The 52,529-nt window shown below is 54.7% G+C and carries 79 protein-coding genes and 2 pseudogenes (1 of these 81 running past the window's edge); 73 read left to right on the top strand and 8 right to left on the bottom strand.

Annotated elements, in window-relative coordinates; translation table 11 throughout:
* The first annotated feature begins 130 nt into the window (after positions 1-130).
* The 3 genes from OMP38_RS14800 to OMP38_RS14790 all read left to right on the top strand — a co-directional run bounded on the left by OMP38_RS14800 (position 131) and on the right by OMP38_RS14790 (position 4,038).
* The gene (locus tag OMP38_RS14800) at positions 131-1,312 is read left to right on the top strand and encodes a galactokinase (RefSeq protein ID WP_277565822.1); all 1,182 of its coding nucleotides are present in this window, start codon (positions 131-133) and stop codon (positions 1,310-1,312) included.
* A gap of 1 nt (position 1,313) precedes the next feature.
* Positions 1,314-2,300, top strand: coding sequence for a UDP-glucose 4-epimerase GalE (galE, locus tag OMP38_RS14795; protein ID WP_277565821.1), 987 nt, complete (start codon positions 1,314-1,316; stop codon positions 2,298-2,300).
* A gap of 148 nt (positions 2,301-2,448) precedes the next feature.
* Positions 2,449-4,038 carry a UDP-glucose--hexose-1-phosphate uridylyltransferase gene (locus OMP38_RS14790; RefSeq protein ID WP_277566817.1) on the top strand — a complete coding sequence of 530 codons (1,590 nt, stop codon included), beginning with the start codon at positions 2,449-2,451 and terminating at the stop codon, positions 4,036-4,038.
* Between the two features lie 144 nt (positions 4,039-4,182).
* On the opposite strand, the gene OMP38_RS14785 is transcribed toward OMP38_RS14790, so the two are convergent.
* Positions 4,183-4,404, bottom strand: coding sequence for a DUF1128 domain-containing protein (locus OMP38_RS14785; protein ID WP_277565820.1), 222 nt, complete (start codon positions 4,402-4,404; stop codon positions 4,183-4,185).
* A 130-nt stretch (positions 4,405-4,534) separates the two neighbouring features.
* Here OMP38_RS14785 and yyaC point away from each other — a divergent pair, with 130 nt between their 5' ends.
* The 9 genes and pseudogenes from yyaC (at position 4,535) to OMP38_RS34705 (ending at position 13,167) form a co-directional block, all read left to right on the top strand.
* Positions 4,535-5,143: a spore protease YyaC gene (gene yyaC / locus OMP38_RS14780; RefSeq protein WP_277565819.1), complete on the top strand. Its 609-nt coding sequence runs from the start codon at positions 4,535-4,537 to the stop codon at positions 5,141-5,143.
* A 27-nt stretch (positions 5,144-5,170) separates the two neighbouring features.
* Entirely contained in the window at positions 5,171-6,016 is an 846-nt protein-coding gene (locus OMP38_RS14775) for an alpha/beta fold hydrolase (protein WP_277565818.1), read from the top strand.
* Positions 5,986-6,648, top strand: a complete 663-nt coding sequence (locus OMP38_RS14770) for a DUF6483 family protein (RefSeq protein WP_277565817.1) — start codon at positions 5,986-5,988, stop codon at positions 6,646-6,648. The genes OMP38_RS14775 and OMP38_RS14770 overlap by 31 nt, the downstream gene beginning before the upstream one ends.
* Before the next feature lie 48 nt (positions 6,649-6,696).
* Positions 6,697-7,849: pseudogene (locus OMP38_RS14765) on the top strand (class I SAM-dependent methyltransferase).
* A gap of 114 nt (positions 7,850-7,963) precedes the next feature.
* Positions 7,964-8,371, top strand: a pseudogene (locus OMP38_RS35870) (histidine kinase N-terminal 7TM domain-containing protein); the annotation flags it as partial.
* A gap of 19 nt (positions 8,372-8,390) precedes the next feature.
* Positions 8,391-9,653 (top strand): histidine kinase N-terminal 7TM domain-containing diguanylate cyclase, encoded by a 1,263-nt coding sequence (locus OMP38_RS14760; protein ID WP_277565816.1) that lies wholly within the window; start codon positions 8,391-8,393, stop codon positions 9,651-9,653.
* A 34-nt stretch (positions 9,654-9,687) separates the two neighbouring features.
* The gene (locus OMP38_RS14755; RefSeq protein ID WP_277565815.1) at positions 9,688-10,374 is read left to right on the top strand and encodes a GGDEF domain-containing protein; all 687 of its coding nucleotides are present in this window, start codon (positions 9,688-9,690) and stop codon (positions 10,372-10,374) included.
* A gap of 311 nt (positions 10,375-10,685) precedes the next feature.
* A complete protein-coding gene (locus OMP38_RS14750) occupies positions 10,686-12,857 on the top strand; it encodes an O-antigen ligase family protein (protein WP_277565814.1) in 2,172 nt (723 codons plus the stop codon).
* Entirely contained in the window at positions 12,799-13,167 is a 369-nt protein-coding gene (locus OMP38_RS34705) for a hypothetical protein (RefSeq protein ID WP_338130515.1), read from the top strand. The genes OMP38_RS14750 and OMP38_RS34705 overlap by 59 nt, the downstream gene beginning before the upstream one ends.
* A gap of 166 nt (positions 13,168-13,333) precedes the next feature.
* On the opposite strand, the gene OMP38_RS14740 is transcribed toward OMP38_RS34705, so the two are convergent.
* A complete protein-coding gene (locus tag OMP38_RS14740; RefSeq protein ID WP_277565813.1) occupies positions 13,334-13,783 on the bottom strand; it encodes a cupredoxin domain-containing protein in 450 nt (149 codons plus the stop codon).
* A 206-nt stretch (positions 13,784-13,989) separates the two neighbouring features.
* On the opposite strand from OMP38_RS14740, the gene uptA reads away from it, so the two are divergent.
* The 6 genes from uptA (at position 13,990) to OMP38_RS14710 (ending at position 18,534) form a co-directional block, all read left to right on the top strand.
* Positions 13,990-14,598 carry an undecaprenyl phosphate transporter UptA gene (gene uptA, locus OMP38_RS14735; protein ID WP_277566816.1) on the top strand — a complete coding sequence of 203 codons (609 nt, stop codon included), beginning with the start codon at positions 13,990-13,992 and terminating at the stop codon, positions 14,596-14,598.
* A gap of 100 nt (positions 14,599-14,698) precedes the next feature.
* Positions 14,699-15,265 carry a thioredoxin family protein gene (locus OMP38_RS14730; protein WP_277565812.1) on the top strand — a complete coding sequence of 189 codons (567 nt, stop codon included), beginning with the start codon at positions 14,699-14,701 and terminating at the stop codon, positions 15,263-15,265.
* Between the two features lie 12 nt (positions 15,266-15,277).
* Entirely contained in the window at positions 15,278-15,913 is a 636-nt protein-coding gene (locus OMP38_RS14725) for an MBL fold metallo-hydrolase (protein WP_277565811.1), read from the top strand.
* Positions 15,914-16,113: 200 nt separating this feature from the next.
* Positions 16,114-17,445 carry a hypothetical protein gene (locus tag OMP38_RS14720; protein WP_277565810.1) on the top strand — a complete coding sequence of 444 codons (1,332 nt, stop codon included), beginning with the start codon at positions 16,114-16,116 and terminating at the stop codon, positions 17,443-17,445.
* Positions 17,429-17,674, top strand: a complete 246-nt coding sequence (locus tag OMP38_RS14715; protein WP_277565809.1) for a hypothetical protein — start codon at positions 17,429-17,431, stop codon at positions 17,672-17,674. Before OMP38_RS14720 ends, OMP38_RS14715 begins: the two co-directional genes overlap by 17 nt.
* Positions 17,671-18,534, top strand: coding sequence for a hypothetical protein (locus OMP38_RS14710; protein ID WP_277565808.1), 864 nt, complete (start codon positions 17,671-17,673; stop codon positions 18,532-18,534). The genes OMP38_RS14715 and OMP38_RS14710 overlap by 4 nt, the downstream gene beginning before the upstream one ends.
* Here the strand turns inward: OMP38_RS14710 and OMP38_RS14705 are convergent.
* The 5 genes from OMP38_RS14705 to OMP38_RS14685 all read right to left on the bottom strand — a co-directional run bounded on the left by OMP38_RS14705 (position 18,510) and on the right by OMP38_RS14685 (position 21,693).
* Positions 18,510-19,934, bottom strand: a complete 1,425-nt coding sequence (locus OMP38_RS14705) for a recombinase family protein (protein ID WP_277565807.1) — start codon at positions 19,932-19,934, stop codon at positions 18,510-18,512. The genes OMP38_RS14710 and OMP38_RS14705 overlap by 25 nt on opposite strands.
* A 98-nt stretch (positions 19,935-20,032) precedes the next feature.
* Positions 20,033-20,392, bottom strand: a complete 360-nt coding sequence (locus OMP38_RS14700) for a hypothetical protein (RefSeq protein ID WP_277565806.1) — start codon at positions 20,390-20,392, stop codon at positions 20,033-20,035.
* 20 nt (positions 20,393-20,412) lie between these two features.
* On the bottom strand, positions 20,413-20,703 hold the full coding sequence (locus OMP38_RS14695; protein WP_277565805.1) for a hypothetical protein: 291 nt from the start codon (positions 20,701-20,703) through the stop codon (positions 20,413-20,415).
* 228 nt (positions 20,704-20,931) lie between these two features.
* Positions 20,932-21,159 carry a helix-turn-helix domain-containing protein gene (locus OMP38_RS14690; protein ID WP_277565804.1) on the bottom strand — a complete coding sequence of 76 codons (228 nt, stop codon included), beginning with the start codon at positions 21,157-21,159 and terminating at the stop codon, positions 20,932-20,934.
* Positions 21,160-21,411: 252 nt separating this feature from the next.
* Positions 21,412-21,693 (bottom strand): helix-turn-helix domain-containing protein, encoded by a 282-nt coding sequence (locus tag OMP38_RS14685; RefSeq protein ID WP_277566815.1) that lies wholly within the window; start codon positions 21,691-21,693, stop codon positions 21,412-21,414.
* A 152-nt stretch (positions 21,694-21,845) separates the two neighbouring features.
* On the opposite strand from OMP38_RS14685, the gene OMP38_RS14680 reads away from it, so the two are divergent.
* The 23 genes from OMP38_RS14680 to OMP38_RS14570 all read left to right on the top strand — a co-directional run bounded on the left by OMP38_RS14680 (position 21,846) and on the right by OMP38_RS14570 (position 30,931).
* Entirely contained in the window at positions 21,846-22,070 is a 225-nt protein-coding gene (locus OMP38_RS14680) for a helix-turn-helix domain-containing protein (RefSeq protein WP_277565803.1), read from the top strand.
* A gap of 45 nt (positions 22,071-22,115) precedes the next feature.
* Complete coding sequence (locus OMP38_RS14675) at positions 22,116-22,994, top strand: DUF3102 domain-containing protein (RefSeq protein ID WP_277565802.1); 879 nt, start codon at positions 22,116-22,118, stop codon at positions 22,992-22,994.
* 12 nt (positions 22,995-23,006) lie between these two features.
* On the top strand, positions 23,007-23,366 hold the full coding sequence (locus OMP38_RS14670) for an ORF6C domain-containing protein (RefSeq protein WP_277565801.1): 360 nt from the start codon (positions 23,007-23,009) through the stop codon (positions 23,364-23,366).
* A 12-nt stretch (positions 23,367-23,378) separates the two neighbouring features.
* Positions 23,379-23,501, top strand: a complete 123-nt coding sequence (locus OMP38_RS14665; RefSeq protein ID WP_277565800.1) for a hypothetical protein — start codon at positions 23,379-23,381, stop codon at positions 23,499-23,501.
* A 101-nt stretch (positions 23,502-23,602) separates the two neighbouring features.
* Positions 23,603-23,782: a hypothetical protein gene (locus tag OMP38_RS14660; protein ID WP_277565799.1), complete on the top strand. Its 180-nt coding sequence runs from the start codon at positions 23,603-23,605 to the stop codon at positions 23,780-23,782.
* A 39-nt stretch (positions 23,783-23,821) separates the two neighbouring features.
* A complete protein-coding gene (locus OMP38_RS14655) occupies positions 23,822-24,214 on the top strand; it encodes a hypothetical protein (RefSeq protein WP_277565798.1) in 393 nt (130 codons plus the stop codon).
* A 176-nt stretch (positions 24,215-24,390) separates the two neighbouring features.
* The gene (locus OMP38_RS14650) at positions 24,391-24,597 is read left to right on the top strand and encodes a hypothetical protein (protein ID WP_277565797.1); all 207 of its coding nucleotides are present in this window, start codon (positions 24,391-24,393) and stop codon (positions 24,595-24,597) included.
* A 249-nt stretch (positions 24,598-24,846) separates the two neighbouring features.
* On the top strand, positions 24,847-25,038 hold the full coding sequence (locus OMP38_RS14645) for a hypothetical protein (protein WP_277565796.1): 192 nt from the start codon (positions 24,847-24,849) through the stop codon (positions 25,036-25,038).
* On the top strand, positions 25,039-25,293 hold the full coding sequence (locus OMP38_RS14640; RefSeq protein ID WP_277565795.1) for a hypothetical protein: 255 nt from the start codon (positions 25,039-25,041) through the stop codon (positions 25,291-25,293).
* Positions 25,290-25,481 (top strand): hypothetical protein, encoded by a 192-nt coding sequence (locus OMP38_RS14635; protein WP_277565794.1) that lies wholly within the window; start codon positions 25,290-25,292, stop codon positions 25,479-25,481. Before OMP38_RS14640 ends, OMP38_RS14635 begins: the two co-directional genes overlap by 4 nt.
* Positions 25,482-25,505: 24 nt before the next feature.
* Positions 25,506-26,108, top strand: a complete 603-nt coding sequence (locus OMP38_RS14630) for an ERF family protein (RefSeq protein ID WP_277565793.1) — start codon at positions 25,506-25,508, stop codon at positions 26,106-26,108.
* On the top strand, positions 26,101-26,496 hold the full coding sequence (locus tag OMP38_RS14625; RefSeq protein ID WP_420869654.1) for a single-stranded DNA-binding protein: 396 nt from the start codon (positions 26,101-26,103) through the stop codon (positions 26,494-26,496). The genes OMP38_RS14630 and OMP38_RS14625 overlap by 8 nt, the downstream gene beginning before the upstream one ends.
* A 31-nt stretch (positions 26,497-26,527) precedes the next feature.
* Positions 26,528-27,238 carry an HNH endonuclease gene (locus tag OMP38_RS14620; RefSeq protein ID WP_277565792.1) on the top strand — a complete coding sequence of 237 codons (711 nt, stop codon included), beginning with the start codon at positions 26,528-26,530 and terminating at the stop codon, positions 27,236-27,238.
* A gap of 15 nt (positions 27,239-27,253) precedes the next feature.
* The gene (locus tag OMP38_RS14615) at positions 27,254-27,682 is read left to right on the top strand and encodes a hypothetical protein (protein ID WP_277565791.1); all 429 of its coding nucleotides are present in this window, start codon (positions 27,254-27,256) and stop codon (positions 27,680-27,682) included.
* A 38-nt stretch (positions 27,683-27,720) separates the two neighbouring features.
* Positions 27,721-27,894, top strand: coding sequence for a hypothetical protein (locus tag OMP38_RS14610; protein ID WP_277565790.1), 174 nt, complete (start codon positions 27,721-27,723; stop codon positions 27,892-27,894).
* Between the two features lie 237 nt (positions 27,895-28,131).
* Positions 28,132-28,365 (top strand): hypothetical protein, encoded by a 234-nt coding sequence (locus tag OMP38_RS14605; RefSeq protein WP_277565789.1) that lies wholly within the window; start codon positions 28,132-28,134, stop codon positions 28,363-28,365.
* A gap of 105 nt (positions 28,366-28,470) precedes the next feature.
* On the top strand, positions 28,471-28,644 hold the full coding sequence (locus OMP38_RS14600; RefSeq protein WP_277565788.1) for a hypothetical protein: 174 nt from the start codon (positions 28,471-28,473) through the stop codon (positions 28,642-28,644).
* A complete protein-coding gene (locus tag OMP38_RS14595; RefSeq protein WP_277565787.1) occupies positions 28,641-29,135 on the top strand; it encodes a hypothetical protein in 495 nt (164 codons plus the stop codon). Before OMP38_RS14600 ends, OMP38_RS14595 begins: the two co-directional genes overlap by 4 nt.
* Positions 29,132-29,305: a hypothetical protein gene (locus OMP38_RS14590; protein ID WP_277565786.1), complete on the top strand. Its 174-nt coding sequence runs from the start codon at positions 29,132-29,134 to the stop codon at positions 29,303-29,305. The genes OMP38_RS14595 and OMP38_RS14590 overlap by 4 nt, the downstream gene beginning before the upstream one ends.
* Positions 29,306-29,321: 16 nt before the next feature.
* Entirely contained in the window at positions 29,322-29,834 is a 513-nt protein-coding gene (locus OMP38_RS14585) for a hypothetical protein (RefSeq protein ID WP_277565785.1), read from the top strand.
* Positions 29,831-30,169 carry a hypothetical protein gene (locus OMP38_RS14580; protein WP_277565784.1) on the top strand — a complete coding sequence of 113 codons (339 nt, stop codon included), beginning with the start codon at positions 29,831-29,833 and terminating at the stop codon, positions 30,167-30,169. The genes OMP38_RS14585 and OMP38_RS14580 overlap by 4 nt, the downstream gene beginning before the upstream one ends.
* On the top strand, positions 30,162-30,677 hold the full coding sequence (locus tag OMP38_RS14575; protein ID WP_277565783.1) for a hypothetical protein: 516 nt from the start codon (positions 30,162-30,164) through the stop codon (positions 30,675-30,677). The genes OMP38_RS14580 and OMP38_RS14575 overlap by 8 nt, the downstream gene beginning before the upstream one ends.
* Positions 30,674-30,931: a hypothetical protein gene (locus OMP38_RS14570; RefSeq protein WP_277565782.1), complete on the top strand. Its 258-nt coding sequence runs from the start codon at positions 30,674-30,676 to the stop codon at positions 30,929-30,931. Before OMP38_RS14575 ends, OMP38_RS14570 begins: the two co-directional genes overlap by 4 nt.
* A gap of 504 nt (positions 30,932-31,435) precedes the next feature.
* Here the strand turns inward: OMP38_RS14570 and OMP38_RS14565 are convergent.
* Positions 31,436-31,594 carry a hypothetical protein gene (locus tag OMP38_RS14565; protein ID WP_277565781.1) on the bottom strand — a complete coding sequence of 53 codons (159 nt, stop codon included), beginning with the start codon at positions 31,592-31,594 and terminating at the stop codon, positions 31,436-31,438.
* Positions 31,595-31,730: 136 nt separating this feature from the next.
* Here OMP38_RS14565 and OMP38_RS14560 point away from each other — a divergent pair, with 136 nt between their 5' ends.
* From OMP38_RS14560 to OMP38_RS14415, 32 genes are all read left to right on the top strand, one after another.
* On the top strand, positions 31,731-31,952 hold the full coding sequence (locus tag OMP38_RS14560) for a hypothetical protein (RefSeq protein ID WP_277565780.1): 222 nt from the start codon (positions 31,731-31,733) through the stop codon (positions 31,950-31,952).
* Positions 31,953-32,190: 238 nt separating this feature from the next.
* A complete protein-coding gene (locus tag OMP38_RS14555) occupies positions 32,191-33,114 on the top strand; it encodes a hypothetical protein (protein WP_277565779.1) in 924 nt (307 codons plus the stop codon).
* 13 nt (positions 33,115-33,127) lie between these two features.
* Entirely contained in the window at positions 33,128-33,817 is a 690-nt protein-coding gene (locus OMP38_RS14550; protein ID WP_277565778.1) for a DnaA ATPase domain-containing protein, read from the top strand.
* Positions 33,818-34,009: 192 nt separating this feature from the next.
* On the top strand, positions 34,010-34,324 hold the full coding sequence (locus OMP38_RS35865) for a helix-turn-helix domain-containing protein (protein ID WP_420869695.1): 315 nt from the start codon (positions 34,010-34,012) through the stop codon (positions 34,322-34,324).
* On the top strand, positions 34,245-34,412 hold the full coding sequence (locus OMP38_RS14545) for a hypothetical protein (protein ID WP_277565777.1): 168 nt from the start codon (positions 34,245-34,247) through the stop codon (positions 34,410-34,412). The genes OMP38_RS35865 and OMP38_RS14545 overlap by 80 nt, the downstream gene beginning before the upstream one ends.
* Positions 34,413-34,941: 529 nt before the next feature.
* A complete protein-coding gene (locus tag OMP38_RS14540) occupies positions 34,942-35,433 on the top strand; it encodes a hypothetical protein (protein WP_277565776.1) in 492 nt (163 codons plus the stop codon).
* 347 nt (positions 35,434-35,780) lie between these two features.
* Positions 35,781-36,119: a DUF1064 domain-containing protein gene (locus OMP38_RS14535; protein ID WP_277565775.1), complete on the top strand. Its 339-nt coding sequence runs from the start codon at positions 35,781-35,783 to the stop codon at positions 36,117-36,119.
* Positions 36,116-36,277 carry a hypothetical protein gene (locus OMP38_RS14530; protein WP_277565774.1) on the top strand — a complete coding sequence of 54 codons (162 nt, stop codon included), beginning with the start codon at positions 36,116-36,118 and terminating at the stop codon, positions 36,275-36,277. Before OMP38_RS14535 ends, OMP38_RS14530 begins: the two co-directional genes overlap by 4 nt.
* A 33-nt stretch (positions 36,278-36,310) precedes the next feature.
* Positions 36,311-36,703 carry a BC1872 family protein gene (locus OMP38_RS14525; RefSeq protein ID WP_277565773.1) on the top strand — a complete coding sequence of 131 codons (393 nt, stop codon included), beginning with the start codon at positions 36,311-36,313 and terminating at the stop codon, positions 36,701-36,703.
* Between the two features lie 150 nt (positions 36,704-36,853).
* Entirely contained in the window at positions 36,854-36,991 is a 138-nt protein-coding gene (locus OMP38_RS14520) for a hypothetical protein (protein WP_277565772.1), read from the top strand.
* Between the two features lie 356 nt (positions 36,992-37,347).
* The gene (locus OMP38_RS14515) at positions 37,348-38,325 is read left to right on the top strand and encodes a hypothetical protein (protein WP_277565771.1); all 978 of its coding nucleotides are present in this window, start codon (positions 37,348-37,350) and stop codon (positions 38,323-38,325) included.
* Positions 38,326-38,393: 68 nt separating this feature from the next.
* Entirely contained in the window at positions 38,394-38,795 is a 402-nt protein-coding gene (locus tag OMP38_RS14510) for an RNA polymerase sigma factor sigma-70 region 4 domain-containing protein (protein WP_277565770.1), read from the top strand.
* Between the two features lie 664 nt (positions 38,796-39,459).
* On the top strand, positions 39,460-39,708 hold the full coding sequence (locus OMP38_RS14505; protein WP_277565769.1) for a hypothetical protein: 249 nt from the start codon (positions 39,460-39,462) through the stop codon (positions 39,706-39,708).
* A 109-nt stretch (positions 39,709-39,817) separates the two neighbouring features.
* Positions 39,818-40,210, top strand: coding sequence for a phBC6A51 family helix-turn-helix protein (locus tag OMP38_RS14500; protein ID WP_277565768.1), 393 nt, complete (start codon positions 39,818-39,820; stop codon positions 40,208-40,210).
* Positions 40,210-40,710 (top strand): terminase large subunit domain-containing protein, encoded by a 501-nt coding sequence (locus OMP38_RS14495; RefSeq protein ID WP_277565767.1) that lies wholly within the window; start codon positions 40,210-40,212, stop codon positions 40,708-40,710. Before OMP38_RS14500 ends, OMP38_RS14495 begins: the two co-directional genes overlap by 1 nt.
* Before the next feature lie 43 nt (positions 40,711-40,753).
* Positions 40,754-41,677: a hypothetical protein gene (locus OMP38_RS14490; RefSeq protein ID WP_277565766.1), complete on the top strand. Its 924-nt coding sequence runs from the start codon at positions 40,754-40,756 to the stop codon at positions 41,675-41,677.
* Between the two features lie 21 nt (positions 41,678-41,698).
* The gene (locus OMP38_RS14485) at positions 41,699-41,941 is read left to right on the top strand and encodes a hypothetical protein (protein WP_277565765.1); all 243 of its coding nucleotides are present in this window, start codon (positions 41,699-41,701) and stop codon (positions 41,939-41,941) included.
* Positions 41,938-42,171, top strand: coding sequence for a hypothetical protein (locus OMP38_RS14480; RefSeq protein WP_277565764.1), 234 nt, complete (start codon positions 41,938-41,940; stop codon positions 42,169-42,171). The genes OMP38_RS14485 and OMP38_RS14480 overlap by 4 nt, the downstream gene beginning before the upstream one ends.
* 148 nt (positions 42,172-42,319) lie before the next feature.
* Positions 42,320-42,559: a hypothetical protein gene (locus OMP38_RS14475; RefSeq protein ID WP_277565763.1), complete on the top strand. Its 240-nt coding sequence runs from the start codon at positions 42,320-42,322 to the stop codon at positions 42,557-42,559.
* 29 nt (positions 42,560-42,588) lie between these two features.
* Positions 42,589-43,020 carry a portal protein gene (locus OMP38_RS14470; protein ID WP_277565762.1) on the top strand — a complete coding sequence of 144 codons (432 nt, stop codon included), beginning with the start codon at positions 42,589-42,591 and terminating at the stop codon, positions 43,018-43,020.
* 58 nt (positions 43,021-43,078) lie between these two features.
* Complete coding sequence (locus OMP38_RS14465; RefSeq protein WP_277565761.1) at positions 43,079-44,722, top strand: portal protein; 1,644 nt, start codon at positions 43,079-43,081, stop codon at positions 44,720-44,722.
* 100 nt (positions 44,723-44,822) lie between these two features.
* Positions 44,823-45,620 (top strand): MFS transporter, encoded by a 798-nt coding sequence (locus OMP38_RS14460; protein WP_277565760.1) that lies wholly within the window; start codon positions 44,823-44,825, stop codon positions 45,618-45,620.
* A gap of 14 nt (positions 45,621-45,634) precedes the next feature.
* Entirely contained in the window at positions 45,635-46,810 is a 1,176-nt protein-coding gene (locus tag OMP38_RS14455; protein ID WP_277565759.1) for a phage major capsid protein, read from the top strand.
* A 69-nt stretch (positions 46,811-46,879) separates the two neighbouring features.
* Positions 46,880-47,263, top strand: a complete 384-nt coding sequence (locus OMP38_RS14450; protein WP_277565758.1) for a 2,3-dihydroxybenzoate--AMP ligase — start codon at positions 46,880-46,882, stop codon at positions 47,261-47,263.
* A gap of 5 nt (positions 47,264-47,268) precedes the next feature.
* Positions 47,269-47,559: a hypothetical protein gene (locus tag OMP38_RS14445; RefSeq protein WP_277565757.1), complete on the top strand. Its 291-nt coding sequence runs from the start codon at positions 47,269-47,271 to the stop codon at positions 47,557-47,559.
* A gap of 296 nt (positions 47,560-47,855) precedes the next feature.
* The gene (locus tag OMP38_RS14440; protein WP_277565756.1) at positions 47,856-49,727 is read left to right on the top strand and encodes a hypothetical protein; all 1,872 of its coding nucleotides are present in this window, start codon (positions 47,856-47,858) and stop codon (positions 49,725-49,727) included.
* Between the two features lie 12 nt (positions 49,728-49,739).
* Complete coding sequence (locus tag OMP38_RS14435; protein ID WP_277565755.1) at positions 49,740-50,663, top strand: hypothetical protein; 924 nt, start codon at positions 49,740-49,742, stop codon at positions 50,661-50,663.
* Between the two features lie 11 nt (positions 50,664-50,674).
* Positions 50,675-50,998, top strand: coding sequence for a hypothetical protein (locus tag OMP38_RS14430; RefSeq protein WP_277565754.1), 324 nt, complete (start codon positions 50,675-50,677; stop codon positions 50,996-50,998).
* Between the two features lie 2 nt (positions 50,999-51,000).
* Positions 51,001-51,168: a hypothetical protein gene (locus OMP38_RS14425; protein ID WP_277565753.1), complete on the top strand. Its 168-nt coding sequence runs from the start codon at positions 51,001-51,003 to the stop codon at positions 51,166-51,168.
* A 54-nt stretch (positions 51,169-51,222) separates the two neighbouring features.
* A complete protein-coding gene (locus OMP38_RS14420) occupies positions 51,223-51,795 on the top strand; it encodes a stalk domain-containing protein (RefSeq protein WP_277565752.1) in 573 nt (190 codons plus the stop codon).
* Positions 51,680-52,012 (top strand): S1 family peptidase, encoded by a 333-nt coding sequence (locus OMP38_RS35860; protein ID WP_420869653.1) that lies wholly within the window; start codon positions 51,680-51,682, stop codon positions 52,010-52,012. The genes OMP38_RS14420 and OMP38_RS35860 overlap by 116 nt, the downstream gene beginning before the upstream one ends.
* Positions 52,013-52,351: 339 nt before the next feature.
* On the top strand, positions 52,352-52,529 hold the beginning of the coding sequence (locus OMP38_RS14415) for a hypothetical protein (protein ID WP_277565751.1). It continues 1,532 nt past the right edge of the window; only the first 178 of its 1,710 coding nucleotides appear in the window; its start codon is at positions 52,352-52,354; its stop codon lies beyond the right edge, outside the window.

Raw genomic sequence — 52,529 nt, 5'->3', positions numbered from 1 at the left:
ATCTATTCGCGATTGTACCGCACGAAGTCACATTTCTCCATAGAGACCGCATTTCAAGCCATTTCCCGTTCGCGGCTTCGGGCGTTATACTGGTAGTAAATCGCAGCCCCAATTCAGGAGGAATCCCATCATGCCTCATTATCCGAACCTTCGCGAGCAATTCATCAACCGCCTCGGCGGGGGCGAGTCCGACATCCGCATCTTCGCCGCGCCGGGCCGCGTGAACCTGATCGGCGAGCATACCGACTACAACGGCGGCGCCGTCTTCCCGGCCGCGCTCACCTTCGGCACGACGCTGCTGATCCGGCCGCGCGCGGACCGTCAGCTGCACCTGGCATCGACGAATTTCCCGCAGTCGCGGCTCGTCCCCGCGGACGATCTGGCCTTCTCCGAGGAAGACGACTGGACCAACTATCCGAAGGGCGTCGTCTGGGAGCTGGCTCAGCGGGGCATCTCGCTGTCGCGCGGCTATGACATTCTCTATCATGGCGAGATTCCGAACGGAGCCGGGCTGTCTTCGTCCGCTTCGATCGAGGTCGTCACGGCGTTCGCGCTGCTGACGCTCGAAGGCCGCAAGACCGACACGGTCGAGATCGCGCTGTGGTCGCAGCATGCGGAAAACGAGTTCGTCGGCGTCAAGTGCGGTATCATGGATCAATTCGCGGTCGCCAACGGACGCAAGGATCATGCGATCCTGCTCGACTGCGACACCTTGAAGTACGAGCTCGTACCGTTCGAGTCGGGCGACTATAAGCTCGTCATCGGCAACACGAACAAGCGCCGCGGACTCGTCGATTCCGCGTACAACGAGCGCAGGGCGCAGTGCGAAGCGGCGGTCGGAGATCTGCGCGCGGCGTTCCCCGAGCTGACGCTGCTGGGGCAGCTGACGCTCGCCCAGTTCAACGAGCACGCGAATCTGATCTCGGACGAGATCGTCCGCAAGCGCGCGCGCCACGTCGTCGAAGAGATCGACCGCGTCGGCCGCTCCGTGGAAGTGCTGCGCCAGGGCGATCTGGCCGCCTTCGGGCAGCTGATGAACGCGTCGCACGATTCGCTGCGCGACTTGTACGAGGTGACGGGCGCGGAGCTCGACGCGATGGTGGCCGCGGCGCGCGAGGTGCCGGGCGTGCTCGGCTCCCGCATGACGGGTGCGGGCTTCGGCGGCTGCACGATCTCGCTCGTGCACAAGGATAGCACGGAGCGGTTCACCGCCGAGGTCGGCGAAAAGTATAAGGCGGCGACGGGGCTGACGGCGGATTTTTACGTATGCGACATCGGCGACGGCGTTCACGAAGTGAAGGAGGAGAACTAGAATGGCGGTATTGGTAACGGGCGGAGCGGGTTACATCGGTTCCCATACGGTAGCGGCGTTGCTGGACAAGGGCGAAGAGGTCGTCGTGCTTGACAACCTGTACCAAGGGCACAAGGAAGCGCTGCTCGGCGGCAAGCTGTACGAGGGCGACCTGCGCGACGAGACGGTATTGGACCGGATCTTCTCCGAGAACGAGATCGACGGCGTCATCCACTTCGCGGCCAACTCGCTGGTCGGCGAGAGCATGACCAATCCCGGCAAATACTACCATAACAACGTATACGGCACGCTCGTGCTGCTCGAGGCGATGAAGAAAGCGGGCGTCTCCCGCATCGTATTCTCCTCGACCGCCGCGACGTACGGCGAGCCGGAGAAGGTGCCGATCGACGAGTACGACCGCACCAAGCCGACCAACGCCTACGGCGAGACGAAGCTGGCCATGGAGAAGATGATCTCCTGGTTCGACGTCGCGCACGGCATCAAGAACGTGTCGCTCCGCTACTTCAACGCGGCGGGCGCGCACGAGAGCGGCAAGATCGGCGAAGACCATACGCCCGAATCCCATCTGCTCCCGCTCGTGCTGCAGGTCGCGCTCGGCCAGCGCGAATTTATCTCGGTGTTCGGCGACGACTATCCGACCGAGGACGGCACCTGCATCCGCGACTACATTCACGTCAGCGATCTGGCGGACGCCCATATCCGCGCCCTGAACCGACTGCGCGACGGCGGCGAGAGCGCCGTCTACAATCTGGGCAACGGAAAGGGTTTTTCCGTCAAGCAGGTCATCGACGTATCCCGCGAGGTGACCGGCCATGAGATTCCGGCCAAGATCGTGCCGCGCCGCTCGGGAGATCCCGCGGTGCTGATCGCTTCGTCGGAACGCGCGCGCACGGAGCTAGGGTGGACGCCGAAGTTCGCCGATCTCCGCCCGATCGTCGAGAGCGCCTGGGCTTGGCACTCGGCGCATCCGAACGGATACGGCAAGTAAAGCTGCGGGCGGCACGGCGAGGGACGATGCGCGATGCGCGCGCTTCTCGCCCGGCTGCGCCGCGCCAGGCAACAAGGGAAGCCTAGAGCAGACGAAGGGATGACGCGAGATGAGCAACAGGGGCGAAGCCGCCGCGGACGCGAGCGGCATGACGGAGGCGCGCAGGGACGAGGTCGGATCGCTGATCCGGAGGCTGGTGCGCTTCGCGCTGGAGCGCGGCATGATCGGCGAGCTTGACGAAGACTACGCGCACAATGCGCTGCTGGACTTATTCGGGCTGGCGGGGCCTGCGGGCGGACCGCTGCCGGAGGAGACGCTGGACAGTCCGGTATCCGTGCTGGAGCCGCTGCTGGACGCGGCCGCCGCGCTTGGGCTGATCCCGGACGACACGACCACGCAGCGCGATCTGTTCGACGCCCGGATCATGGGGCTGCTGATGCCCCGTCCGTCCGAGACGTCAGCTGCGTTCGACCGGTTGTCGGCCGCGGACGGCGTACGCGCGGCGACGGATTGGTTTTACCGGCTGAACATCGACTCCAACTACATTCGGATGGACCGGATCTCGAAAAACGGCTATTGGCTCCATCCGACGGACGACGGGGAGCTGGAGATCACGGTCAACCTGTCCAAGCCTGAAAAGGATCCGCGGGAGATCGCGCTGCTGCGCAGCCTGCCGCAGACCAAAGTCGATTACCCGAAGTGCCTGCTGTGCCGCGAAAATGTCGGCTACGCGGGCAGGCCCGATCATCCGGCGAGGCAAAACCTGCGGATTTTGCCGCTGACGCTGCGGGGGGGACGGTGGTTTTTCCAGTACTCGCCTTACGTGTACTACAACGAGCATAGCATCATTCTTCGGGGCGAGCACGTGCCGATGCGTATCGTGCCCGAGACGTTCGAGCGGCTGCTGGACTTCGTGGACGCGTATCCGCACTACTTCGTCGGCTCGAACGCGGACCTGCCGATCGTGGGCGGCTCGATCTTGAACCACGACCATTTCCAGGGCGGCAGGCATGTGTTCCCGATGGAAAAGGCGGGCGTGGCGGAATGGACGACGCACGGAACGGAGCGCGGGGTGCGCGGCGGGATCGTGCAGTGGCCGATGTCGGCGTTGCGCTTGCGCAGCCGCGATCGGGCGGCGCTGCTGCGCGTGGCGGCCGGGGTGCTGGCCGATTGGCGGGCTTATAGCGACGCGGCCGCAGACGTGTACGCGGCGAGCGGCGACGTGCCGCACAATACGATCACGCCGATCGCGAGGCTCGCGGAGGGCGGCGAGTACGAGCTCGACCTGGTGCTGCGCAACAATCGCACGAGCGACGAGCACCCGGACGGCATCTTCCATCCGCACCGCGAGCTCCATCATATCAAGAAGGAAAACATCGGCCTGATCGAAGTGATGGGACTCGCGGTGCTGCCGGGCCGGCTCGACGCGGAGCTGTCGCAGATCGCGCAGCTGCTGACGGGCGAGATTGCCTACGATCCCGCTGCGATCGGCGGCGGTCGGGGGGAAGCGGCATCGCATCCGCTCGCGAAGCACGCGGATTGGATCGCGGAGCTGGTCGCCGCGCACGGCACGGCGATGGCGCCGGACGCCGCGCGGGCCGCGCTGCAAGCCGCTGTGGGCGACAAGTTCCACGCCGTGCTGCGCGACGCCGGCGTGTTCAAGCAGGATGCCGCCGGCCGGGCGGCGTTCGACCGGTTCCTGGCATTCGCGGGCTTTGGGCCCGGCAGGGCCGTGTAGGCTGCAAGCCGCATCGGATATCGCAAAAACGCCTTCGTTGCCTGACGGCGACGAAGGCGTTTTTGTTGTGGCGCGCCGGCTGTTTCGCGCAACAAGGATATGGCGTATCGTAATTTCCGCCATATGATCCGTTAACAGCCCCGTTTAACCCCGCAGCTTGCCCAACTCCGATACGAGCGCCTCGACCTCGCTGATGCTGAACCGGTCCTTGGAGGCGACCATGTCGTAAATATCCTTGAGGTCCTCGTAACGATCGGCGTTGAAATGCGACGCCTGCATCGCTGCGCCCGATGCCATCCGCAGCTTCGTCTTGATCGCTTCGATCATATATTCTACGTTCTCCTGTGTCGGCTTGGTCAGATCCATTCGCGCAGCATCCTCTCTCGGTATAAGCTCACCCCATTGTATCACAGCGAAGCCTTCTCCGCGCTGGCATAACCGAACGTCGCATGATACGCTGTAACGAGAACAAGCCATTTCCGAAAGGAGCAGGACGATGACCGCGAACGGCGCCCCCGGGGCCTCTCCTTTCTTTTTTGCCGCTTCCGGCGCGCAGGAGCTCGAACGGTTTTTTCGAAGCGCGTTCGTCCGGCATCGCGGCGAACCGATCGTCTTCCTCTGCATCGGCACGGACCGCTCCACCGGAGACTGCCTCGGCCCGCTGGTCGGCACGATGCTGAAGGAGCGCGGCGTCGGCGGCGTGATCGGGACGCTGCGAGAGCCTTGCGACGCGGACAGGCTGGGACGCGAAGCGTCGGGTTTGCCCGCGGACGCCATCGTGATCGCGATCGACGCCTGCCTCGGCCGGCCTGAGAACGTCGGCAAGTTTCTGCTGGCCGAAGGACCGCTTCAGCCCGCGCGGTCGGTGGGCGCCGCGTTCCCGCCGATAGGCGACTATAGTATCGCGGCCGTCGTGGGCGAATTCGGTCCCAAGCCGTACATGACGCTGCAGACGACCTCCCTGTATGCCGTGATGGAGATGGCGAAGCGGATCGCCGAAGCAGGGGCCGCCGCGCTTGCCGCCGTTCGGTCGGAAGCATGTGAATCGCGCGGCGAAGCGCATGAGGCGGCATTTGAGTTGGAGGACGACAGTTCGTTAAAATAATAAAAAACGGCGGAAGGATGTGCTGGCATGGCTCGCAACCGGCTGACATTGAATAACGGGCTCGAAGTCTCGTATCTAGACGAGGGACAAGGCGCGCCTCTGTTGCTGCTCCACGGCTACTGCGGCAGCGCAGCGTATTGGGACGACGTGCTGCCGCTGCTGTCGGCGCATGCGCGGGTCGTCGCGCCCGATGCGCGAGGCCACGGGGAGACCGCGGCGACCGGAGGGTCGTACGCGATGGAACAGCTGGCGGAGGACGCCCTGCGGCTGCTGGATGCCCTGAATATCGGGCAAGCGTTCGTGCTCGGCCATTCGATGGGCGGCTATACGGCGCTGGCGCTGGCCGAGCGCGCCCCGGACCGGCTGCTGGGACTTGGCTTGCTGCATTCCACGACCTTCCCCGACGACGAAAACGGCAAGGCAAATCGGGAAAAGGTGGCGGCGCGCATTTCCCGCGAGGGCATGCAGGGACATATTCGCGACCTCGTGCCGAAGCTGTTTTCGACTGACAACCTGGCGCCGTTGCAAGCGCAGGTCAACCGCGCGCTGGCGATCGGCTTCGGCACGTCCGCCGAAGGCGGCATCGGGGCCGCGCTAGGCATGAAGGCCCGCCCCGACCGGCGCGGCGTGCTTGAATCGCTAGATGCGCCGATCCTGCTGCTGGCAGGAGAGTCGGACAATGTGATCGGACCGGACAAGCGGTTCCCCGTCTCCGGTCCGAACGTGACGCATGGCTTGCTTGAGGGCGCGGGACATATGGGGATGATGGAGCGGCCGGCGGCCTTCGCGGAAGCGATCCTGGCATTCGTCTCCGCCGCCGGAGAGAAGAGAGGGGGAAGCCGATGTTTGATCGCGACTACTTTATGCGCATGATCAATCAGATGTCGGTCGCCTTCGGCGCGCTGATGGGGCTCAAGCAGCAGGGCAAGCACGAAGAAGCGCTGCTGCTGATCGACGAGTTCATGAGCAAGGAGCTGCGCATGCGTGCCAGACTGGCGCTGGGACTGTCGGATGCGGACCTGATCGCGATGTTCGGCGGCGGGGGCCGCTCGGATGCCGAGGCGATCGGGGCGATCGGCGCCTTTTTGCAGGAAGAAGGGGACGTGCTGGCGGACATGGGCCGCGAAGCGGAGAGCTTGCAGCGTTTGGAAAAGGCATTGCGCCTGATCGGTTACGTCCTCCGCACGCACGGCCCGGTCGAGGGGCTGGACCTGGAGCGGCGCATGGAGCGCCTCGTCGAAGGTCCTGCGCGCGTGGAAGGCGCCGCACAGACGCTGCGCGCCGCTTGGGAGTGGCAGGAGCACGCCGGACGCTATGCGGACGCGGAGAACAGCTTGTACGATCTCTTCGACGCCGGGGACGCCGGCACGGAAGAAGGCTTATCCTTTTACGAACGAATGAAGGCGTTGGATGACGAGGCGCTGGGGCGCGGCGGACTTTCGCGAGACGAACTGCGCGAAGGCGTCCGCCAATGGAACAATCTGACGAAGGAGACGGCATCATGAGCGCGGAGACGACTACGGAGGAATTGAAGGCCCTCGTCAGGGGGAGCGATCGAGGAGGGCAAGCTTATCCAGGCAACCGTCAGCCAGCCGCGCAGCAAGGCGGAAGAGACGCGCAAGATTGCCGTCCGCCCCGTTCTGTTGAAGGGCGAGCTGCACTACCAATTCGAACGGTTCGCCGGCGCGAAGGCGCTTCATCAGAATCTGGCGCCCGCCGATGCCGCGGACGAGCTGCTTCGGCTCGTCCAAGCCGAGTATCGTCAGACGCTGCTCAAGACGCCCGAGAACGACATCCAGATTCTCGTCAGCAAAAAGGGCAAAGCCGCCATTCTCCGCGGCGCGCCGACGGCCAAGGCTGCGGGAGCCGGAGGCGTCGCTGCGCCGGCGCCTTCGCACAACCGAACCAAAACTTACGTGCTTCCCGAAGGGGAGCCGGTGCCTTTCCTGGAAGCGCTCGGCGTCATGACCCCCCGAGGGAAGAGTGCTTAAGGCGAAGTACGATAAGTACCGGCAGATCAACCGGTTTTTGGAGATGGTGTCCGACGTCGTTTCCCATTTGCCGACCGGCCGGGAGCTTACCATCGTCGACTTCGGCTGCGGCAAGTCTTATTTGACGTTCGCGCTGTATCATTTGCTCGCGATCCGGGAGCGACTGCCCGTTCGCATCATCGGACTCGACCTGAAAGCCGACGTGATAGAGGACTGCGCGAAACTCGCCGACCGGCTGGGCTGGGATCGCCTGCGGTTCGCGGTAGGCGATATCGCGGATTATGCGGATGCCGATCGGGTGGACATGGTCGTGACGCTGCATGCTTGCGATACGGCAACGGACGCCGCGCTGCTTAAAGCCGTAGGCTGGCAAGCGTCGGTTATTTTGTCGGTGCCTTGCTGCCAGCACGAGCTAATGCGCCAGATCGAGCAGCCGGTGCTAAAGCCGCTGCTTCGGCACGGCATTTTGAAGGAACGGTTCTCCGCGCTCGTCACCGATGCGGTGCGGGCTCAGTTGCTGGAAGCATCCGGCTACAAGGTGCAAATGCTTGAATTCATCGATTTGGAGCACACGCCCAAAAATTTGCTGATCCGTGCCGTCCGCAGCGGTTCGCCGGTCTCGGCGCAAACCTGGCAGGATTACGAGAAGTTCCGGGATTTCTTATCCATTTCGCCTTATATGGAAAATAATATGGAATTTAAAGTAATTAAATAGATAAATTAAAGATTTGTATTTACAAGGTTTGCCAATCGTCTTGTCGGCAAAATCCTGCCTATGTTAGAATAAATCAATTGCCCCGGGTTAATGGGTTAGTCCTTCCATGAAAAGGTGAGCCGATTGGAATTTGTACGGCCAGACTTTCTATTATTCGTTTGTCTGTTTGTGCTGCTCGGCCTCTTCATTGCCCTTAACCCGATTTCCAGAACGCACAAGGTTTATCTGGCATTCCATTTTATTATGATGCTATGGCCGTTGGGGCAAGTCGGCGTGCGCTCCACGGACATCCCTTCCTATCAGCATTTCTACTTAACCGTGTCTTTCGTCGCGCTAAGTTTGCTTGGGCCAGGATGGCTTGCTTTCGTACTGTTTTTGACCAAGCGCACGCACTATTTGCGAAGGCCGCCCCGCATGGCCGCGTTTCTCATGCCTGCCTTCCTCTGCGCCGCCTCCGCGATCGTCAATCCGTTCGGCCAATTCCTGAAGCCGGAAGACGGACAGTACGGGGACAGGGAATACGGACCGCTTTTTTTGGATTATGACTTTCGTCCAATTCGCGTACTTCTTTATCGCGCTTCTTCATATGTACAACGCCCACCGGACGGTGCGATCGCTCAACGAACGCAAGCAGCTGGCGACGTCCTTGCTCGGCATGTTCGTTCTAACGGTGTTCGCGGTGCTCGACCTGCTGTTCAACGTCGTGCTGTCGCCTTGGCTCGGCGTGGTTCAAGGGCTCACCTCGACCGGCATCGTCTTGTCGGACGTCTGCTTCGTGATCGCGATCTACCGGTACGGCGTATTCGATCTGGTCGACACCGCCAAGCACAAGATATTCGAGCAGGTGGAGACGGGACTTATCGTGATCGACGAGTCGTGCAAAGTACTGGATTTCAACCGCAGCGCCGTCGGCTTCGCGCACCCCGTCAAGGGCGAGACTTTCGACCTGGAGCGGATCTTGCTTTCCGGACAGCCCGCGAACGACGTGAGCGATTTCCTGTTTCGGTACCGGCATCATCCCGGGGATCGGATTCGCACGGAGCTTCTGCTGACGGACGGGCCTTATAGATCGGTCTCCCTGCAGATCTCGCCGCTGCTGGATCAGTTCAAGAGCCTGCAGGGACGGATCGTCGCCTTCTACGACGTCACCGAGCAGCGCAAGCTGATCGACGAGATGAACGAGAAAAACGAAGCGCTTCACGAGCGGAATCTAGAGCTGATCGCGATACAGGACGAGCTCTATCGGGCCAACAAAAAGCTGGAGAAGGCCGCGATTACGGATGGCCTCACCGGTTGCTACAATCGCACCTTTTTCCAGCATTACGTCGAGCATGAAGCCTTTCTTTGCAAGCAGCGAGGCATCCCGTTCTCCATCCTGCTTTTCGATATCGACCACTTTAAACAGATCAACGACCGGTACGGCCACCTCGTCGGCGACCAGGTGCTCCGCGAGACGGCCGAAGCCGTGCGCTCGACGCTTAGAAGCCTCGACCTGCTGGCGCGTTACGGCGGCGAAGAGTTCACCGTGTTCCTGCCGCAGACGGATCGGGACGAGGCACAAGCTGCGGCAGACCGCATTATGGCATCCGTGTTGAACAACGGCGTGCAGGTCGCAGGCGACACGATACGCGTCACGATCAGCATGGGGATCGTCACCGAAGGGAGCGATGAATCGGCAGCGGCTTCGGATGCCGGCTCCATTCCGACGGATATCGCTGGGGAATTGCAGGCCTTGTTCGCGAAGGCGGACGTGGCGCTCTACAAGGCCAAAAACGAAGGACGCAATCGGGTCGTCGTCTCGTAGTACCGTGAGTCGAATGGGAAGGAGAGGTCGGAAAATGGACAATCGCGGACTTATGACCGGTCTGGCGGCTGCGGCGCTGGTCAGCGCGGCCGTCGGCGCGGCCGGATTGGCGCAGCGGTATATGGCATCGGCCGGGAACTACGCGTTGTGGGAAGCTGCCGGCTTCGCGCTTGTCTTGTTCCCGGTCTTCGGTATATTAGGCACACAGTACGACCGGGTGAGGCGTCGCGCGGACCGCGACAGCCTGACCGGGCTGTGGAACCGCAGCTTCGCGCATCGCTGCATCGTCGGCCTCTTGAAGCAGGCGGAGGCGCGACGCAAGCGCCTTGCGGTAATGTTGATCGATCTGAACGACTTCAAGCTGATCAACGACGGGCTCGGACATGCCGAGGGGGACAGGGCGATCTCGATGGCCGCAGCCGCTTTGGAGGATGCCGCGGCCCGCGGCGAGATCGTCTGCCGCTGGGGCGGCGACGAATTCCTGCTGCTGTGCCCATACGCCGATCGGCAGGAAGCCGAGTCGCTGAAGCGCGCGATTGACGAACGCATGGAGGGGCTGTCCTTGCACTGCGGGTACCGCATGTCGGCATCCTGCGGGTATGCCTTCTATCCGGAGGACGGCAGGACGCTGGCCGAGCTGTCGGCCGCTGCGGATCGGCGGCTCTACGACAGCAAACGCGAAGACAAGCCTTTGCCGGAGCCGCGCAGGCTCGAAGCGTGAGCGTCGGTCGGGATCGGCCGGGGCAGAAGGATGGGAGCGGGCAAGAGGCGACAGCCATTGAACGGCGATCTTGCGAACCTTAATCTGCGAACGGCGATTTTGCGCACCTCGATCTGCGAACCGCGCTTTGCGGCTGCCTAGACCAAGCCCTGTTCGAAAACGGCACGTGCCGTTATTCGGGAGAGGGTTATTCGTGTTTTGCGAAGGAGGAGCGAAGCAGCGCAGTGCAGAGCGGAGTAGAACCGTGCTTGCGGCCGGCCGGCAAAGCCGCTACGCTAGAGACATGACGCTGACCGAAGCAGAGGTTTTCCATGATCTATAAATGTATATTGCGATCTTCGTTCGCGCTTGCCGGCGGTTTACTGTTTGCTTTTGTTTTAGGTTGGGCCGCATATCGGCAAGGATTGTTCTACGACGCGGACTTGTACGGCTTGGAGGCGGCGCTGCTCGTCGCCGCGGCCGTCTCGGCGATAGCTGCGATCGCCGCCGGACGAGCGCTTCCCTGGTGGGCGCTCGCGCCGCTGGGTCTTGCGGCCGCCTATGGTTGCGCCTGGCTGGCGGGGCCGGCGTCCGTCAAAGGGACGGCGGACAGCCTGCTCCGATGGTGCGCATACGGCGCATGGCTCGCGCTGGCGGCGCTATTTGCCGCGCGTCGCGGCGGAAGAGCGGCAGGTCACGTCGCCTTGCATGCCGCAGGCCTGTACTTCGTATGGGGCGGGCTGGCGGGCTGGTTCGGGTGGATCCGTTATCCGGACATCGTCTACCGGTCTTCGGATGCCGCTTTGTCGATGACCGGCGCGCGTCTGGCCGGCTTTCTCCAATACCCCAACGCCTCCGGCGCCGTTGCGGCTTTCTTCGCGCTTGTCCTTTGGCAGCAGCTTGGAAGGCCTGGTCGCGCTGCGAGCGTATTTGCCGCCGTTTCGCTCGTGCCGGCGCTGACCGCGCTGCTGCTGACCGAGTCGCGAGGCGCCATGCTGGGGCTTGCCGCCGCGGGACTCTTGTCGCTGCTGGCGGCCTACCGCCGGGACCGCCGTGGCTACGGACTCGCGGCCGCAGGACTTGCCGCGCTTTGCGCGGCGGTCGCAGCCAGGTTCGCCTTCGGCGCGATGGAGGCCGGGGCGCCGGGCAGCGGCATCTGGACGCTCGCCGCGATGACGGCGGCGTTTGCTTGGGCGGCGTTGCCGCTGCGGCCGCACGCGGGGCCGCGGGCATCTGGCTTTTTCGCAAGGCTGCGCCGGCAGCTCACCCATATTTGGGGCGGCGCGGCGGTCTTTGCGGTTTGCGCGACGATCGCTTATCTGCTGATTGCCTCCGGCGGCGGCTCGGGCGGACGCGCGGAAGGCAGCCTGGAGACGGCCGGCGCGCGCACGCTTTATTACGCGGACGCACTGCGCATGTTCGCCGACCGTCCGCTGCTGGGAGCGGGGGGAGAGACCTGGCGCATGCAGGTAGGCTTGTACCAGCGCGGGCCGTATATCGGTAACGAGGTGCACAGCGGTTATCTGGAAGTGCTTATCGACACGGGAGCGCTCGGGTTCGCCGCGCTGCTTGCGATGCTGATCGGCTTCGCGGTTATCCTTTGGCGCAAAGGCGCCAGGCTCGTATGGGGTCCAGCGGCTGTTTTTCTGCTCCACGCAGGCGTCGATTTCGATTGGTCCTATGCTTATATTTGGCTGCTGCTGCTCTTCTGGCTGTCGCTTCATCTGTCGCTGCCGGCGCGCGAGCCTGTGCCGACGCGCCCGCTGGCTTCCATGCGCACCACAAGCGCCTCAAGGACCGCGCGCATCGTCCGGCTGGCCGTTCCTGCTCTGTTGTTGCTTGCGACGGCGATCGCCGCTGCGGCGCCGGCTAGCCGCTACAAGTCGGCGGCCGGCGCCTACGAGGCGGCGCAGACCGCGAGAGGCGACGCGGCGAAGCTCGCGCTGCTCCGCGAAGCCCAGCGGGACAATCCGCCTTGGAATCGGCCTCGCCTCGAAGCTGCCGCGCTGCTGCCGGCGGCCGAACGGGCCGATAGGCTTTTGGACGGCCTGCGCTACGAACCGGATTCGCCGACCATGCATTACGCGATCGGGATGGCGTACGCCGATTCGGGCATGGTGCGGGAGGCGGAGACGCACCTGAAGGAGGCGCTGCGGCTTGCCCGCTTCGATCGCGATTCGCAAAATGCGGTTATCGCCAGATTCGCCACGCTCGCGCAGCAGTTGAAGGATGGAGGGGACGAAGAAGGCGCCAGGCAGGCGGGACTCGCTGGCATCGGCTTTTTCCAGCGGTACGGAGAGCTGTACGCGCGGCAATACGCCGGCAAGCGCAATCCGTGGTCCGGCACGGAGCTGTTCGTCTCGGCCAAGGTCAACGCCGCGAAATGCGCGATGCTGGCCGGCCGACGCGAGGAAGCGGAGCCATGGTTGCGGGAGGCGCTTCGCGATGGGGACGCGGATTGGCAAAAAGAAGCGCAAGCCTTGCTGGATTCCATTGGCGAATAAAAAAAAGCCCGGCAGCATCCGCATCGTTATCGACGCGGCGCTGCCGGGCTTTTTCGGCGGACATGCCCGGCGCATCAACCCCCCGAACGCGTCCCGAAAAGCGCGGACGAGACGGTCTTGCTCGATCTCCCATAGGTTCGCGATATCGGAGGCGACTTCGGCTTCCCACCAGTCCGCCAGCTTTTTGCGGTCGCTGCGGTGCTCGTGGATCCACAGCAAATTGAGCATGACGCGGCGGACGTACAGTTCCTCCGCTTCCTTCACCTTGGCGTCGGGCACGTATGCCTTAAGCCGCTTTACGGTCCGGTAAAGCTCGTTGCCGCACGCACGCCTAATGACTCTGGCGGTTGGCAGCGAGCCGGCGTGCTTGCCCAAGTCGTTTTTCATGCACAAGCGCTCCTCTCCGCGTTAATCTATGCGGGAGAGGAGCGCGGGGTTACGAGGGCGCCGGTCCGAATGCCTTTCGATCGCGGCGTTTATTGAACGACGAGATATCCGACCATCGGGACGCCGTCCTTCGGATCGCTGTGCGTCTCGCAGACGATCGCGTAGGTGCCGGCTTCCTGAGGCGTGAAGCGGACGATCGTCGTTTTTCCTTTGTTCACGGTCGCCTTGACGCCGAGTCCTTCGATCGTGAAGGGATGCGACTCTCCGTTCACGCCGGTGATGCGAAGCTCGACGGGTTGTCCTTTTTTGACCGGGATCGTGCCGGGATCCCAGCGATACGCCTCTAACTCTTGCCCGCTGTCGGTCTTCGAAGTGAATTCGGTCGTCACGATGTAACGGACCTGCACGTCCGACGGCGGAGGCGCGGAAGCCGCCTGCGACCGGTGCCACCCTGCGTAGGCCGCGCCAAGCACGACGATCGCCAGGGCGGCGATGTACCATTGAATTCTTCTTTTGCTGATAAACATGACTCTGCTCATATCCGTTCGCTCCTCTTCGGCTTTGTCCTACTGCATTTGTATGCGCAGGCCCGTCCCCGCATGACAGCGATGTTTCTACCGGACTCCGCGCCAAGTAGAATCGGGACGTGCGGATATGCTAGAATAAGAAAGGTCCCGGCCCCTACTTATATCGCGTTTGTCCTACGACGCAAATACGATGAAGAGAGCAGGTACATACGTTTATGATGGATACGGTTCACGAATGGCTTAACCAACTGCTTCAATGGATTGAAAGCCTCGGCTATTTCGGCATCGTCATCGGCCTCGCCATCGAGGTGATCCCGAGCGAGATCGTGCTCGGCTACGGCGGCTATCTCGTGTCGAAGGGCGACGTCAACTTCTGGGGCGCCGTCGCATGCGGCGTGCTTGGCGCGTTGATCCAGCAGTGGATTTTGTACGCGATCGGACGCTACGGCGGCAGACCGATCGTGGATCGCTACGGCAAGTACCTGCATTTGAAGGCCAAGCACGTCGACAAGTCCGAGCAGTGGTTCCTGAAGTACGGCCCGATCATCGTGTTCACGGCCCGATTCGTTCCGGTTATGCGCCAGGTGATCTCGATCCCGGCAGGCATGGCAAGGATGAATCTGTCGCTGTTCAGCGGCCTTACGCTGCTTGCGTCCATTCCGTGGTCGATCCTGTTCGTCTGGCTGGGCAAGTCGCTGGGGAGCAACTGGGAGCAGATCGACGAGAAAGCCGCGCCGTATGTTCGTCCGATCATTTTGATCGCGCTCGCGGTGCTGATCGTTTACTTCGTTTATATTTATTTGCGCAGACGGGGCAAATCCATTTAACGGGTTTGCTTTCTTTTCGTATTTGCGGGTTTTCCTTTTGGCGCAGGGATTGCTACAATAGGATCAAGTTCATTTACGTTGTCGAAACGAGGGATATCGCATGAGCCAACAGCTCGCACACAAGTTTAACCAGGGCATCTCGCCGCGCGCTTTTATGGACGGGATGGAGAAGAACAAAGAAGCCTTTAACGCCAATTACGACAACTTCGCATGGCCGGACGCGAAAAGCCAGGGATATTTCGAATCGCTGAACAACCGCGACGACCTACGCGCCATGATCATCACCGCGGACTGGTGCGGCGACGCCCTGCGCAGCGTGCCCGTCGTGTTCCGCGCGTTCGAAGCCGCCGGCATCCCGACCGAGGTGATGATCATCGAGCAGCACTTCGATCTGATCGACCAGCACCTCACGCTTGGCGGACGTTCGATTCCAATCGTCCTCATCACGGACACGGGCGGCGCTCTCTTGGGCAAATGGGGACCTCGTCCGCAGCATGTCCAGGATGTCATGATCGCCTTCAAGGAAGCGAACCCGGACAATCAGGCGCCTGCTTATCAGGACAATCTTGCGGCCGCGCGCAAGGAGATCGTCAAGCAATACGGCGATGCTTCCGAGTACACGCCTGTCATCCTTTGGGAGCTGCAGGACGTGCTCGAACGCGTCTAAGGGAGCATCGCGATGCTGACTTTTCAAGCCTTCCCGCTCGGGCCGCTCCAGACCAATGCCTATGTGGTCGTCGATACGACGCGGACGCGGGCGATCGTGATCGATCCGGGTACCGCCGATCCGGCGCTTTTGCGCAAAGTCGCCGGCCTTCAAGTCGAGGCGATTTTGCTCACGCATGCGCATTTCGATCATATCGGCGGCGTGGACGAGCTTCGCGCGAAGTGGAGCTGCCCCGTTTATCTTCATCCGCTGGAAAAAGACTGGCTGACCGATCCGGCCAAGAACGGCTCCGCCCGCTGGAGCGACGTGACGGCCCCGGTCAAAAGCGGTCCGCCGGATCATAGCCTCGAGGACGGGCAGAAACTGCAGTTGCTCGGCGAAACGTTCGAGGTACGCCATACGCCAGGTCATTCTCCCGGCAGCGTGAGCTTCGTATGCGGAGATCTGCTATTCGCCGGAGACGCCTTGTTCCGGCGTTCCGTCGGACGTACCGATTTGCCCGGCGGTCACCAGGATACGCTCACGAAGTCCATTCGCAGCAAGCTGTACGCGCTGCCGGACGATACGCTCGTCTTGCCGGGCCACGGTCCCGCGACGACGATCGGAGAAGAAAAACGGGAAAATCCTTACGTTCCCGCGCTGCCTTAAGCGAAGGCGTTAATGGATTTCCCGGGAAATTGTCGAAGAATGGTAAAAAAAGGGGTTTACAAGCCCTGCATTACTCTGCTATATTGGCGGTACGAAGATATATGTATAGCAACGGCTGCGAAGAACGCAGGCGACAGAGAGCACGGTCTCTCTTGCGCCTGCGTTTTTTTGTTTGCCGTCGTCAAGGGAGGACGAGACGTTTGAACAGAGGGAGACAGATACGGATCAGCGTATCCGCGGCCGTATTGTCCGGTTTGCTCGTCTACGGCGTTTATTTGCTGCAGATGAGGCAGGTCAGGCTGACGGAGACGACGGAGGTCGTCGTGCCCAAACAGTTCGTGCCCGCAGGCACCTCGCTTGGCCGCGAGATGCTGACGAAGCTCCGATTGCCTAGCGGCGCGGTTACCGGCGAGATGATCGTCGACATGGACGAAGCGGACGGATTGGAGTCCTCCGTTCCGCTCGGCGGCGGAGAGCCGCTGCTTAGATGGAAGCTGGACAAGTTCAGGCTGCTGCCGCGCGTCGGGGAAGCGACCTTTCAGGTGCCTCGGGACTACGTGAAGTCCGTCTCCAGCGGCATTCGGGCGGGCGACCGGGCGATCGTATACTTGTCGGCGGAGGACGGGGCGTCGCGCAGGCTGTTCGCGGAGCCGGTCGTCGTGGCGGCGGTCAAGACGGCTTCGAATCAAGAGATCGACAACCCGAAGAGCTCGAATCTATTGTCCATGGCCGAAGGGGACAAGGAGCGAATGTACGCTTCCCGGCGGGACGCGAACGGCAGCATCGATGCGGTCAACCTGAATTTGACCGAAGCGCAGTGGCTGGAGCTGGACTCTGCTTGCAAGGACGGGAAGTCCAAGCTAATCGTCGCCTTCGACGCATCGTCGTTCGAGTCGGGGGGAGGCGTCGGGCTCATGAGCGGCCAACGGGGATCGCTGATCGCGTTCGCGGGCTCGACGCCGAATATCGGGACTTCGCTCGCGGCGTTCGGGACCGCATACCGGATTGCCTCGGTGACGGGCAAGCGCGTCGGCTATTTATGTCTGAACTTGAAGAGTGCGAAGACGCACTTGTACCTGGGTATCGATAGACCCGAGATCACGCTCAGCGGCATGCGCCCCGAGCTGAAGTCGGGCACGCTGACGGGAACGAAGCTCAGGCAGTACGCGTTCGCGCCTTCCCGGCTTGAAGGGCTGCATGTGCTATTCGGCAACCTGGCGAGAGACCAGGCCGAGTATTACGAGCCAGAGCAGATGGACACGCTGCTCGCGGCCGCGCGAGAAGCTTTTGACGTGACGGTGGCCGACGTGAGCGCTTATTGGGACAACGCCGCGACGGTTTGCGCCATGCGGACGGCGGATCACCGTTGTCTGGTGACGACCGGGAGCCTGACGCACTTCCAGGAAGACGTGAACCGTTGGACAGGGCAGGTCGGCTCACAGTTCGGGCTGTCGCTTGCGAATTATCATCTAGTGCTGATGCAGAGCAAATACAGGCACGCGGGGGGGATTTGGGATGAAGGAAATTCGTAAGGAAACGGGAGCCATTTCGCTATCCGAATTGCAGCTCGCGGAGAGCGTGCATTTGCAGCTCGACAGCGGGCGTCTGGACGAATGGCTGGCGGCGGACGAGCGTCATGCCTCCGCTTTCGATCCGGTCGCGGGCAAGCTGCTGCGTCAGTTGAATTGGGAAGAGCGGCTAAAGCGCACCGAGCGGCCTTGGCTGCGCAGGCTGCTGCAGCATCGGAGCAGAGGCCGATGACGGCTGTTTATCGCCAAGCCGGCGAAGGTCAGCTCGAGGAGCGGCAGCCAGACGCGTCGGCCCGCTTCTCCGCGGCGGCTTATGCGGCGCGGCTGCAGGAGTATGGGCAAGGTCCCGTTCCCTACGGCACTTCGGACGCGAGCGGTTTGGGTTCCGGCGGGCAGGACTTAGGCGCCTTGACGGAGGAAGCCCGGCATTTGCTGGCGGCGCCCCGAGGCTTCAGCGACGAGGACCGAAGACGTTATGCGGAAAAGCTCAATCGGGCCGTGATCGGGTTTCCGCAGGAGCGGCAAGAGCTACTGGCCATTTTATCCGATTGGATCATCAAAAAACGCCTTCAGCATGCCAGCTTCGGCCCGCTGCCTTACGGTTCGCTCGCCGAAGCGCTGTTCGCGGAGGTTATCGGCCTGAACGTGCTCGAGCTCGTCCTTAAGGATCGAGAAGGGCTCGAGGAAGTGCAGGTCGTGGGGACGCGCATATTCGAGGTAAGAGACGGCGTGGCGACCCGTTCCGCCTTCAGTTTCAGTACAATCGCGCAGGTGGAGCGGATTCAACAGAACCTCGTGCTGTTCAACGACGATTCGATCAGCCCGCGCAAGCGGTGGGCGGAGGTGCTGCTTCAGGACGGCTCGCGGGTGACGATGACCGGCTTCGGTTTTACGGCGCAGCCCTCGCTCACGATTCGTTTCTACACCGTGAGGCGATTCGATCTGCAGACGCTGCTCCGACCTGAGTACCGTTCGATCGACGAGTCCGTGTACAAGCTGCTCCGCTGCATCGTGAAGTCCCGTTTCAACATGGTCGTGATCGGAACGAACGACACTTTGCATGTAAACTATACATTCCAGATGATTTCGTGATCGGTCCCTTTTGGATGCAAAACCACCTGTAAAATTACCCTGCGAAGAATCGTCTTTTGCTCATCCTCAGTCAAGTAGTCCCACATTTCACCTACGCGTTTTATTTCCTCGTAATCGACAACTACGGGCTTCTCCGTATCCTTAATATCGTCTAGTTGTTGGTCGAGCGCATCCTTTTCTCTCTCGAGCTTCGCTATTCTGCCGGTCACAGTCGAAGCCTTGAGGCCAGCCTGGATTGCGTCGAGCAAATTGTTTATCTCGCCTTCAATGGTCTTGATTCTGCTCTCCAGCGCCTTTCGTACATGGTCGTTCGATCCCTGGCTTTGTTTATTGATTTTGTCGCGTGTTAATTGATCTGTATCGTCTATGCCCTTAATGCGGTCGATGACAAACTTCTCGACCTCATGTCGGCGATGGAATCCTAAAGTGCATTTGACATGTCCGTCTTTCGTCCTCCTCTTGATCTGTTGCGCAGCACAGGCACAGAAGTCATATTCATAAATCTTGTTTGGCTTCTTTCGGGTGATGTTAGACTGGATAATGGGGCCGCCGCATAATCCGCATCTAAGTAGCCCTGTGAGTAAGTACGCGCCCTTTGGGGATAACCCATCTCTACGGCGCTTCATTTCCGTCTGTGCGGCCTGCCACTCGTCCGTGGTTACAATGGGGTCGTGGTTTCCCTCGAACAGCTCATCGCCGTGCTGGAGCTTCCCTGCGTACGTCGGACGGGATAGGATGTTCTTTACGATCGTATTATCAATGAACCGTGACGTGCGTTTTGATGCCCACATAGCGATGGACTCGCGAGACTCGCCTTTGATGTACCGGGAGAAGATTTCACGAATGACCAATGCTTCTTCCTCAACGATCTCTAATTTTTCGAGCTCCTTGTTGAACGAATATCCATAAGCGACATTGCCGCCGCCCCATTTACCGCTGCTGATACGTTGGCGTCTGCCGGTCGATGTGCGCTCGATGATCATATCCCTCTCAAGCTGCGCGAAGACCGCCAGAACGCCGATCATGGCCTTCCCGAGCGGCGTAGATGTGTCGAACGGCTCCGTAGCCGACTTGAATATAACGCCGTTGCTCTCGAACACCTCTTCCAGCAGATAAAGGACGTCTTTTTGCCTACGAGACAGCCTGTCAAGCTTCAGTACGACCACGGCATTGATCTTCTTTTCTTCGATATGCCGGATCATGCGTTTAAGGCCCGGCCGTTCCATGTTCGTACCGGATTCCCCATCGTCCATATATACGGTAACGTCATTCCATCCCTGGGCGGCGCAGAAGGCCATTAGACGCTCTCTCTGGTTGTCGAGGGAATAACCCTCTACCTGATCCAGCGTACTTACACGGGTGTATATAGCGACTCTGATTGGCATGTCTGATGGTTTCATAGTGCAGGCCTCCAGGATGTAGGTATCGTATGTAATACATACGAAGTAATATCATTCTACGCAGATACACGGATATAAGAAAACCCCCCGAGCGGGGGTTATTTGTTTTCAATTATATTAGCGAGTTTAGAATGGCTTTGCTCAAATTCATTTGTAATTAATAAATATGTTTCATACTCTCTTTTCGCCCTAACTACAGAATCGTTAGAAAGCAAACTAGCGCGAACTTGATCGTACTTTGATTGTAACGATGAACCATTGTTTGCAGGCTTGGCCTCCTCATGAATATTATCTTTAAGTAAAGCGACTACTTCAAATAGTGACTTAGCTGCCTGATATAAATTATCCGCTGAATCCATAGTATCTTTATCGCTCGACCAAATATCGTTTAAACTTTTGGATTCAGCAACAACTTGGTTTACTTTTTTCAGTAACATATCAGCATCTGCAGGTTCCATGTAATCGATGTTTGGATAATTCAGTTCTGAAGCAATTTTGCTAAGGTTTTCGTATGCTTTTTTGGGAATCCGCTACATATTTCTTTTTTTTCCTCTAGAAGAATGTACTGTTTAGCTTTTTCTAATAGAGCTAATGCGTCTTTGTTATTCGGATCTTCTATCAACGCAATTTCTAAACTAGACTTCGCCTCGGTGTAATTGCCTTCCAGCAAATTGTCTTTTGCCGACCTCATTTCTTTTTCAAACCTATTTTGCCCACATGCTGTTAATACGAAGACCAATGCAAAGAGTGTTGTTAGTATCCTACGCATAGAAGTTCTCCTATGAAATATTTGTTTGTTTTACATATCGGAAGTCAATCTTATGTATTTTATAGTCCCACTTACAAAATTTCCGGAAAAGTCAAGCGAGTAATCTTAAATATACCAAAAGTCCCTGAATATTCTGATTCATTCGCTATATAATTGGGTTTATCAACATTTGATGCGCTTTTATGAACTTGTACTTTCATACAAGTCGCTACCGGGTCGGGTGGAGAATTACTCTCCGTGCCCGTCGTCAACTTCCCATTCGTACAAATCGTCCATTGGTACTTCCAATAAAGTTGAAAGCGTCTTCATGGTAACAACGCCCATCTTTTTCCTGCCTGATACATAGGCTGACATATTCGCCTGAGAAATCCCCGTTTGTTCGCAAAGCCATAACTGGGTCATCCGTTTTTCTTTAAGCAGTTGACGAAGCAGGCACCGACCGGGCGTAACCCGCATCGATCTGCTCCTTATTCAATTGGTATATTTATGTTCTCTTGTACGCAAACGCATGTTCGTATATTATTGGACTATACTAACAGGGGCGGTGTGCTTATGGAAAACAAAAAGAAAGAAGTTGATTTAATTGAGTATCTAAAGCGATATGGACTTTATGAAAAGTGGATTAGTTTAAAGAGCGATTCGTCCGTAAAAAAAGCCAAAACGCCCCTAGCCTCGTCTTCGGTAAGCTCTTTTCCATCTACTTTAATATTATATTTTTTTTAGGATGTCCTCTGTAGTTTTAATATTAATATCTTCATGGAGCTCGCTAATAGCGTCTCTGTGCTGAGGATCGTCAACGGAGCCCATTAAATAATCGGTCGAAGTTTCATACAACGACGCCAACTTCACCAACATTTCGGTGTCTGGATCTCTCAATCCATATTCATAATTAGCATACGTACTCATCTGTTTGAGGCCGAGCCGATCGGCCGCATACTTTTTAGTCCATCCTCGTTTCTCTCTTTCTTTCTTCAGTCTATCCCCAAGCATGGACACTCAGAACGCACCTCCTATTCAATATTTAATTGTACCACCGTTACACGGATAATATATTTAGTTACACGATAAGTGTTGACTTACACTTTATGTGTATGATATTCTACGTTTAGAAGTTACACGAAACGAATAATCGAGGTGATGAGATGAACAAGAAATTGCGACAACTAAGATTGCAAAAAGGAGTAAGTCAATCGTTTATATCTAAGAAGTTAGGCTATGCTCACCCCAGCGGATACGCCAACATAGAGATGGGGAGGAACGGTTTAAGCCTTAAAAACGCTGTAATCATTGCAGAAATCCTTGGAGTTGACGTAGCTGAGCTTTCTTCTGACGAAAAGTTACACAATTCGAATAAAATAGGCGCATAAACACCATTCCAAATTATACCTCGAATAGTCAAGGCGGTGAACTATTTGTCTCAACTGGCTTTATCAGATGATCTGATCGAGATAACGGCCGAGATCAACAGTTACAAACAAGTAGCAGGACAAGCGGTATTCGAGATCGGCAAGAGACTTAAGCATGTAAAGGAAAATGATCTTGCTCATGGTCAATGGGAATCATGGCTTTGCTCGGTAGATATGAATCCGAGAACGGCTAGGGCGATGATGCAAGCTTATGAGCAATTTGGAAATCGGCAGACGTCTACCGCTTTGCCGACAGGGAAGATATTCGAAATGCTCTCGCTTCCAGAATCAGTAGACCGCCAACAATTCATCACCGAGCCGCAAACGATCCCATCAACTGGAGAACAGAAGACAGTCGACGACATGACAGTCAAGGAGCTTCGCGAAGTTAAGAAAGCCCTCCAAGAAGCCGAGCGACGAGCGGCACAAGCCGAAGCTACAGCCGACACCGAGCGAAACCGAGCGCTCCACGCAGAGAAGCTATTCAACTCCGTAAAGAATCAGCCGCCGCGAGTGGAGACGCGAGTAGTCGAGAAGATCCCATCGGACTATCAAGACTTAAAGCAACAAGCGGTCATTGCTCAGCAACTTAACGCCGACAACGTAAAACTCCAGCGTGAAATTAATAACCTGAAACACGAACATGCAGAGAAGACATCCCAGCAACAAAATGACTTCCATGCCATTCGGAAGATGAGGGAATCGTTCAAGAACATTCTTTCACAGGTTAACCAAGAGCACTACAACGCCAAATACTTCTTTGAACAAACCGGATCTACGCCACAAGCTCACGAGTCAGTAGACGCTTTTCTGAAAGAATTCAACGATGTCATTGACCAGATCTTCCGCGATTGGAAGGAAAAAACTCATATCAAAGTATCTTAGGGAGGAATTTCAATGTCTAAGCAACTCGTAACGCCAGCACAAGAGCTCCAGATCCTGCTCGAAATGAGCCGCAATCTTATCGGTAAAGCGGAAGACCACGAGACGCGCATTACAAAAATCGAAAAGACGATGACGGTTGACTCTCGTGCTTCGCTCAACATCAAACAACGCGCAGAACGTCACGTAACGACAATCCTCGGCGGCAAAGACTCACCCCGTTACAAGGAACACTATCGCGGCACTATTCGCAAACTATGGCATGCCTACTGGAATAACTTCGGCATTACAACCTACCGCGACACTCCGGCGATGCTATACGACCAAGCGCTTGATTTCATTGATAAATGGCGTCCCATCGCCGAAGCAGCCTAAAGGAGGCCCACCATGAGCAAATCCATATACGACTTCCCCAAAGAAACGCAAGACATCGTATGTGAAATCCTCGCTAAAGCAGCAATAAGGAAAGCGCAAGCTAAAGCAGCAGAAAAGGCAGAGAAGGGCGCTTAACGTGGTGTGCACCGAAGAAGACACCGCAATAGACCACATGATCGCAACCTTTCGTGCAAAGTACCGGATGACGCTAGAACAACTTATGGAGGTGGACGAGCATGTCCAAGCTGGTGGAACTGGACCCCATCTGCAAGTGCGGCTGCAATCGGAAGATCCAGGTGAAGGAGTTTCGGACGCATGAGGGCGAGTGGGTGTATGAAGAATCTTGCTTTATGCGGATTGCTTACTCGGAAGGATGGATTCAAAAAAGTAAGCTGATCCGGCCCCCACTTCGTTAAGCTGATTCGGTCGACTCGAAGCCAAAAGGAGCGATGAAAATGTTGACCATGAAAGTATCCCCGGAACTGCTGAAAGCCCATATCGCAAAGCTAAATCAGGGAATCCTCGACTTCTCCGAAGTGGAAATGAATTGCCGCGCCGACTTGGTTCGCTTCGAAGGGCTTACGGTTGAGCAAGCCGCAAGCATGGATGAAGACGAAATGTACCGATTCCTTGATGTCGAGCCTGAACATGACGACTGGGAACCCAATAATTACGGATTCACCTGTTCCTGCGGTAGCAAGGATTTGAAGATGCAATGGATTAACGGTTATCCAGGTCGCTATTCATCGGACGACGGATACCTTTGCAAGTGCAACTGCGGAAAGGAATTCTTCATCCATGAATGTGCGCTTGACGTGGATTTTGATGATGAATCGGAGGCGATTTAGATGAGTAAATACGAAACGCGCCGGCCGGGACACAAGGTACACCATCAATTTGGGAGAGGTGAAGGTAAGTAGATGCCGCCATATTGCGAAAAGCATAAGAGATTTTACGAAATGATTCTGGTCAGAGGGTTCTTGAGATGCCAATGCACAAAATGCCTTGATGAGGAGCAGAGACGATGAATGAACGTGCGATTGACAGAGTGATGGAAGCCATGGCGCGGTTCATGTTGAATCCTCAGAACCCGGCATTCGCTGGCCGTGACTTCTTGGACATCGTTGGCGAGTATGGGCGCGAGGCGCTTCTCGATTGGGAAGAGGATAAACAAGCGCGTGAAGAACGTGAGGCTGCTGAGCAGCCGGTCGAATGGAGGCAGACGGCATGAAATACCAAAGCAGCATGAACGTCATGTTATGCATCGTCACTATGCAGCTTATGGCAATCATATTCTTGCTAGTCGACATTAAAAATTCACTTGGGAGGTAATGAAGATGCCAACGAAAGATCGCCAATTTCAAGAACTCAAGACACACTTTGCACGACGCCCTTGGAATTACGGCTTTAAGAGAACGACAGCCAAAGGCCCGGCACGTTTTGACACTGGCCTGATCAAGCCCAGCATACGGAGGGAAGCATGAACAACTTCAATATTGTCAGCAAGTGCTGTCATCAACCGATTGTGCAGGGTTATCGCCGCGAGTATCCGTTTGACCCTTACCACTATGTAGACGTGAAGTATGACGCTTGCGATGGGTGCGGATTGGAGATCGATGGCTACCTTTACGCAGATGAAGAGACGGGCGAGATCGTCGGGGATGGGATGTAGATGAACAATTCAGCAGCAATCGGCTACATGATCTTGGCAGCTAAACGCTTGGGACTGGACGTTGAGACGATCAAGCAGCTCGACCGCATGATGTACGACATGATGGACGTTAAGTCTGAGGAAGAAGCCGAGGAAGGTATATCGGAAGTCGTGAACCTTTATCTCACCCTCGCAAAGCACACCCGTAGCCGTCGAATGAAGGTTTGGTTAGCCCGGAAGCGCCGGGATCAACTGATAAGGAGATGGGGCAAGTGAACGTGCCGGATAACGACTTCTTCACGCTTTGCAGACTGGTTAGCGACGCCGAGGACTGGTACGAAAGCGGACAGATGGATGCCGTTGGTTCATATCTCAAGGATATGCAGCGCATTTTGAACAATCAAAAAAAGCTCCGTTGCACCGGAGCCTTGGAAATCACACAACCAAAGTATACACGATCTTAACTGGTGACGGAAGGAGATACCGACATGTCCGACAAAACCTCGCTCTATAAGAAGATCAGCAACGTCATGAAAGAAGTATCTTACCTCTCCAAAGACGACAAAGTAGAGTTCAATAACACCAAATATAAAGCAATCTCAGAAGAGAAAGTCACCTCTACGGTTCGTGCAAGCCTCATCCAGAACGGCCTAATCATCATCCCCGTGAAGCAATCCCACAAGCGTGAAGGCACCCTTTCAACGGTAGACACCGAGTACAAAATCATCGACATCGACACCGGTGAATACGAGATCATCGTCAGCTCGGGAACCGGCGCAGATACGCAGGATAAGGGCGTCGGTAAGGCCATGACCTACAGCTATAAATACCTGTTTCTCCGCACGTTTGCGATTCCTACCGGCGAAGATCCTGACAAGATCAGTAGCGCCGAACTGGACGATAAGCAACGCAAGGCAGAGGAAGAAGCCAAGAAGCCGCCGCCAGCACTCCGGGCCAAGTGGAAGCTTGCTAAAGGCGACATGAAAGGCTTTGACGAGTGGATGACGGCCCAGCAGGAGAAAGGCAAGACGTTCGAAGACATGGAAACGACGCTTGATAAGCGCATTGAAGAACTAAAGGAGAGTGCTTAAATTGAACCGGGTTATCTTGATCGGACGAGCTACCAAGGATTTTGAACTGAAATACAGCCCCAGCGGAACGGGCATCGCAAATGGAACGATCGCTGTTGATCGGCCGGTCGCACAAGGCAAGGAGAAAGAGGCCGACTTTATCAACCTCGTCGCCTTCAAGCAGCTTGCCGAGACTTGCGCCAATTACATCAAGAAGGGACATAAGTTCGCAGTCGAGGGTCGCATTCAGGTCCGAAACTACGAGAACAACGAAGGCCGCAAGGTGTATGTGACTGAGGTCATCGTCGACCGTGTCGAGTTCCTCGAGCAAAAGCAGCAGAACGGCGGCAATCAATCGCAGGATCGGAACGCACCGCCGCCACCAGATGATGACGATTTGCCATTCTGACCGTCTAAAGGCCCCTAGGAGGCGTTGAAACATGGAGCTACTCACTATTACCAAGGAAATCATGGACACGGCTCACAGGCTCCAGAACGCCTCCAAGGAGATATTTTTCCTAGGCAAGGAGAAGGCCGAGTCGGAACGGGTATACCGCCGCGCTTTGATGATGGAAATTCTCAAACTGAAAGAGGAGAAGATGCCAGCCACTCTCATCAATGACGTTGCTCGGGGGGAACGTCGCCGATCTGCTGTTCGAACGAGACGCGGCAGAGGTGAAGTTCAAGGCGGCTATGGAGTCCATGGCGGCTCTCAAATCCACTTTATCGGCGCTACAAAGCGTGCTTCGGATACAGGAGGAAACAGCGGCATGATGTACTCCAAAGCCCATCAAACCCGTTGGAACAAGGTAGACAAGCCCAAGGTAAAGCACAAACGGAACGCGCCCCGGTTACGTGATCGTGGCCGGGTGCGTCCCGAAGTCTACCAGGAAGCGTATGAGCGCGCTGGCGGCTGCTGTGAACGTTGCGGATACATAGACGGGTCAGTTGATCCATCGGGGCAACGTTGGGGCCTAGAGGCCGCACACATCGTCAGGCGCAGGCATCTTGAAGAGACGACGGCGGAAGATATCGCAATGCTCTGCGGCCCATCGGTTAATTCCGGCACATGCCACAATTTCGCGGACTACACACGAGCCGGCCGCGAATGGCTCATCCAGTACGGCAAATACCTGCGCAAAGGCGCATAAAGGGAGATAAGACAAATGAACCGAGTTTACCGAAGCGAAGGAAAATACAACTGGCTCAATCCATCCCAGGTCAGCGGACAATATGTATTCACGTTTCGTCCAGATGCGCCGGAAGGACTGCAACGCTCGTTTTTGATCGACATCGAGAAAGACTACACATGGACGGGAACGCCGTACGAAGTAGCGCTCAAACTGCAAGAAGTCATCGACTCCTACTTTTTCAACACGGATCAGCCCAAGATCAAGGCGGTCGTCGAATACCTCGAAAAGTGGGATGACAAAGACCGCTATGACGCATTGGTCGAAAAGAAGGCGAAGCTGACCAAACAGCTCGCCGAACTGGACCGGGATCTCGCAGAGTATGACCCGGCCGAAATGGAGAACTGGACGCCTGAAAGCTCCGAGTCGACCGAACAACCTAGCGAAGCGGCAGCCGAATCCTGATTTAACCCCCCAACTCATCCATAAAGGGAGATAGAGATATGAAAGGTGAAGCCGTAGAGCTTAGAATTCACCCGGCGTACGATATCGGGACCATCAAGGTCTGGATCGCATGTGACGAAGGCGAGTCGGACGAAGTGAAGCGCCGCAAGGCATATGCGAAGCTGAAAAGGCTGATTGAATCGAAGTCGTACGAAAGCTTGATCATCTTTTAAGGCCCACTAACCGCCAACACATCCAGCACATCCCTAAACGCCTTAACCTCAATCCTCATCACATCAGCAGGGGTGAGACGGGCGATCAGAAAGCGCTCAAAGCGTCTCACCATATCGGACGTATGTTCGTTCTCGGCACAAAATTGGTAAGCGAGTTCGGTCATTATGTACACCTCAACTGGATTATAAACCAAACGCATGTTCGCGGATAGAAAACAATTAACAGGAGGAATCGGTATGCAACAACTCAAGGTAGCTTTGAAAAAGAAGGGTGCTCACACGCTTGAGCGGAACGAACATGGAGTCTGGACATTGGACGGCACGGTGATTGACCAGGAACGGGCTATCGTTGAAATGGCAGACGCCGTTAACGACCTCGGCTACTGGTGCCAAGTGGCGAAGGATGTACTGGATGAGGAAGACTACCAACTTGTCCAGACGTCTTACGAATACGACCCTGAGAACGATTAGGTCTTGCAGCGAAGCTGCCATCGAGTCGACCGAAATACTTAACGCAGTGGAGGCCGACCCAGGTCTAGATCATAAAAGGGCTAAGCCCTAAGGAGGCATATACGGATGAACTGGCTCATCACGCTATACAACGACGTCGGCGTACCGATTGCTAGGGAACAATACGAAGGCAAAACGATCGACGTAGCATTCGAGGAGTTCGTGACTCATACGCCATGGTCTGGAGAAGGCATCACGGTTACGATCCAGCAGCAGGTAGAGGAGGCACCCCAATCATGACGGATACGGTAAACAAGCAGAAGCTGCTGTACGATCTCGATACACAATTCGTTAACACTCCGTACGGGGCGGTATCGGCCAAGATCAAAGAAATTTACAACGCAGTCAATTCGGGCAAATATGACGAACCCACCCCATCCACCCCGGTACAGGGATACCGGGAGGCGCAGAGATACCGCGAAGCGCTGGAGACGATACGAGCGGAGTTTGACGCATGGAACAATCCGGGCGCAGCTATCAACGTGGTACGCGCCTTTATCGACCAAGCCCTCTCCCAGACGGACATACAGCCTAGTGGATGGTACTGCGCACGGTGCAAAGAAACTGTACCGCCTGAAGCCGTCACCTATGACGAGCGCCACGATGAACGGTCCGGGGGATGCGGAATGCCTGTTAATCCCGGCGTCAATAGCACAGAGGACCAGCCCGGACCAAGTATCAGCTCGACGCGGTTGATGCTGTCCAGCACAGAGGAGGAAGAGACGGAATGAGCGGCACTACTATGCTCGCAATCATCGTCGTTTTGCTCATCGGGGTCATCGGGTTTTACATTGACGATTCCAAGAGTAGCGGCAACTATGGCTTCGCGAAGGGATTTATGTTGTACCTCATCATCGCTTTATGCATCGCCGCCGGAGTCTTGATGGGCGAGACATTTTGAAGGGAGCAGACTCCAAATGAGCGATGACACCCATATTAACCTGGACACGATACGGCAGGAAGTGAAGGAGCCTTTAGGATCATGGGCAGACCGTCAGGAGATGCTCCTCTATCTCCTAGACCAGCTAGACGAATACAAAGTTCACTTTGACGCGGCGACGCATGCCGGATGGCAGACCGCGGAACATTCCGTTCATCTGGGCCTCGCACTAGAGGCGGCGGAGGCGCACAACGCACTCCTACAAGCCCAGCTAGACGCCAAGGATACGGAGATAAAGGCGTACAAAGAAGCCGCCGAGCTTATCCGAAAGGATTACGACTTCGCAGAGCTTGCGTTTGCGGGAAAGGACGCCCAGATAGCCGAGAGAGACGCCACAATCGCCCGGCAGACTGCCGAGATCAAAGTTCTGAAACACGCAGCACAAGCAGCCGAGCGGTCCGTCGACGAGTATCATGCGATCACGATGGAGCAGGCAAAGGAATTGGGCGAGTTGGAGGCCAAGCTATCCCTAAAGGAGCCAAACACATGAGCGAACAACCATACATGGCTAGAGGCTCGTTACCGGGCTATGGGACGCTGCTGTGGCTGCAAGACAGGGCAGAGCAGGCGAATCGGTTAGAGGCCGAGGTAGAGGCGCTAGAGGCCGACAACGAGCTTATGCGCACGTTTTTACGCAAGTTTATCAGCGATTTATGTTGGAGTATTGATGGCGGCGACGTGCAAGGCACAGCGGAGGAGATGGGGCTAATCGAGCCTGTCTCCTATGACCCGGACGTTCATGGAGAAGTGGATTACGCCGAGCCGGGAGACACGATATACACGTTCGCAGGACCTCTAATCAGGAAGGAAGATACCAATGCGTGAGTATAAATTCCGGGGACTGAAGAAAGACGGCGAATGGGTATACGGTTACCTTGTCGTTAATACCTATACTACCGCCCTTCACGGGACGCATAAATCATATTCGATCCATTCTGAAGGTACAGCGTATGTAGTCGATCCCGAAACGGTAGGGCAGATGATCGCGGAACGAGACGGTGTTGAGTATTTTGAAGGCGATACCGTCAAATACATCTCCAAAGAGCAAACAGGAACGAGAGTGAAGTACAAAAGACGAGGCTACGATACTTATGCTGAATATAGTGACATAGAAGTCACGGGAGTCATCGCTAGAGGCGAACACGATGGCATGCTTACTTGGATTGTGAAGACCGATCAATGCACGAAATATGAGAGCTACTTTTGGGGCGAAGGCAGGCGATCCGACCAGCCTCGAATCATCACCAACAATTTAACCAAGCCATTCAGCGCTAAGCGCAAATACGAAATAGTTGGCTCTCCCCATCTACTGGAACAGGGGGAGAAGGAATGATCATAGCAAGTTCACAAATCAGCAAGAATGGGTCATATACCGCCGAGCATCTATCTTTCGAGGGTGAGTCGTTTATCCGCATGATGAACGGAAATGCGACAGTGATGATACTCGACACGGACGAAGCTTTGAACCTAAAGCACCTGCTCGATACGGCGTTGCATGGAAAAAAGTACTCATGGCAGGTTGAGGGGGGAGGAGGAATGAAACAAAATATCAGAGCAATCCAAAAAAACATACCTGAACACCGCTGAGAGGACGACGTTTACGCTCTGGCATCCGCAAGTCAGGCACGAAGGTAAATGGTGCTTCCTGCCGGCGCTGCCCGAGGTGACAGGTACGAATAAGCTTCGGATCATGGATGCCCCGGACGAGCTTACCGCGCTTGAACAAGCATTAAACGCCTATCGGAGGATTGAGGGAGGAAAGACACTATGACCGTATACGATCGGATAATCTGGTGCGTTGGCTTCCTGACCCTCACTAGTGGCATCGGAATATTAATTTGTGGCGGAAAAGTCTACGTAAGGATTGGCGGACGAGGAAGAAGCCGCAAGAAGAAGGAGCCAACACTATGACCAGTACCGAGCCTATGACCTATAAGCCGGGGCCGGAACACCATGAAGCATAACTATGTGTACCTGATAAGTTTCATGCTTCGATACGCGGCTAGAAGGGCGTTAAAACGCTGATACGGCCGCCGCTACGCTGAGTATTTCGGTCGACTCGATGGCAGCTTCGCTGCAAGGAGCAGAGAGTTACTTTTCCTCTCTCTCCTTGGCCCACTCAGTCATTACTTTGTTAATCAGATAACTAACTGATCGTTCATCTTCCTGAGCTGCCTTAAGTATTTCTTTATATACCTGAGTATCTAACGTAATGGTTGTACGCGTTTTATTGAATTGCTCCTGCGCCATAAACTCACTTCCTAAGACGATTTGTATCACATTGTATCATATCCAATTTTTTTTGAGTCAGAACATCACATCGTATATACACTATCACATACTATGTGATACAATGCGATTATCAGATTAAAGGGAGCGAATAACCATGGTAGAGAAAGTTGAGTTTTTCTTGAACGACACATTCATTAAGCCATTTAACTATGTGGAAGGATCGGAAGACGGAAACTATCTCTTCTACACTGATGGAACACGCACTGCTGCTTTCGAAATTGAAACAGGCGACCTTTTCTTCGCAGAAGATAACGACCTGCATTTCATCAACGATGATTACTTGTCCAAATGGACTAGAAAGATGTTGAACCCATAAAAGAGGATGCAGAAAGAATCTTCCTCTCGAAAAAGCCTGATGCTTACGCCTGGAACATAAACCAAATCACATAATGGAGGCGATCCCATGAAATCGGCTACGGTACTGATGCGGGTTGACCGTAACTTTTTTGGCCCGCATCGACGCTCGGTGGCAAGCCGAAAACTTCAAGACGCGAACGGAATACATCATGTACCTGATCCGCAATGACGTGGCTGATAACAAGGCGGTGTAAGCCGTGGGTGGTTCTTTTCAGACAAGCAGAGATATATTCGACAATCCAATCTGGAAGAACATTGTTGATTTCCGCCTATTCTTCCTGATATATGGACAAGCCGTATTCGCAGAAGAAGGCGTGAGGCTTGCGGAGGACTTGGTTTTGCAACGTGGAGAATGGTGCAGATCCATCCGCAAAATTCAAGAAGATCTAACCTACGTCGAGAATCGGCAGATCAAAACGTACTCAACGTCCGTGATAAGCCGTTGCATTAAGAGGTTAGAAGCATCGCAGAGGATATGCACGAGATCGCATGAACTTGGAACAGTGTTCACAGTGCTGAATTACGATCAGTACCAAGGGTTCGGAGGTTCGCAAAAACAGAACTTGGAACGGAACTTGGAACAGTCGGGGAACAGTCGGGGAACAGTGGAGGAACAGTCGGGGAACAATAATAAGAATGTAAAGAATGATAATAAGGAAAATAAAGAACCTAAAACCAATAGTCGCAAACGAGTTTACGACGAATCCGAAGTTGCTTATCTGTCTGCCAAGTATCTTTATGATCAGATCAATCTGCACGTGAAGGAGATCAGGAAGCCCAATCTTCAAAATTGGGCTGACGATATGCGCAAACTGATCGAATCCGACGGACGCGAACCGATACACATAGCCCGAGTCATCGAATGGGTTGTGAAGGACACGTTTTGGTCAGGCAACATACTGAGCGCCAAGACGCTTCGAGAGAAATGGGACAAGCTCGTAATCCAGATGGAAAGGGGAGGAAGCAATGCAAAGTATGGGCGAAATGCTCGGGGACATACAGAAGAGGATCGACAAGCTGCGTTACGGGACGACGACCTCGCCAATGTCATCCGACCAAACTTCGATAAAATGTCTGAAGTGCAACGACAGCGGCTCGAGGAGTACATTCACAACACATGAAGACCCGACCTACATGTACAAGGGCAAGCCTATGAAATACGAGACGGCATCCGTGATTACGTGTGAATGCCATTACGACAAAATGAACGAGAAATACGCGGCCAATATCACGTTTAACAAGCAGGCAAAAGAGTACACCTTTCAAAACGCCATTATCGATGCGTACAACAAGGACGCCATGGGCGCGGCTGCAGATTTTGTTCGGCATATCAAAGCGCACCAGGAAGAAGGCACGTGGCTGTACATTCACGCTGACACGACAAAGGCGCAAGGCATGAAAATGAGCGCGTACGGAACCGGCAAGACGTATCTCATGCAGTGCATTGCGAACGCCCTAGCCTATCGAAACATCCCGGCAATCTACGTTGCGGAGGAAACGCTGTTCGGGGAGATCAAGGCGACATACCAACGCAAGTCCGAGGAAAACGAAATGGACGTGCTTCGCCGCTATTACACCATTCCTATTCTCATGATCGACGACTTATTCTCGGCGAACTATACCGATTGGTCCGAGGGTAAGCTCTACAGCATCATCGACTCACGCTATAACGAGAACAAAATCACAATCATCACCAGCAACTACGCAACGGGACGGATAGAGAAAAAACTGCCGGAGAACGGCGGCAAGATTGCAAGCCGGATCTTAGGGAAGTCGGTCATGATCGAGATGATCGGAAAGGACAGGAGGCGGAAGCCAGCGTGAAACATAAAAATAGGTTTCGGGATGGCGAAGTCGTATTGCTGCTAGAGACGGGAACTCCTGTGACGATAGATCGCTGGTCGTACGAACCTAACATGAAACGGTACACTTACTCCATCGTTGAAGAACCCTCGACATTCTTGTTTGAAGAGGAACTGGTGCCAGTTGAATAATACAAAAGCTACTGACGCTGGAATGGTTTTAAAACTGCTCGGCAGAAGAGTCCGAGAAAGACGTGAGCGCCTATACTTTCGCCAAGAGGAACTTGCAGAACTAATAGGTGTCACACGGTCAAGTGTAGCGAACATCGAGACAGGCAGACAGAACGTCGGAATAGAGCGACTTGTGCAGCTTGCAGACGCGCTAGGGTGCGACTTGTCCGATTTGTTGCCCAAAATACGCCAAGGGGGGATAAGGAATGATCCTATTTGTGAATCAAGTGGGAAAACGTTGGTTCCTAGTAACCGGCAAGGGAGTGGACGTGGAGGCCAGCTTCGCAGTAGGCATTAACCACGTCGAGAACCCCGAACAATCTCGCGTAGCAGGATACAAGGTGTACGATTGGGTGCCTAAAAAAACGATGGACGTTGACGGGTAAGGGCGCCCGGAAACACAGAGATTTCGTTATCGAAGCTATATCCTCCATGCTTGGAGGAGAATCGGAATGATCGAGTGGAAACGATACCCTGACTATCAGCCGCCAAGCCATTCGCAATGCCTTGTAACGAATGGGAAGTGGTTCAAGATTGCCGACCACGCCCTGAGATACAAGCGCGGATCTAAGACAAAAGGTTACAAGTGGGAAGCCGTCGATGGCGTCCTCTTGGACGGTGTAACGCACTTCGCATTAATTAACAACCCACCACCGCCATGTTCGGATTGTGGCGGCGCAGGAGGCTACGAGCATGGCACAGGCCCGACAGGTGGATGGTATACCTGCCAAAATTGCGACGGTACGGGAAATGAGCCGGAGGAAGGACAGGCGATATGAACTCACCTTTACCATTCGATGACTATCAACTGGAGGAACAAGATTTCGAAGAGTTCATCCGGCGCGGCCGCGAAGAACAAGAATGGGAATTTAGGTACGAGAATCGACAGAACGTCAACCTGAGGGAGAGATAACGATGGATGATGAAGTTAAGATGCTAAGGGACAAGAACAAAAACAATACCGAAGTCATCCTAAAAATGCTTGATGAACTCATGGAGGCCCGCGAAGAGAGAGATAAATATAAAGCACTATACGAGAACGGACAGAAAGGTTACAAGGACCTTTTAAAACTATCCGCATCCCTGGAGAGGCAGAATAACGAATTACTCGAAAAACGCAAAGAATGCGAGAGCGATCAGAAGAACATTAGCGACCTATTCAAACTATCTTCTCCAACGGATAGGGATAGCTACGAGTTGGAAATGATCTATAGCACTCCGCTCGACAGGAGAAGATTGACCGAGTTCTTGCAGAATCAAATCACCAAACTAGGAAAAGAATGCCAAGCCACCAGACGACAAGGACCGAGCTTTAAGTATGATGCGTTTTCTCATATCCACCACCTATTAACGGAAGGTTACTTCGATCTTGTACTTGTGCGAAGCGACATCGAAACGAACGAATAAGCCCAGTGAAACGGAGGCCGGATAAACATGCAGCCAACATATTCGATCACAATCAATAGTTTTGTATACCGCCAGCACCTGCCGTTAAAAAAAGGCAATCAAAATCGTGGAGAGACTGCAGGACAGCGTACTCGGACTAGCGATGGAGCGCGAGACAACGGCGAGGGAGCTGAGATGAGAGACCTCATCGAGACAGCAATGTTCTGGCTCGTGATGGCTGCTGGATCGGCTGGACTTATCACCTTGCTACTTTTCTTGATTCACCAATGCGTACAAAGGTCGTTCGAATACCTCGGAATCATGCAGGACTATATCGAGTTCCTAAAACGCAGACGGGAGGGCCGCACATGAGCAAATACGGCGCACGCAAGACAATGGTGGACGGCCACAAGTTCGATTCTGCGGCCGAGGCTCGCTATTATTCCCAGCTCAAGCTATTAAAACGCGCCGGTAAGATACGAGACTTCATCCTCCAACCTCGATACGTGCTGCTAGACGGATATAGGCACCCGCAGACGGGGCGTAAGGTGCGAGGGGTGGAATATGTCGCAGACTTCCTCATCAGCTATCCAGACGGCTCCCAGGAGGTCGTAGACGTCAAAGGAGTCCGCACGGAGGCGTACAAGATCAAGAAAAAGCTTTTCGAGAGCAAATACGGCATCCCCATCAAGGAGGAACGAGCATGACAGATGCAGAGCGTATTGTTCACTACGAGGACGAGTTGAAACGAGCAGAACAGCGATTGGAATTCATTAACGTTCCGTGTCCTGCACGTGACCGCCAAGAAGGGGTTGTAAAGGCGTTGAAAGAGCTGTTGGCCGGATTATACCAAAAGGTATCTTAGAACGCGCCTACGAGGCGTATAGGAGGCGAGAGAGTGAACAGAGGAGCGATTCTAGAAATGCAACCTGGAAGAGAACTGGACGCGCTCGTATCAAAGACGGTGTTCGGCATGGAAAACGTCGGCTTTATACCGTATTCAACGTCAATTGCCGCCGCATGGTCAGTGCTCGAGAAGATGGAGCAAGAGACGAAGGTGTCGGTATGGTCCGACAACAACCGGAAATGGGCATGCGAGGTCGAATACATGATCCACGATGATTGCGACACGGCACCGGAAGCGATCTGCAAGGCCGCATTGCTGTACAAGCACAACATATTCGGCAGAGGCATAACAGACGATCTGATCCCCCCTGAAGTCCAATGCCTAAATATCGTTTCTCCATACGCGACGGATCGTACAGCCGAGAAGCAGACTACGAGATCCTAGAGAGTGAACTCACACCGCCACCGCACCTGATCTTTGATAAGCGCTTTGATGATCCGCGAGAGTTGCTGAAATACCGGAACAACGTCATCAACCAACGCCTGCAACGATGGGCATTAGCCTACACCAAGCCAACCTGGAGGGAGATACCCGATGAGCAGAGTCAACAAGGTAACGCCGATCGTATCGATCAACCGCCTCCGAAATGAAAAGCAGAAGCGTGAGCAGGAAGCGAAGAAGCGTAAAAGCAAGCAGCAGCCATTCGATCCGGGTCCGGGAGGAATAGCGTGAACCAAAACAGGAAGCTAGCTATGCAAATCTTTGCCCTGTTAGCTATATCGATCTTATTCGGATCATGCGCAGGATGGTTAGTAGGGTGGCTGGTATGGCGATGAACGGCCCCGTGACCAGCTCCAAAATGACAGCCGCCGACCACGCCATAGCCGATAAGGCGCAACGAAAAGTGTACCGGGATTCATGCGGTAGGGTGATCGAAAAGCCCGTCATACTGCCGTACAGAAGGCGTCAGTAGTATATACGAATTCGGAAGAAAATGTTATACTAGGATGAGAAAATGAAAGAAAAACGGACATTTACTTAACTTTTTGGACTTTTGAATATTAACCAACTGAAAAAGGGGAATTGACATGCCGACGATTGAGGAATTGAAAGCGAAATTGAACGATCTGAGCGTCCAGATCCAAGAAGGATTGAATGCCAACGACATCCCAAAGGTGGCGCGCCTGCAACAGGAGTACGGAGACGTTCAAGCGCAGATCAATCTAGCCAACCAAGAGACGATTATTGCAGAAGCGACATCGGAGGAATCAAACGTGAGCATTTCCGTAGCTGGGTTCAACGTCGATTTCCGGGCTGTCACTTCGAGCGAGGCGAACTACCAGGCGTTGGCGATTGCGTACCAACTCGAGAAAATGGAGATCGACGACGCTCACGAGGCGAAATTGCAAGCAGCCAAGCAACAGGCCGAGCAACTGAGGCGGGAACTGGATGAGGCGCGCGCCGATCTGTCGGACGTTCGTGGAAAGCTCGAAGTAGCAGCGAACACGATTACGGATCTCGAGATCGAGCGCGACAAGTACAAGACAGAAGCAGAGACGGCAAAGGCGCAGGCGACGGGCTCGGACACGAAGCGACTGCCTAGCAACGTTGACGGTGGAGCAGCACTGGCAAAGGCAATCGCGGCCGCAAACGCTGAGAAGCAAGCAATTTACAACGTTGTCGAAAGCGGTATGCACAGCACTGCGCTTGACGCTCTGACGGACGAGCCTATCGAGTTCCTGACGATCTACAAGGGCAAATACCGGGTGGTTACTCCCGAGGAGGCTGCCCGATTTCAAGAAGAGCGCAAGTCCCAAGAGGCCGCTGCTGCCGAAGTTCCGGCGTCTGATTCCGTGGTTGAGGAATCTAGCGAGTCTCTAGCACCCCCGGAGGTGCCCCAGTTTCAGTATGACGAGACAACGGATGCACAGCCTACCGACGGACTGGCTGAGGGGAACATGGGAGAGCAGACGGAAGGAACAGCAGTTGCGCCAGTTACGCGAGAAGAGTTCGAAGCTCTGAAAGCTCGCGTCGACCGGATGGAAAGCGGACAAGCAGCAGCATAAATCCATCACCAGTAAGGCGGCTCTAACACAGCCGCTTTTACTGTCACTAGAGAGGGGGGAACGAACACATGACAAACGACCAACTCATCCAACTATTGACGGACTACAAATCCTATAAATTCGCTCTGAAGAACGTCGGAAAGCAGGATCTCGGAATACCGCTGTATCAGGCAGAGCGTATGCGGATGCTTCCCAACGAGTGGGACGGAACGAGGTATGCGCGAATCGTCGAAATGATCGACGGGGCGATTAACGAGCTGCTGACGGATGATCAGCGCATGGTTATAATGCGTAAGTATATCGACCGCGAGAATGCCTCTCTGACGAAGATCGGTAAAGAGAAGAATATTCACTGCTCTAGCATTTCCCGGTGGCACACAGAGGCGTTGCGGCGGCTGAGGGTGGCGCTAGAACCGTTGACCTCTACCGAATGGGAAATCACCAACGTCGATCACATGCTTAGCGCATAAACCTTGCAATAAATCCGCACACATGTGCAAGGGATAACGGGGTATAATTTTATCGTGGGGAATCGACGCTGAGCCGTTTAGCTGTGCGGCGACTGCACACTAGCGGCTCACTCGGTTTTCCGAACATAGCTAACAAATCCATATCCAATACAGGAATCGGGTGATCGTACCCGGTTCTTTTTTGTTTTAGGGGTGAACAAGGTGAAGCGTCTAAGATGTTGGATGGGCGTGCATCGATACAAACAAAAGGCCGGGGCAGAATGGTCATATGTTTGCATGAGGTGCGGCAAGGGTGGCTATGTGGGGCCTTTCGAAATCGATGATAAGGCAACGGCAATTGAGATCGAAGCTATCGCTAATCAATTGACGATGAATGCCATCCGATCAGTCGAATCGGTTCACCATGATATGCTGCGGCGCGTACAAGCAGAACTGCACGTGAGAGGTATTGAAACGGAGATGCGTAGCGTCTTACTTACATACACATTGACGGTTAAACGGCCGAAGGACATCGAGTCGAACGAATAAGCCTAACGAAGTGGGGGCCGGATGGCTAGAACCATCACCAAATCATGCCTACGATGCAAGAAGCCCATAACAGGACCACCACAGATAAAGCGATGCGAGAGCTGCAGGAGAAAGCAGTACGGGGAGGACGAGCCCAATGAAAGCGACAATTAACGGAGTGACGGTTGAAGGAACACCACAGGAGATTAACGAGTACATGCGGCTGCGAGAAGAAAAGAACACGCAGAACACGGACTGGATCAAGAAGCAGCTAGAGGGAGCGATTACTGGCCGCAAGTGCCCGAATGCTCCATATCCATGCAACTGCAGCGGCGCGTGCAACGGCGTAGGAACTTACGCGTACGTGATGAACAATCAAAGCAAATGGCCGGGATTACAGGGTTAATACAAAAATGTGCGTAAATTAGTGCAAATCGCATTGATCTACCTAGCACTACTAATCATCACCATCATCTATTTTGCAGTAAGGACGATAATCGGGAGGTGAGTGACTGATGGCAGCGGAAAAACTGCAAGAAAATCTCGCATATGTACCAACAAAAGCAGAATTGAAACTGCTTGAAGTCATTGTCGATCCTGCGAACAAAGACTTAAACGTAGTTGAGAAGTGCGAGATGGCCGGGATTAGCCAAAGGCATTACTACGACATTTGGAAAAAGCCCGAATTTGTTACCTACTACAATAAGCTAAGGATGGACCTGGTTAAAGCGCATGTCGGAGACATCCTGAATGCAACGATACGGTTTGCTACAGAATCCGCAAGCAACCATAACGACCGAAAAATGCTGCTAGAGATGGCTGGCATATACACCGAGAAGAAAGAGGTCAAGCAAGACATCACTGCCGAAGCAACGTTAAACGTCATTTTTGATGCGGGTATGGGCTAATGGCGACACTAGTCATTCCATACAAGCCGCAGCCGCGACAAGCGAAGTACCATCAAGCCAAGGACGTGGACGAGCTTCTATATGGCGGCGCAGCTGGCGGAGGGAAGTCAGAAGCTACGATTTGGGACGCGCTTAAATATGCGTTGCAGTACCCGAACAGCCGGCAGGTCGTATTCAGGCGGACATTCCCCGACTTACAACGATCGATCATCATGCGGACGTTGCAGGTGTACCCGAAGGAACTGGGGAAGTACAACCAGTCAAAGCATGAATGGGTGTTCATCAACGGCAGCGTGATTGAGCTTGCCTACTGGGACAACGATTCGAACTACATGAACTACCAGGGCGCGGAGTACGATCAGATCCGTTGGGAAGAGTTAACGCAATTCGAGGAACGATGGTACGTATACATGCTTTCGCGTCTCCGGGGAAGCAAGCCATACCCGAGAGCGGTAAAGAGCACAACCAACCCAGGGGGGCGTCGGCCACTCATGGGTTAAGCGTCGTTTCATCGACATTGGTCCACCTGAAGAAGTACACGACGTGCAGGAATACGACGACAACGGCAACCCATTACACTGGCCGGAAGGGACGCCGAATGCAGGTCAGCCGATCAAGCGTAAGCGAATCTTCATCCCGGCCAATGTGTTTGATAATAAAGCTTTAATCGAGAATGACCCAGGGTATGTGGCAAGGCTCATGGCGCTGTCGGACGCAGAACGCAAGCAGCTCCTTGAGGGTGACTGGGATACATTCGCCGGCCAATACTTCAGCGAGTTCAGCCGCGCTATACACGTCGTAGAGCCATTCACCATTCCGAGTGACTGGAAACGGTTCAGGATGATGGACGAGGGCTACAATGACCCGTTTGTATGCTTGTGGGGGGCGATAGATCGCGAAGGGAACTTGTACATCTACCGCGAGCTGATCCAATCCAAGCTGTTATCTAGCGAGCAGGCGGACAAGGTAATAGCGATGTCTCCACAAGATGAGCACATCGACTACACCGTAGGAGATACATCGTTCTGGAACAAGGGAAAGACGAGCGGAGAGGCACCTTTCGAGGTGTTCGCTCAGAAGGGCATACCGATGATCCAAGCTACCAAAGAGCGCGTCAACGGATGGAAGCGTGTGAGGGAATGGCTACACCCATTCGATGAGACGGACCCGGTCAGCGGAGAGACTTACAAGGCTGCGCGGCTTAAGATATTCAACAACTGCCGGGGCTTGATCGAGGCGCTACCGAGCATGGTCGTAGATGATACGTACCCCGAGGATGTTGCAGAGCATCCTTTGGACCATGCGCCCGACGCACTGAGGTATGGAGTGATGAGCAGGCCGTCACCGACCAAGCCACTTCCAAAGGTTCCGGACATCAGCCCTGAAGCAAGAGTGCGCCGAAACATCGCCAAGCAAGGTAAGCCAAAAAAAGGGTATAGCAGCCGTTTAATGGGTAAATGTAAATGACAATATCCAGGGGGTGCAACCATGATCACGCTTGAATCGGGCATCGATATTCCGGCCCATCCCGAGCAGGTCGGCGTCAAGATCACGCAAGACGATGTGTACGGCGAGGACATCATTGCCAACCTTGTATTTGATCGCAAGATCGAGAATGAGGTGCATCTAGTGGTGCAGCAGTTCCAAAACGCATTTGCTGAGCTGGAGAGAGTCAGAAAGAAGCGCGCTGACGATGCCGAGCGGAAGCAGCAGAAAGAGAGCAAGAAATGACCTATACCGTCTACGCCATCCTGAGCGCCGTTATCGGCGTTCTTTTGCTGTTTATGCACAAAGACAGGCAAGACCACCGCAGGCACGTGGAGAGCCTGCAGGAGGAGCGTCAGAAGCTGCTAGATCGCATTCAAGCGCCTAGTTTCGACCATTACAAGCAGGCCGAGGTTAAGGTCATCAAGGCGCAGAAGGAAGAGCCAAAACGGGAAGGGGATTTGATACCGGTATGATCCAGGTTGGGTTCAAGTACAAGGGCGTTGATTGCTGTGTGTTTGTCCACCCCGATGCTATAGAGCGTAGCTCGCCAGAGACGGTAGCACACTCCTTAGTTCACGAAGTGCTCGCATGTGTGAAAGAAGTAGACAGGGGGGAACCACCATGAAACTATTCAAGCTTGAGATCGGCAACACCATCGCATACGCCGCTGCGGAATCACTCGAAGAGATGAACGAGAGGAAGGCAGAGGTAGACAATACATTCGCATTCCTGCCAGTCGATGTCTCCGAGCTGACCATCCCGGGGTACGACATCATCCTGACGCCGCAGGAAGGCACAGAAGGCGCTGCAGACGGCACGACGCCTAAACGTAGAGGGCCAAAGCCCAAAACGGCTGAATAAGGCGCAAAGGCAGCGAAAGGGGGTGTGAAATGGACGATAAGAAGACGTTGAGCGAGACGGAATGGGTGCAGAAGGTCGAAGAGCTGAAGAAGCAAGGCGAAGATTGGGCGATGCGCAAGCAAATGCTCATCAATCTGAACTATTACGTAGGCAATCAGTGGATCGGGTGGGACAGATCAGCCCGGACTATCCGAGAATTACCGATCGATGACGGTCAGGAACGCATCACTCACAATGTTATCGGGCAAAGGGTACAGGTCAAGCTAGCCAAGCAGACCAAGAACCGCATCAAATACGACGTTACACCAGACACGAACGATCAAGACCGGATCGAGGTAGCAAAAGCCGGCACGAAGTTCATTCACTCCTGGTGGGACGAAGAGGAAATGGACCTTAAGACACGCGATATACACCTTAACAACGACGTTAAGGGATATTGCGCGGCTAAGGTCTTTTTTTGATCCCGAGGCAGGGCAGGACATCACGCCTGAAGAGGGCGAACCGGGCTACGAGAAAGATATGCAATCCATCCATACCGGCGAGATTCGCTGCAGGATATGCGATCCGCTAACACTGTTCATTGACCCAGCGGCCACGACTGACGACGAAATTCGTTGGATTGTCGAGGAGAAGCCGCGAGACATTGATTACGTCAAGGAGAAGTACGGCAAAGAGGTTCAGGCGGACGAGAACGTATCGTATGCGCCGAGCTTCGACGTAACGCAGCAGTATTCCAACGGCATTGATGCCACGAAGAAGAATAAGCACATGGTCATGGTCCGCGAACTCTGGATGAAGCCGTGTAAGAAGTACCCGAATGGGCTCAAGGTGACGACGACACGGTCGGAATACTTGGACTCAGACGAAAACGCAGGCGAGATCCCGTATATCATCTTCGGCGACATCCCGATCCCGGGTAGCGTGAAGTACAAAGCGTTTATCGAGGCGATGCTGCCCATTCAGCGCAATCTCAACATCATGCTGACGATGATGGCGACGAACATGAAGAAGATGGGTTCTACCAAGTGGCTCGTGCCCTTGGGAAGCAACGTCGACGAGGATCAGCTAAACGACGAGATCAGCGGCATCATCGAATACAACGCCTCAAATGGTGGCGCGGTGCAACGTGTGCCGGGTGCGGATCTACCGAACGGATTTGACCGGGTGATCGAGTACTATAACCGAATGATTGACGACATGTCTGGCGCTCGAGAGGTCAGCCAAGGGCGATTGCCTGCCGGTCTGGACACCGCATCCGGCTTGCAGCTCATGGTTGAGCAGGAAAACGAGAAGATGGCCGTCAACTCGCAGAACTACGAGCGCGGCATGAAGAAACTCCTCAAACGCGTGCTCCGGCTGATGAAGAAGCATTACACGGAGGAGCGGATGGGACGCATTCTTGGGGCAGACAACGAGATCGAGCTTGTCAGCTTCACCGGATCGGACCTGAGCGGCGAAGAGGACATTAACATCATTCAAGGCTCGAGCCTGCCAGAGATGAAGTCCGCGCAGCAAGAGCGCATCTTAACGCTGTGGGACAAGGGCGCGATCGTCAACGACCAGGGGCAGCCAGACTCCAATACGCTCCTGCGAATGCTTGGGCTCGGCGACTCCAACGAGCTGTTCGAGCAAAAGCAGCTCGACGAGAACAATTCCAAGATGGAGAACAAGCAGTTTGAAGACACGAACCAAGATCCGCAGGCACAAGAACTTGTGGCGCAGTATCTGGCCGAGTGGCAGGCATTCAACATGAATACGCAGGAACTCGCTATGCAAGGCGTACAGAACCCACAGCTACCGCCGCAGCCGATCCCCGGCATGCCGAAGGTGTGGGACTCTGACGACCACACGGTGCATCTGTACAATCACAATCTGTTTAGGAAGTCGTCGGTTTACCGGCAAGAGCTTACCGATCAAATGCGAGCGCTCGTTGATATGCACGTACAGCAGCACATCGATGCGATCAACGCTCCGGCACAAGCTGAGATGCAACAACAAGCGGCGGCGGCACAAGAGCAACAAGCAGCACAAGCGGAAGAGGCCGACAAGCAGCATCAGAGGGCGCTCGAGATGAAGCAGGTGGACAACCAGGCCAAGGCCAACAGCGAGGCTCTACGGGCGAATACGGCGCTTCAAACAGCACAAATGAAAACAAGGCTTTAACGGGGCTATCGCAGAGCAGCGGTAGCCCTTTCATCTGCAATCTAATTCGTTGCGGCGTTGATCGTGTGGAGTTGCGCCGCCCACACAAGGAGGATTTTATATGTTCGAATTCCGATTACATCCCCTCTATGAAATGGATGGGGATATTGGTGCTGCCCCTAGCGTTGAAGGGACGACCGAAGAGGTCGTTAGTGAAGGGACCGCCCCGACACAGGAAGCACCAGCGGAAGAAACACCCACGGAAACCGAAAGCTCGTTCGCCAAGCGCCTGCGTGAGCATAGCGAAAAGGCGATCAAAGCTGAACGAGAGAAGTGGGAGCAGGAAGTACGCGAGAAGTACGGCGACTACGATGTGCACAAAGAGCTGAGCGCTTATCTCCAGGAACTTAACGGAGTAGACGCCATGACGCTCAAGGAGCAAATCGAAATGGAACGCCTACAACAACGCGCAGAGCAGAACGCGATCACACCGGAAATGCAGCGCCGCCTTGAAGTTCTGGAAGAAAAAGCGGCCAAAGCGGACGAGATCGAAAAGCAGCAAGAGCTTCACAACTGGTACACCAATTTTAAATCCGAGATCGCCGCCTTCGCATCCGAGAAGGGCGCGAATGCTGACGAGATCGAGGCTTACATGATCGAAAACGGCCTGCAGAACTACCAAGTGGCTTACAAGGCACTCAGGGCCGAACAGCTCGAACAAGAGCTTACGCAGGCCAGGGAGACGGCCGAGAAGGCGAAAGAAATCGCCGTGAAAGAGTACCTCGAGAGCAAGAAGGGGCCGCGTGTTGAAGGCTCTGGCAGTCCTGGTGTTGTGCACGAAGATACATCGAAGCTTTCATGGACTGATTTGCGCCAGCGCGCACTAGACCGCATCAAATCCCAACAACAATCATCCTAAAGGAGTAATGTACAATGCCAGCAACACTCTCTACAATCGCCGATGCTCTGAAAGTCGACTATATCCCGAAGATCCGGGAGCAAGTCAACAACGGCTCGAACTACTTCATCCAGCAGCTCATGAAAAAGGCTGAGACGATCGGCGGGGGCGGCAAGAACTTCAACATCACCCACCACTTCGGACGCAACTCCGGCGTCGGTTCGGGCACGGAAACCGGCACGCTGCCTACGGCCGGCAACCAATCCTACAAGAGCTCGACGGGGAACGTTGGTTACATTCATGGCCGCCTGCAGGTATCTAACGCGGCGATCCAGGCGACGAAGAAGGACGCGGCCACGTACCTGAAGGAGATGGAGGCAGAAGTTAAGGGCCTTGTAACGGACATGCAGAACTATGTCCGTCGTGCATCCCTGGGCGATGGCACGGGCAAGCTCGCTACGTTCGCTGTCAACACGACGGTTAACACGTTGAACCTCGACAACTCAAAGGCATTCTTCGTCGGCATGGTGATCGACATCGTAAACTCTGGCGGCACGGTGACGGTACCGGGCAGAACGGTAACGTCTGTTGACCTGATCGCAGACACGATCACGATTTCCGGCGCAGCAGTTACGACGGCCGCCACCGACTATGCCGTGGTTTCGGGTACGCTGAACCTTGACCCGATGGGCCTTTCCGGTATCATCTCGGCAACGTCCACGCTGCAAGGTCTCGCACCGGGAACGTACTCGTGGTGGAAGTCGAATGTTATCGCAATCAACGGCGCGATTTCTGAAGCAGCTATTCGTCGAATGATCGACTATATCGACATCGCATCCGGCAAGAAGGTCGAGTGGATTTCTGCCGGTCACGGCGTACGCGCGGCATATGAAGCGCTTTTGCAGTCGAACAAGCGCTACGTAAACTCGATCAAACTGGAAGGCGGCTATGATGCCCTGGAGTTCGACGGCTTGCCGATGGTAGTCGACCGCTACATGCCGGACAGCACGATCTACGGCGGCAACTGGGACGACCTGGGGCTGTACCAAACGTCCGAACTGGACTTCATGGAGGAAGACGGCTCCATGTTCAGCCGTGTCGCCAACACGCCGGCGTATGAAGCTACGGCGTTCTGGTACTACACGATGGTCTGCCACGCTCGCAACGCGTTCGGCGCTCTAACCGGGGTGACCATGGCGACGGGCTACTAAAATATGGAAATTAATTAGGTTTGGAGGGTCCTAGAGGCCCTCCTTTCTTATGTCTCAGGGGGGATTATGATGAACCGGCACTATTTCGAAGGCTATCAACGCGTTTTCATCAACGACATCAACGATATTGAAAAACGGCTGCAGGAGTACGACCCGGACCTGTACGTCATGCACAAAGAGGCCGATAACACATGGCTGATTATGGACGGCGTTACAGAGACGGCGATCATGAAGATACCACAGTCCGGGTATTCCACGCTTGACGCGAGAGTATACCGGCGCATTCGGGAGATTCATACGGTCACCGGGTTTTCGGCTACAAAGGCGGTTCAAGAGTCCGATGCGGCACGAGAACGCAGGCAGCAGCTTGAAATCGATAACCTGGCGCGTGAATACGCCAAGGACATGCACCGGCCAGTGAAGGAACTTGCCTATTACGGCAATGCGGGGTGATCAGGTTGAACCTGGGACAGGCCAAGACAAGGGCCGTACAGCTCATTAACGAGTACTCCAACAACGGGGCGCTCATTTCCGATGTGAAGAACGCCGATTACCGGCTACGCATGAACAATCTGGCGGATTATTGCCAAGGCGAGATATCCGACAAAGTCGGAATCGACGCTACATACAGGCTCGATACCACGGCGACATCGCCAACCGTTACAGAAGACGGCTACGACAAGTACGCGCTACCCGTTGACATCAAGGATTTCCGTAACGTCCGCCTGAACAGCTATCCTTTTTTATGAATATAAACTCGAAGACGGGCTGTTTTGGGTCAACTCCGGGCTCTCTGGCGTCTTCACGCTCCGTTATTACCGATATCCGACAACAATCACCGACACAACGACGGACGATACCGAGTTTGAGGTTGATCCATATACGCAAGACATGATCCCTTACTATCTTGGCGGCATGGTAATCGCTGACGAGAATGAGGGGATCTCCAATAAGCTGCTCAACATCTATTACGAGCGTCTCGGCAAGTCTTTTAAGCGCGAGATTGAGTATCCCAAGCGCGGCAGATCCGTAGTGAGGTGGTAATATGCCGATTTTCACGAGCGCCAGCCCGCCGAAATCCTACGAACTGAGGTTACAGGCGATAAACGGAGGCGCGAGCTATAAATACGATCCGACGCAGCTTCGGGACACACAGTCGCCCTACATGCTCAACATGGTCGCAGACGATCAAGGAACGCTCTCTAAGCGCGATGGACAAGGATACGTCTATGCGTCCTCTCTCGGTGCAGGTGGCGTTAACGGGGCGTATGGACGCCTTTTCGGAGGCAATAAGATATTCGCTTGGGGTGCGGCTATCTACCGACAGAGCGGATCAAGCGCGCCTGTAGCTCTCATAAGCGGCCTAGCGAACAGCAAAGGGTCGTTTTTTGCATTCAACGGTAAACTGTACTACCTGAACGGCACGGATTACATCGTCATTGACTCGTCGCTGACGGCATCGCAGGTTACAGCCGCCGCCTATGTGCCGACGCTTACGATGTCCAATGCGCCAACAGGTGGGGGTACGCCTTTCGAGCAATTTAACCTTCTTACACCGGCCTTTAAAGCCTCGTACAGCGCCAATGGTACGGCAACGGCTTACACCCTACCGCTAACGGGATTGGACGCCACAGCAGTCACAGCGACGGTTAACGGCGTTGCAAAGGTAGAGACTACAGACTTCGCGGTAAACCGAACGACCGGGGTTGTCACATTTACCGCCGCACCATCGAGCGGAACGAACAACGTGGTGATCACGGCGTACAAGACGATCAGCGGCAACATTAACCGTATCAAGAACTGCCGGTACATTATCGACTTCGGCGGAGATAACGACACGCGCCTGTTCCTATGGGGTAACCCGAACTACCCGAATCGCGTGTTCCGTAGTGGGCTGCTAGATCCCACCTATTTCCCGGAGAATGAATACTCGGACGTAGGGAGCAGCGCAGAGGCGGTTGTCGCGTGCGCGAAACATTACGATAAACTCGTTTATCTGAAAGAACGAAGCATCGCCTTTACAATCTATCAGAACCCAGTCACTCAAGGCTTTTGGGGTGCTGATCAGATCGGCGCGTCGTTCCCCTTGTACTGGATCAATGGCGCTGTAGGGTGTGATATGCCTGGAAGCGTCCAGGTCATCGACAATAACGTCGTGTTCGGCAATTCCGAGCTCGGCCTATTCGTCATTGTGCAGGTTTCGATCCGGGATGAACGCAATGTAAGGCCCATCAGCGGCAACATCAACGGCGCATCGGGCCGTCCTGGGCTGCTTGATCTTGGGAAGACGGCCCTGACAGCAGCGACAAGCGTAGACGATGGCTCGAATTACTGGATCTGCGTCGGCAATCAGGCTTATGTGTGGAACTACAAGCTTTCGCCGTTCGCTAATACTGGAAATACGGCGGCAGACGAAGAAGCTTTAGCTTGGTTTCCTCAAACAAACATCAACGCGGCATGCTGGATTCAGGACAACCGAACGATTTATTACGGTGATCGGACCCTAGGCCGGCTTGTAATGTTTTCAACCGTACTGAGTGACTTTTCTGGCGCTATCAACGGTGTATGGCGGTCAAAATTGTTCAATTTCGGCATGCCGGATTGGTACAAGACCGTTTCCTACCTGTGGTTTACAGCGAAAGCCGGTGGATTTAGCTTCTTTACGATCAAATATATAAGCGAGAACGGTCAAACTTTGGACCAAGAGAGCGTAAACGTCAGCTCGTTCCGCTGGGATCAAGCGACATGGGCTAACTGGTCGTGGGCGGTCAATCAGTATCCGCCGCCTGTCCGTATGAAGCCCAAGCAGAGGAAAGTCGAGTACTTCCAAATCGAATTCAGCAACAACACGGCGAATCAGAACTTGACGCTGCTGAGCCTTGTAATTCCATATGTGGCCGTGAAGAAAGTTAAATAGGGGAGGTGCCTCATGACATTTTCATTCAATCCGCCTGATGGCTATCGCAATACGACTTCGTTTCCAACAACGCCGGCGAGTGAAACAGCATTTCGAGACTCTATGCAGTCGCTGCTTGATCAATTAGCGGCCGAATTAAACAGCGGTGGGTCATCGGCCATTGGAATGAGCGGAATATTGCGTCAAGGCATCATTAACGGCAATTTCCTGGTCAATCAGCGCTCAAAGTTGGGAACCGTAATCCTCGCTGCCGGCGCATACGGGCATGATCGCTTCAAGGCTGGCGCGAGTGGATGCACCTACACTTTCACAACGACTGGCGGCGAATCAATCCTTACAATCACGGCCGGTTCGCTGCAGCAGGTGATCGAAGGAACGTCCTTGCAGTCTGGCAATTATACGCTATCTTGGCAAGGCACAGCGACAGGGAGGATTAACGGTGGCGCATATGCCGCTTCAGGCATCACAGCCTTGCTTCCCGGAGGCACAAACGTAACCGTCGAATTTGGTGTCGGGACGCTCTCGCGAGTACAGTTTAATGCCGGGTTATCGGCTATGCCTTTCCAGCCTCGCAGTTTTGCGGAGGAATTGGCCCTTTGCCAGCGTTATTATCAGACCTGTTACACGACAGGATTCGTCCCGGTGCAAAAACTGGATAACGCAGCCGGAGAAGTCGCTTCTGCCGAAACAACCGGGCTTGCATCTACAAAGGTAAACTTCTTCACTCGGATGCGCATAGCTCCAACAACCATCGTCTACGACTACAATGGAAGCCCCGGTAAAGTCTCGACTGCATTTGCAGCAAATTCAATTGGAACCACCGTACTAGCCAACCGCATTACAGATGCAGGGTTTACCGGGATATCAGATGGAGCCAATCCGTTTACCGTTGGTACTAAATACTGGTTCGGCTGGACAGCAGACGCTGAGCTTTGAGGAGGGAAGACATGGACGGATACAACATTTATATTCGTTTAGGCGCAAACGGAATTATCCAACAGGGTTTCACATCTGCTTTTGAAGAATCGCAGAACGGCGATATTCTCATCCAAGAAGGCGGTCCGCGTCATTTCTCGCAGGTCTGGCCGGAGTTGCTGACAAACGATCGCGGACAGTACCGGTACAAATGGCAAGATGGGCAGCGCGTGGAAAGATCACAGGCAGAACTTGACGCAGAGTGGAACGCTCGCCCTCCTGCTCCGCCAACACTGGAAGATCAAATCAAACAAATGCAGCAGGTGATTAACGATCTCATCTTTGGAGGGATGTAATCATGTCTACCGTATACTTTAACTACTTCATGGGACAATGGCTGCTTTATCAGGTTACGGCTGAACAGATTCAATCCCTCGTACCGCGTAGGCTGACCCAACAAGAGGCGGATACGATCGTAAACACGCCGCAGCCGACACAGGCTGTTGCAGAAACTTCTGGCGAATAATGGGTTTCGCCTGATATTATGAGGCTACCATACCTTTAGTAAAGGGGTAGCGAGATGAAGAAGAAAATTGCGCTTGGCGTGCTCGCTTTTTCTCTGATTGCAGGAACAGCATACGGGGCAAATAAGGGCATTCAACTCGTCGTCAACGGTCAGACGGTCAAAGCAGAGGCGCAGATCATTAATGGCGTGACAATGGTGCCTGTTAGGGCCGTTGGCGAGGCATTGGGCGGCTCTGCTTCCTACGACAAGGCCAATGGCCGGGTAACAGTTACGACGCCTCCTGCGGCATCTGAGGGGCTTACGCTAGAGCAGCTTAACAAGATCGGGGAGAGCGTTGGTCTGGTGTACGTATATGATGCTTCGAATAACCTGCTAGGAACCGGCTCAGGCTTCATCACGCACGGCGATGTGTTCGTTACAAACGCGCATGTGGCCGGCATCGGTTCGACCATTCGGGTAGAGTTCAGCAGTCAAGACGCGGTGACGCTGCAGACCAAGGACGCGCTGTTCAATGACGCCAAAAAAGGATCTGTTTGGCATACGCTTGCCCGGACATCCGTCCTTGCAACTGAATACGGCCGTGCCAGAGAATCGAGCGCATGTATACGACCTTGGGTTCCCTCATAGGCGGTTCACGATCACCGAGGGACAGGTTAAGTACAAGCTTGCGGACTTCGATGCTTCTTTGATCGTACACGATGCCGCTACCGACCACGGCAGCTCAGGCGGAATTCTGATTGATGATTCGGGGAAAGTCGTCGGGATTAATGGTTACATCGAAGAAAACCTAAACCTAAACAGCGCTATCCAATCCAAAGTGCTCGAGAGTTTATTGAACGTCTAAAACGGGTGTGATATGCTTAGAATAACAAAAGAAGCCGGTGGGCCAACACCGACTTCCTGCACAACTGCTTCGGTGGACGTGCCTCCAACTGAATCAGATGGAAGAAATGACCTGTCCCCTGGCTCGAACCTGGGCAGGTCATTTCCGTTTATTCAAGTAAGTTAGCAACGCCAGCACAAACATGCCGAGCATCATCACTTCTTGGAACGAAAATGTCATAGAATCACCTCCAATCTGGAGGCGTCCTATCCCACCTAGGCGAGTCGTACAAACTATATAATACCATCTTCTGCCACCTTCCGGGTGGCTTTTTCTATGCCAAAAAAAGGAGGGTCAAGCATGGCAACAATGACGCAAGCGCAGATTACGGCCGAGCTTCAGCGCAAAGCCGCAGCAGGGAAGCCGCCTTCGGATTCGGCGAATTTAGCGCAATACAACGCCATCAAGGCGACAACGCCGTCAACAACCACAAACACGACAACAACTAAGACGAACACAGCAACAACCAATACCGGAG

The organism is Cohnella ginsengisoli, assembly GCF_029525555.1.
In the GTDB taxonomy this organism is placed as follows: domain Bacteria; phylum Bacillota; class Bacilli; order Paenibacillales; family Paenibacillaceae; genus Cohnella; species Cohnella ginsengisoli.
Note: the sequence above shows the minus strand (reverse complement) of the source record. Positions and strands in the feature narration are given on the sequence as shown.

Coding starts and splice junctions, on each gene's coding strand:
- uptA (WP_277566816.1), top strand. CDS start 13,990: ATGGATACGGTTCACGAATGGCTTAACCAACTGCTTCAATGGATTGAA.
- OMP38_RS14425 (WP_277565753.1), top strand. CDS start 51,001: ATGTCTACCGTATACTTTAACTACTTCATGGGACAATGGCTGCTTTAT.
- OMP38_RS14460 (WP_277565760.1), top strand. CDS start 44,823: ATGTTCGAATTCCGATTACATCCCCTCTATGAAATGGATGGGGATATT.
- OMP38_RS14750 (WP_277565814.1), top strand. CDS start 10,686: ATGATCTATAAATGTATATTGCGATCTTCGTTCGCGCTTGCCGGCGGT.
- OMP38_RS14615 (WP_277565791.1), top strand. CDS start 27,254: ATGAACCGAGTTTACCGAAGCGAAGGAAAATACAACTGGCTCAATCCA.
- OMP38_RS14800 (WP_277565822.1), top strand. CDS start 131: ATGCCTCATTATCCGAACCTTCGCGAGCAATTCATCAACCGCCTCGGC.
- OMP38_RS35860 (WP_420869653.1), top strand. CDS start 51,680: ATGACGCCAAAAAAGGATCTGTTTGGCATACGCTTGCCCGGACATCCG.
- galE (WP_277565821.1), top strand. CDS start 1,314: ATGGCGGTATTGGTAACGGGCGGAGCGGGTTACATCGGTTCCCATACG.
- OMP38_RS14550 (WP_277565778.1), top strand. CDS start 33,128: ATGTACAAGGGCAAGCCTATGAAATACGAGACGGCATCCGTGATTACG.
- OMP38_RS14455 (WP_277565759.1), top strand. CDS start 45,635: ATGCCAGCAACACTCTCTACAATCGCCGATGCTCTGAAAGTCGACTAT.
- OMP38_RS14530 (WP_277565774.1), top strand. CDS start 36,116: ATGACAGATGCAGAGCGTATTGTTCACTACGAGGACGAGTTGAAACGA.
- OMP38_RS14620 (WP_277565792.1), top strand. CDS start 26,528: ATGGAGCTACTCACTATTACCAAGGAAATCATGGACACGGCTCACAGG.
- OMP38_RS14770 (WP_277565817.1), top strand. CDS start 5,986: ATGTTTGATCGCGACTACTTTATGCGCATGATCAATCAGATGTCGGTC.
- OMP38_RS14485 (WP_277565765.1), top strand. CDS start 41,699: ATGATCACGCTTGAATCGGGCATCGATATTCCGGCCCATCCCGAGCAG.
- OMP38_RS14705 (WP_277565807.1), bottom strand. CDS start 19,934: ATGAAACCATCAGACATGCCAATCAGAGTCGCTATATACACCCGTGTA.
- OMP38_RS14495 (WP_277565767.1), top strand. CDS start 40,210: ATGGCGACACTAGTCATTCCATACAAGCCGCAGCCGCGACAAGCGAAG.
- OMP38_RS14510 (WP_277565770.1), top strand. CDS start 38,394: ATGACAAACGACCAACTCATCCAACTATTGACGGACTACAAATCCTAT.
- OMP38_RS14600 (WP_277565788.1), top strand. CDS start 28,471: ATGAACTGGCTCATCACGCTATACAACGACGTCGGCGTACCGATTGCT.
- OMP38_RS14420 (WP_277565752.1), top strand. CDS start 51,223: ATGAAGAAGAAAATTGCGCTTGGCGTGCTCGCTTTTTCTCTGATTGCA.
- OMP38_RS14585 (WP_277565785.1), top strand. CDS start 29,322: ATGAGCGATGACACCCATATTAACCTGGACACGATACGGCAGGAAGTG.
- OMP38_RS14450 (WP_277565758.1), top strand. CDS start 46,880: ATGAACCGGCACTATTTCGAAGGCTATCAACGCGTTTTCATCAACGAC.
- OMP38_RS14595 (WP_277565787.1), top strand. CDS start 28,641: ATGACGGATACGGTAAACAAGCAGAAGCTGCTGTACGATCTCGATACA.
- yyaC (WP_277565819.1), top strand. CDS start 4,535: ATGACCGCGAACGGCGCCCCCGGGGCCTCTCCTTTCTTTTTTGCCGCT.
- OMP38_RS14690 (WP_277565804.1), bottom strand. CDS start 21,159: ATGCGGGTTACGCCCGGTCGGTGCCTGCTTCGTCAACTGCTTAAAGAA.
- OMP38_RS14700 (WP_277565806.1), bottom strand. CDS start 20,392: ATGGAACCTGCAGATGCTGATATGTTACTGAAAAAAGTAAACCAAGTT.
- OMP38_RS14580 (WP_277565784.1), top strand. CDS start 29,831: ATGAGCGAACAACCATACATGGCTAGAGGCTCGTTACCGGGCTATGGG.
- OMP38_RS14465 (WP_277565761.1), top strand. CDS start 43,079: ATGCAATCCATCCATACCGGCGAGATTCGCTGCAGGATATGCGATCCG.
- OMP38_RS14775 (WP_277565818.1), top strand. CDS start 5,171: ATGGCTCGCAACCGGCTGACATTGAATAACGGGCTCGAAGTCTCGTAT.
- OMP38_RS14655 (WP_277565798.1), top strand. CDS start 23,822: ATGTTGACCATGAAAGTATCCCCGGAACTGCTGAAAGCCCATATCGCA.
- OMP38_RS14570 (WP_277565782.1), top strand. CDS start 30,674: ATGATCATAGCAAGTTCACAAATCAGCAAGAATGGGTCATATACCGCC.
- OMP38_RS14535 (WP_277565775.1), top strand. CDS start 35,781: ATGAGCAAATACGGCGCACGCAAGACAATGGTGGACGGCCACAAGTTC.
- OMP38_RS14590 (WP_277565786.1), top strand. CDS start 29,132: ATGAGCGGCACTACTATGCTCGCAATCATCGTCGTTTTGCTCATCGGG.
- OMP38_RS14565 (WP_277565781.1), bottom strand. CDS start 31,594: ATGGCGCAGGAGCAATTCAATAAAACGCGTACAACCATTACGTTAGAT.
- OMP38_RS14435 (WP_277565755.1), top strand. CDS start 49,740: ATGACATTTTCATTCAATCCGCCTGATGGCTATCGCAATACGACTTCG.
- OMP38_RS14575 (WP_277565783.1), top strand. CDS start 30,162: ATGCGTGAGTATAAATTCCGGGGACTGAAGAAAGACGGCGAATGGGTA.
- OMP38_RS14630 (WP_277565793.1), top strand. CDS start 25,506: ATGTCCGACAAAACCTCGCTCTATAAGAAGATCAGCAACGTCATGAAA.
- OMP38_RS35865 (WP_420869695.1), top strand. CDS start 34,010: ATGGTTTTAAAACTGCTCGGCAGAAGAGTCCGAGAAAGACGTGAGCGC.
- OMP38_RS14740 (WP_277565813.1), bottom strand. CDS start 13,783: ATGAGCAGAGTCATGTTTATCAGCAAAAGAAGAATTCAATGGTACATC.
- OMP38_RS14725 (WP_277565811.1), top strand. CDS start 15,278: ATGCTGACTTTTCAAGCCTTCCCGCTCGGGCCGCTCCAGACCAATGCC.
- OMP38_RS14670 (WP_277565801.1), top strand. CDS start 23,007: ATGTCTAAGCAACTCGTAACGCCAGCACAAGAGCTCCAGATCCTGCTC.
- OMP38_RS14440 (WP_277565756.1), top strand. CDS start 47,856: ATGCCGATTTTCACGAGCGCCAGCCCGCCGAAATCCTACGAACTGAGG.
- OMP38_RS14520 (WP_277565772.1), top strand. CDS start 36,854: ATGAGCAGAGTCAACAAGGTAACGCCGATCGTATCGATCAACCGCCTC.
- OMP38_RS14695 (WP_277565805.1), bottom strand. CDS start 20,703: ATGCGTAGGATACTAACAACACTCTTTGCATTGGTCTTCGTATTAACA.
- OMP38_RS14605 (WP_277565789.1), top strand. CDS start 28,132: ATGCAACAACTCAAGGTAGCTTTGAAAAAGAAGGGTGCTCACACGCTT.
- OMP38_RS14430 (WP_277565754.1), top strand. CDS start 50,675: ATGGACGGATACAACATTTATATTCGTTTAGGCGCAAACGGAATTATC.
- OMP38_RS14790 (WP_277566817.1), top strand. CDS start 2,449: ATGACGGAGGCGCGCAGGGACGAGGTCGGATCGCTGATCCGGAGGCTG.
- OMP38_RS14515 (WP_277565771.1), top strand. CDS start 37,348: ATGCCGACGATTGAGGAATTGAAAGCGAAATTGAACGATCTGAGCGTC.
- OMP38_RS14500 (WP_277565768.1), top strand. CDS start 39,818: ATGGCAGCGGAAAAACTGCAAGAAAATCTCGCATATGTACCAACAAAA.
- OMP38_RS14540 (WP_277565776.1), top strand. CDS start 34,942: ATGGATGATGAAGTTAAGATGCTAAGGGACAAGAACAAAAACAATACC.
- OMP38_RS14640 (WP_277565795.1), top strand. CDS start 25,039: ATGAACAATTCAGCAGCAATCGGCTACATGATCTTGGCAGCTAAACGC.
- OMP38_RS14505 (WP_277565769.1), top strand. CDS start 39,460: ATGAAAGCGACAATTAACGGAGTGACGGTTGAAGGAACACCACAGGAG.
- OMP38_RS14760 (WP_277565816.1), top strand. CDS start 8,391: ATGACTTTCGTCCAATTCGCGTACTTCTTTATCGCGCTTCTTCATATG.
- OMP38_RS14715 (WP_277565809.1), top strand. CDS start 17,429: ATGAAGGAAATTCGTAAGGAAACGGGAGCCATTTCGCTATCCGAATTG.
- OMP38_RS34705 (WP_338130515.1), top strand. CDS start 12,799: ATGGGGACGCGGATTGGCAAAAAGAAGCGCAAGCCTTGCTGGATTCCA.
- OMP38_RS14730 (WP_277565812.1), top strand. CDS start 14,699: ATGAGCCAACAGCTCGCACACAAGTTTAACCAGGGCATCTCGCCGCGC.
- OMP38_RS14785 (WP_277565820.1), bottom strand. CDS start 4,404: ATGGATCTGACCAAGCCGACACAGGAGAACGTAGAATATATGATCGAA.
- OMP38_RS14560 (WP_277565780.1), top strand. CDS start 31,731: ATGGTAGAGAAAGTTGAGTTTTTCTTGAACGACACATTCATTAAGCCA.
- OMP38_RS14470 (WP_277565762.1), top strand. CDS start 42,589: ATGGACGATAAGAAGACGTTGAGCGAGACGGAATGGGTGCAGAAGGTC.
- OMP38_RS14645 (WP_277565796.1), top strand. CDS start 24,847: ATGAACAACTTCAATATTGTCAGCAAGTGCTGTCATCAACCGATTGTG.
- OMP38_RS14710 (WP_277565808.1), top strand. CDS start 17,671: ATGACGGCTGTTTATCGCCAAGCCGGCGAAGGTCAGCTCGAGGAGCGG.
- OMP38_RS14755 (WP_277565815.1), top strand. CDS start 9,688: ATGGACAATCGCGGACTTATGACCGGTCTGGCGGCTGCGGCGCTGGTC.
- OMP38_RS14665 (WP_277565800.1), top strand. CDS start 23,379: ATGAGCAAATCCATATACGACTTCCCCAAAGAAACGCAAGACATCGTA.
- OMP38_RS14480 (WP_277565764.1), top strand. CDS start 41,938: ATGACCTATACCGTCTACGCCATCCTGAGCGCCGTTATCGGCGTTCTT.
- OMP38_RS14610 (WP_277565790.1), top strand. CDS start 27,721: ATGAAAGGTGAAGCCGTAGAGCTTAGAATTCACCCGGCGTACGATATC.
- OMP38_RS14650 (WP_277565797.1), top strand. CDS start 24,391: ATGAATGAACGTGCGATTGACAGAGTGATGGAAGCCATGGCGCGGTTC.
- OMP38_RS14475 (WP_277565763.1), top strand. CDS start 42,320: ATGAAACTATTCAAGCTTGAGATCGGCAACACCATCGCATACGCCGCT.
- OMP38_RS14685 (WP_277566815.1), bottom strand. CDS start 21,693: ATGCTTGGGGATAGACTGAAGAAAGAAAGAGAGAAACGAGGATGGACT.
- OMP38_RS14660 (WP_277565799.1), top strand. CDS start 23,603: ATGTCCAAGCTGGTGGAACTGGACCCCATCTGCAAGTGCGGCTGCAAT.
- OMP38_RS14680 (WP_277565803.1), top strand. CDS start 21,846: ATGAACAAGAAATTGCGACAACTAAGATTGCAAAAAGGAGTAAGTCAA.